This window comes from Candidatus Pantoea communis (assembly GCF_011752685.1).
GTDB classification, from domain to species: Bacteria; Pseudomonadota; Gammaproteobacteria; order Enterobacterales; family Enterobacteriaceae; genus Pantoea; species Pantoea communis.
The window spans coordinates 57672-113572 of record NZ_VWXC01000014.1 but is presented as its reverse complement, the minus strand read 5'-3'; the positions used below and the strand labels follow the sequence as shown (position 1 = coordinate 113572).

The following is a 55901-nucleotide window of genomic DNA, read 5'->3' as shown; positions in this document are numbered from 1 at the left end:
CAGATAACCGTGCCATCGCGGTGACGTCATTTAAAGACAGTCTGGAAGAGCTGGCGAAATAAGATTTTCGCTACAGAATCGCTCACCTTCTTTGCGCCAGGGTGTTTCATGCGCAGTCAGCGATATTTCACTCACAGAGGCGCAGAAAGAGCGCCTCTGTGCTTTGGGTGACTCAGCTAATTTGTTCCATCGCCTGAAGAATACGCTTATCAGAGATAGGATAAGGTGTGCCCAGCTGCTGAGCAAAATAGCTAATCCGTAACTCCTCAAGCATCCAGCGGATCGCCTGAACTTCAGCATCATCCTGACGCTGCGGGGGCAGTTTATTGCGCCATGCTTGCCACGCCTGCTCTGTGGCCTGCACTTTCAGCATGCGCGCACGATCGCTGTAAGGGTCAGTCGGCAGTTTTTCAAGGCGGCGCTCGATGCCCTGTAAATAGCGCAACGTATCGCCCAGATGCTGATAGCCATTACCGGTGACAAAGCCGCGGTATACCAGGCCACTCATTTGCGCTTTAATATCAGACAGTGCCAGCGCCAGCGTCATGTCGACACGACCCTTCAGGAACTTGTTGATATTAAACACGCTGGTCAGAATCTGCTCGACCTGTTTGGCGATAGTCACCACAGTTTCGTTCAATTCAGCACGCACTTTGTCGCGCAGTTGCTCGAAATTTTCCTGTTGCCATGCCGGACCGCCCGCTTCCGCCATCAGTTTGTCGACACCACAAGCGATGCAGTCATCAATCAAATCCAGCACTTTGCCGTAAGGATTGAAGTACAAGCCGAGTTTAGCTTTGTTGGGCAGTTTCTCGTGCAGATACTTGATTGGCGACGGGATGTTCAGCAGCAGCAGGCGACGCTGGCCTCGCCACATCATCTTTTGCTGCTCAAGCTCGTTGTCGAACAGGCGAATGGCGACACTGTCTTTCTCGTCGACCAGTGCGGGCCAGGCTTTAACCTGATAGCTGCCGCGTTTCTGCTCGTAACTTTGCGGCAAATCACCAAAGCTCCAGATGTGCAGTCCGCTCTGCTCCAGCCCATCGTCTGCGACTTTCGACAGCGTTTCCTGCACTTTACCTTTCAATACCTGCTTTAATTGATGCAGGTCTTTGCCTTCCTGCAGTTTGCGGTTGTGTTCATCCACAATGCGGAAGGTCATTTTCAGGTGATCGGGCACCTGATCCCACTGCCAGGCTTCACGGTCAATGGTGACGCCGGTCATGCGGCGGAACTCTCGCTCCAGCGCATCCAGCAGCGGTAACTCCATCGCTTTAACACGACCGAGGAAAGCTTCTGCATAGTTCGGTGCAGGCACCAGATTGCGGCGCGTTGGTTTTGGCAGCGATTTAATCAGTGCAATCACCAACTCACGGCGCACGCCGGGGATTTGCCACTCAAACCCCCCCTCTTCAACCTGATTCAGCAACGGCAACGGAATGTGAACGGTCACACCATCGGCATCCGCGCCGGGCTCAAACTGATAGCTCAGTTTTAGCTTCAGATTGCCCTGATGCCAGAAATTCGGGTAATCGAGCTGGCTGACTTTATCCGCGCCATCTTTGATCAGCATCTGCTTATCAAAACTCAGCAGGTCAGGATTGTCCTTGCTCGCCTGTTTCCACCAGCTATCAAAGTGGCGTGCGGAGACCACGTCAGCGCCAATGCGGCGGTCGTAGAAAGCAAACAGCGTTTCATCATCGACCAGAATGTCACGACGACGTGATTTGTGTTCCAGATCTTCCACTTCACTGCGCAATTTGAGGTTGTTGCGCAGAAACGCATGACGCGTCTGCCAGTCGCCCTCCACCAGCGCGTGGCGGATAAACAGCTCACGACTGAGTGGCGCATCAATGCGGCTATAGTTGACCTTTCGCGCCTGCACAATTGCCAGGCCATACAGCGTGACTTTCTCTGTTGCCATTACCGCGCCCTGGGCTTTCTCCCAGTGCGGTTCGCTGTAGCTGCGTTTAATCAGATGCTGCGCCAGCGGTTCGATCCATTCCGGGTCGATACGCGCAGCCACACGGCCCCATAAGCGGCTGGTTTCCACCAGTTCCGCCACCATGGTCCACTTCGGCGGCTTCTTAAAGAGACCGGATCCTGGGAAGATGGAGAAGCGAGCATTACGCGCGCCGGTGAATTCCTGCTTCTCATTGTCTTTCTGACCAATATGCGACAGTAATCCGGTCAGTAAAGCGCAGTGCACTTCACGATAGGGCGCGGGTTCGCTGTTAACCGGCATACCCTGTTCGCGTACCACCTGACGCAATTGCGTGTAAATATCCTGCCATTCACGCACGCGCAAATAGTTGAGAAAGTCGGTTTTACACTGACGCCGGAAGTGATTGCCCGACAGCGCTTTTTGCTGCTCCTGCAGATAATTCCACAGATTCACAAATGAGAGGAAATCCGACTCTTTGTCAGCAAAACGCCGATGTTTTTCATCGGATGCCTGCTGTTTATCACTTGGGCGCTCGCGCGGATCCTGAATCGATAAGGCCGCAGTGATGATCATCGCTTCACGCACACAGCCAAATTTTTGCGCTTCCAGTACCATGCGTGCCAGACGCGGATCGACTGGCAATTGCGCCAGCTGGCGGCCAGACGTCGTCAGCTTGTAGGTTTCATCCTCACTTAGCGTGATAGCGCCCAACTCTTCCAGCAAGCGCACGCCATCCTGAATATTGCGCTTGTCGGGTGCTTCGACAAACGGAAATGCGCCGATATCGCCCAGGCCGAGCGCCGTCATTTGCAAGATAACCGACGCCAGGTTGGTACGCAGAATTTCCGGATCGGTAAACGCCGGACGACTGAGGAAATCGTCTTCAGAGTAGAGACGGATACAGATCCCTTCCGACACACGTCCGCAACGCCCTTTACGTTGATTGGCGGATGCCTGAGAAATCGGCTCGATCGGCAGGCGCTGCACCTTAGTACGATAGCTGTAGCGGCTAATGCGCGCCGTACCGGGATCGATAACGTATTTAATGCCCGGTACGGTGAGTGAAGTCTCGGCCACGTTGGTGGCCAGCACGATGCGGCGTCCACTGTGTGACTGGAACACCCGGTTCTGCTCGGCATTCGACAGCCGCGCATACAGCGGTAAGATTTCGGTGTGCGGGATATCGCGCTTCATCAGCGCATCGGCGGTATCGCGAATTTCACGCTCGCCACTCATAAAGATCAGGATATCGCCACGGCTCTCGTGACCTAACTCATCGACCGCGTCGAAAATCGCCTGCAGCTGATCGCGGTCGGTATCGTCAGCGTCTTCCACCATTGGGCGGTAGCGCACTTCGACTGGATAGGTTCGGCCTGAGACTTCTATCACCGGCGCATTATGGAAGTGGCGAGAGAAACGCTGCGGATCGATGGTCGCCGAGGTGATGATCACTTTCAAATCGGGACGGCGCGGCAGCAGCTCACGCAGATATCCCAGCAGAAAATCGATGTTCAAACTGCGTTCGTGCGCTTCATCGATGATGATGGTGTCATATTGCAACAACTGACGATCCTGCTGGATTTCCGCCAGCAGAATACCGTCGGTCATCAGCTTCACTTGCGTCGTGTCGCTGACCTGGTCGTTAAAGCGCACCTTATAGCCGATAGTGCCGCCGAGCGAGGTTTCCAGCTCATCGGCAATACGATTGGCAACGGTACGTGCCGCCAGACGGCGCGGCTGCGTATGACCAATCAACCCTTTGACACCACGCCCGAGCGCCAGACAAATCTTCGGTAGCTGGGTGGTTTTCCCTGAACCGGTTTCCCCGGCCACAATCACCACCTGATGATCGCGAATCGCCTCGGCTATTTCTTGCTGCTTTTGACTGACCGGCAGATTTTCCGGGAAGGTGATGCGTGGCGTGGCCGCCGTGCGCTGTGCAATGCGCAGTTCAGCGGCAGCAAATTCGGCTTCTAGTTCTGTTGCAATGCCCTGCTGCGCGGCTGGATTTTTCACCTTCGCTGCGCCATGCAAACGGCGCTGCAAGCGCTGGCGGTCGCGCAGCATCAGATTATCGAGCCGCGTCCAGAGTGGGGCAAAAGGGGAAGTGACGGATGATGACATAGTGGTGTGTTACCTGTGGTCGCGGCGAGCCTGGCAAAGTGCGCTCGATGCCGGCTGAAATTTCCCGGCGGATTCAATCAATTATTGCCCGGCATAATAGCACACTCTGGACAACCTCACCCGACCGGACGTGCGACCTTATTCAATAATTTCGAACATAGGTCTCGAAATATTGCGCTTTTACCTCGCGGAGGATCTCCGTAGAGTGTAACGCATTGAGCGGTAAGCCAACCGCGTAACGCACAGGAAAATACCATGAGCAAAGTTTTAGTTCTGAAATCAAGCATTCTGGCCGGTTACTCTCAGTCAAACCAACTGGCTGACTTCTACGCTGAAGAAGCGCGCGCCAAATGTAATGAAGTGACTGTTCGCGATCTGGCTGCTCAGCCAATTCCCGTTCTGGATGGCGAGTTGGTTGGCGCACTGCGTCCTTCTGATGCTCCGCTGTCTCCACGTCAGCAGGAAGCCCTGGCGCTGTCTGATGAGCTGATTGCAGAACTGCAAGCGCATGACACTGTGGTTATCGCTGCGCCAATGTACAACTTCAACATCCCTACTCAGCTGAAAAACTACTTCGACCTGATTGCGCGTGCTGGCGTGACTTTCCGTTACACCGAAGCAGGCCCGGAAGGTCTGGTCACCGGTAAACGTGCCGTGATCCTGTCAAGCCGTGGCGGTATTCACAAAGATACCCCAACCGATCTGCTGACCCCATACGTGAAATTGTTCCTGGGCTTCATCGGCATCACCGATGTGAACTTCGTGTTCGCTGAAGGTATTGCTTATGGTCCAGAAGTGGCGACCAAAGCGGCTAACGACGCGAAAGACGCCATCAAGCAAATTGTTGCTGCGTAATCTTAAGAACGTGATGAATACCCGAGAATAATGGGTATGATGCCATCTTTGCCGGGCCTGAGTGCCCGGCTTTTTTATGGCTGTGACTCAGATAATGATGGGTTTTACTTACGTAACCACTGCCCGTTGATACCGCGCACATACTCACCGCTGCCCGCGCGACTCACCAGCTTTTCGCCCGCGATACGTGCCACTTCACTGGTGCTCAGATTGTTCTGCTGCGCGACGCGCTGATATTGTTGCATACGGCCATCATTAATCCGTTTCACCAGCGCCAGGGTTTCATCATCCTGTTGTCGCGCCGCCACATAGCCACTGAGTGTTTCCCCCACGCGTCCCTGCTGCCGCGCCTCGTCCAGCGTCAGCGCCCACGCTGAAGGCACCAGCAGCAGCGCCAGCAACAATGCCATCGCTTTCGATTTCATCATGCCTCTCCTCAAAACAGGCCGCTTTGATTTTTCAGCAACGCTTCCACATCTTTATCGACCTTGATGTGGATTTCATGTTCGATCTTCACGTTCATATTGATGGTGATCGGCTCTTTCGGTGCCGCCACTTCAATGCGCGGCACGCAACCGATCAGCGGCAGCCCAGCTGCCAACACCAGCAATGCCCTGAGGCTCATGGTTGGGGATCCTTCTTCGATGGCAGGGTGGCATTTTGTTCCACCCAGGATTGCAAATTATCGCCAAAGCGCAGGCTGCGCCACAGCTGGAACAGATTTTCCTGATGCCGATAGTTGAGGTTAATCGACTGTCGGCGATTACTGAACTGACTGGTGCCTTTCACTTCGGACTGCATCGTAAGGTTGCCGAAGTTATCGAGGTCCAAAGTGGCCCACGAACGGGAAATCTCCATGTAGCGCAGCCAGTCCATGGCGGCTCCCGCGGCAAAGTTATTACTGACGATGGCATCCGCCATATCTTTATCCATGCGGAAGGTCAGCGGGCCGCTGTTGGCAATCCAGCCCTTTTCAATCAGCCATTGAGGATTATTCACCCACAGCGGTAGCTCACCATTCACTTTGCCCGACATGGCAAACTGCTTCGGTTTGATTGCCGTGATCAGCCTGCTAAGGTCAATCTCGCGCAGTGCAACGCGCGCGGGCTTATGCTGCGGCATCCTCAGCTCTGGCATGCTGACATGGCCGCCTAAGAGATCGAGATTCACGTTACTGAGCGTCAACGGCTGGCGTTCCTGCCATGGGTAGTGGCCCTGCAGATCGGCAGTGATGTTCTGCAACGCAAACTGATTTTTGACCTCAGCGATGCGCAGTGAAACCGGACCGCGACGCCCTAACTGCCATTGGTGATCCTTGAGACGGAACGGCAGCGTGAAGTCGATGCCATTGATTTCACTGTCCGGCATCCACACGCTGCCCTTTTTCACTGCCCAGAAACCACCGGCTTCAAAGCCCTGTTTGGTGGCCGCAGAAAACGCCATTTGTGCCCGCAATTCACCTGACTGAATGCGCATCTTCAAATCGCTACTGAGCAACGGCTGGAACACCGTCAATGATTGTGCTGGCCACCAGGCCTCACCACGCAGACGTTCACCATCCCAGCGCCCGTGAACCCGCACCGGGCCGATATCCTCAGCAGTAAGTTGCCCACGCCAGATAAAGCGACTCGGATCGCTGCCTTTGGCCTCAAAGCGCAGTTCTGAAGGCGGCAACCCCCCGCCATAGCTAAACTGCGTCTGACCGGATTTCAGGGTAAAACCCCCGTTGAAAGCCGGATGCGCGACGTCTCGCTGCCAGCGCACCGGTGCGGTTAAGGTCAGGCGCGGTTTGTCGACTTGCACCATGCCATAGGCTAATTGATCAAAGCCGGTATTGAGTGTGTCCAGGGAGATCAGCGTATCCTGCCAACTGCCCGTGCCCTTCACATCCCATTTGGCATTGAGCGGCTGCATCAATCCATCGCCCCAGTATCGCCAGTTCCAGCGTCCGCTGTCCGGCCAGAAATCGCTGGCGCGACCATCAAGATGCAGCGTAAAGCGACCGAAGTTGGGATCGTGAGCTTTTAGAATTGCTTGTAATCTGCCATTGATACCGCGCGAGGCAAGTGTCACGCCCGCTAACGGCCAGCGAGCTTCATCCACTTCCAGCGTCGACAGTAATCGACCGCGCAAACGCAGCAGTGCACCTTGTTTAAGCGTGATTTGCGGATCGGTCAACATGCCGTGCAACATACCCGGCATGCTGCCGAACAACTGCAGGTCGGCAAACTTACTTTCGCCGGTCAGCTGGAACGGTAACGCGCTGTCGGTAAGGCTCAATGTGCCCGGCCCGACACTCAGCACCAGGTTACCCTTGCCCCCGCGTCCCTGAGTTAGCAGGTTAAACCGACCGCTGATCTGGGTGTTTTCCAGTCCCTGCTGCCAGTTGTCGAGGGTGAGCGCCAAACCACCGGACAGTGGCTGATCGGCTTGCGGCCAGCGCCAATGTCCCTGAGTGATACGTATCTGCTGCGCATCGACCTGCCACGGTAGCTGCAACAACGGCTGATCGTCACCCTGCTGATTAATCACCAGCGTGCCCTGCTGCTGCTGCCAGTTAAGCGTCAAGGCCAGCGGCTGCGGCCACTGCGTCAGATTGACATCGCCGCTGAGTTCACCCGCCACCGGCAAACCGTTAGCAAAGGTAGGCAGCGTAAGCTCACCGTGTAAATCGAGCGGTTTCGGTAGCAAAGGATGACTGAGTTGAAGTTGTGCGATCTGCAGTTGCTGCCCCTGCAAACGCGCATCCAGTTGCAGGTTATCGCCCTGATAATGTAACTGCTGGACGCTTTTATTGAGGCTGAGATCAAAACGGCCGGCATATTGCTGCCAGGGTAAAATACTCAGTTGCTCCAGATGGATATCGGCACCCGGTAACATGTGTTGCCATTCGGCCAGACTGCGCGGTGCACCGCTGGAATCGCTCTGTGGCAGGGCTTGCAGGCATTCACTGTTAAGCTGAACGGCCTGTGCACTGAGCTGCCAGCGTTTATGTTGCCAACCCAGCGCGACATCTTTGACATTCGCCAGCTCGCAGTCACCAGCCAGATAGCTTACCGCCGGAAAATGCACGCCGCCGTTATGCCAGCGCGGTGAACCATTGAGCTCAACGCGGGTATTTTCCGGCAGCCAGATACCCGCCAGACGCGGCAACCATTGCGTCAGCGTCAGCAGTAATCCCAACAGCAGCAATATCAGCGCCAGTAGCGCAGCAAGTGTTCGACGGAGGCCCCGCGACATGGCAGTTAACTATCCTGTTCTTTACGCAATCCTGACGGTGATGATGTCATGTTATGCCCGGCAAATGAAGGTGTTAGCTATATAGCCTGGCTGAAGATCAGCAAAATGATGCAGAAAACGTTATTCTGTGATGATACCGACGTTGCATTTTTCAGGAGCGAAATAATGAAAGTTGCGGTTTACAGCACCAAACACTACGACCAGAAATACTTTGAGCACGTCAATGCCAGCTTTGGATTTGAGCTGCAGTTCTTTGACTTCCTGCTGAGTGAAACCACGGCCAAAAACGCGGCGGGCTGCGATGCGGTGTGCATTTTCGTTAATGATGATGGCAGTAAAGGGGTGCTGGAGGAGCTGGCGGCACTGGGCGTGAAAACCATCGCGCTGCGCTGTGCCGGATTTAATAACGTCGACCTTGAAGCGGCTGCCGCCCTCGGTTTGCAGGTGGTACGCGTACCGGCCTATTCGCCGGAAGCGGTGGCTGAACACGCGGTGGGGTTGATGATGACGCTGAATCGCCGCATTCACCGCGCCTATCAACGCACACGTGATGCTAACTTCTCGCTGGATGGCCTGACCGGTTTCAATATGCACGGCAAAACGGCGGGGGTGATTGGCACCGGTAAAATCGGTGTGGCGACCATGCGCATCCTGAAAGGCTTTGGCATGCGTTTACTGGCGTTCGATCCTTATCCAAGTGCTGCTGCACTCGAACTGGGTGCCGAGTATGTCGATCTGAAAACGCTGTTTGCCGCATCCGATGTGATTACGCTGCATTGCCCAATGACGCCTGAAAATCATCATCTGCTCAATGCACAAGCCTTTAATCAAATGAAAGATGGGGTGATGATCATCAACACAAGCCGTGGTGGCCTGATCGACTCACAGGCAGCCATTGATGCGCTGAAGCAGCAAAAGATAGGTTCGCTCGGTATGGATGTGTATGAAAATGAGCGCGATCTGTTCTTTGAAGATAAATCGAACGATGTGATTCAGGACGATGTGTTCCGTCGCCTGTCAGCCTGCCATAACGTGTTGTTCACCGGCCATCAGGCATTCCTGACTGCCGAAGCCCTGACGGCGATTTCCGAAACCACGCTCAGCAATTTACAGCAGCTTGAACGTGGCGAAGACTGCCCGAATCAGGTGAAAGCGTAAAGATGTGGCGCCTGCCTCAGCGGGCGCACTGTCCACCCATCAGCGCCTGCTCGTCACAACGACGGCCATTGGCTAACTGACACATGCCAATACGCGATCCATCCAGCTGGCGTGAAAACGCCAATGTTCCCCCGGCATTACTGCAATTCACTTCGGCCATAGATGCCATAACAACATGCGGTTGAACGTGTGCTGCGGTAGCCTGTTGCGGTGGTTCGTCATCACTGTTGCTGCTGCAGGCAGAAAGTAACAGTGCTGCACCGGCCAGCAGTAAGGTAGCGGCTTTCATCGGTCGGGCTCCGGGGAGTTGGGCGTAAAAGAGCTCCCAGCATATGTCAGGTGCGTTAAGGGATCGATAGGCGACACAGCTTTTTACAAATTTTTTTATCGCCTTTTGCAAGCAGAATTATCCTGATTGGACCTGATCAGCCTTTTTTCACCGAAACAATCCTATTTATCAATGCATAAGGAGGAATCATGCTAACAGACATGTTGATCCGTATTGCGCTCGCCGGCATTTTGGGTGGATTGATTGGCCTCGAGCGTCAGATGCGCGCCAAAGAGGCCGGATTACGCACCCACATTTTGGTGGGTATTGGCAGTGCCATGTTTATGCTGGTGTCTAAGTATGGCTTCGCGGACATGCTTCATAGTGATCACGTGGCGCTGGATCCCAGCCGAATTGCCGCACAGGTGGTGAGTGGGATGGGCTTCCTCGGCGCCGGTACCATCATCATCCAAAAACAAGTGGTCAAGGGTTTAACCACCGCCGCAGGTTTGTGGGTCACCGCCGCGATTGGCCTGGTGATTGGTAGCGGCATGTATGAAATCGGTATTTATGGCACGGTGCTAGCGCTGGTGGTGTTAGAAACTTTCCGTCGCATCAGTCATTGGCTGATTGGCCGCCATCACACGCTAATGGTGCACCTTAAACCCAAAAGCGTGCCGCTGGTGTTGCTGGTGCTGCAACGCGAGAATATCCGTTACGGTCACATTGCTGTGGTAAATCGGGATGAGGAGAATGGCCTGTGTGAACTCAGCGTTGAGGTGACATTGTCACGCAGTGCAGCTATTCACACCATCTACGATAAAGTGATGGAAATCAAAGGCGTTCAATCATTAGAAATGATGTAAAAATCAACAACCTTAGATGGCAGTGCGCTCACCTGTCGCCACCACACAGATGAAAAAGTCCGACCAAATTGCTTTGCTAAACTGAATCATTACCCCCGTAAAGTTTCGGGTTTCTCAGCGTAGCAAAGGACGATTTATGATTACCGTCGACGGCAACGGTGCGGTGGCTTCGGTCGCTTTCCGCACCAGTGAAGTGATCGCCATTTATCCCATCACGCCCAGTTCCACCATGGCGGAACTGGCCGACAGTTGGTCTGGCGAAGGTCGCCGCAATATCTGGGGTGATATCCCTCGCGTGGTGGAGATGCAGTCAGAAGGCGGCGCGATTGCTACCGTGCACGGTGCGTTACAAACCGGCGCCCTTTCCACCACGTTCACGTCATCGCAGGGCCTGCTGCTGATGATCCCGACGCTGTATAAACTCGCCGGGCAGCTGACGCCGTTTGTCCTGCATGTTGCTGCGCGAACTGTTGCCACGCATGCGCTGTCGATATTTGGCGATCACTCTGATGTGATGGCGGTGCGCCAGACCGGTTGCGCACAACTGTGTGCTTCCAGCGTGCAGGAAGCACAGGATTTCGCGTTGATTTCTCAGATGGCTTCACTGAATAGCCGTGTGCCCTTTATCCACTTCTTCGACGGTTTCCGCACCTCACATGAGATCAACAAGATCGTCCCCATCAGTGATGAAACCCTGCAAGCACTGATGCCAGCACAAGCGATCGCAGAACATCGTGCACGCGCACTGACGCCGGATCATCCAACGATTCGCGGCACTTCCGCCAATCCTGATACCTATTTCCAGTCACGCGAAGCCACTAACCGCTGGTACGACGCCTGTACCGGACATGTTGAAGCCGCCATGGACGCGTTTGCCGCTAACACCGGCCGCCAGTATCAGCCGTTTGAGTTTTATGGTCATCCGCAGGCTGAGCGCGTGATAGTGATGATGGGTTCGGGCTGCGGCACCGCCGAAGAAGCGATTGATGTTCTGTTGCAGCGCGGCGAAAAGGTCGGATTGGTGAAAGTGCGCCTCTATCGTCCGTTCTCAGCAGCGCATCTGATCAGCACGCTGCCTGCTTCGGTTCAGCGTGTGGCGGTGCTGGATCGCACTAAAGAGCCCGGTGCACTGGGTGAACCGCTGTTCCTGGATGTGATGACCGCACTGGCTGAAGCCTTTAGCCGGGGTGAACGCCCGACGCTGCCGAAAGTGATCGGCGGACGCTATGGTCTGTCATCGAAAGAGTTTGCCCCTGATGCCGTGCTCGCTGTGTTCCGTGCGCTGCAGCGTGAACAAGTGCCTGCGCGTTTCACCGTGGGTATTTATGATGATGTCACGCACTTATCGCTGCCGATGGAGGCTAACATCGTGCCGAACCGGGCGCGACTGGAAGCGCTGTTTTACGGCCTTGGCAGTGACGGCAGCGTGAGCGCCAGCAAAAATAATCTGAAGATCATCGGCAATGCCACGCCGTGGCACGTGCAAGGCTATTTCGTTTATGACTCGAAAAAAGCGGGCGGCCTGACCGTTTCGCATCTGCGCGTCAGTGAACATCCCATCCAGTCGGCGTATCTGGTGCAACAGGCTGATTTTATTGGCTGCCATCAGCTGCAGTTCATCGATAAATATTCGATGCTTGATCAGTTGAAACCGGGCGGCATTTTTCTGCTGAATACGCCTTATGCCGCTGATGAAGTCTGGTCACGCCTGCCGCAGGAAGTGCAGAGCCAGCTTAATGACAAGCAGGCGCGGTTTTATGTCATCAATGCGGCGCGTATTGCGCGTGAATGCCAGCTCGGTGCGCGCATTAATACCGTGATGCAAATGGCGTTCTTCCAGTTGACGCAGATTTTGCCCGGCGACAGTGCATTAACCGAACTGCAAAACGCCATTGCACGCAGTTACAGCAGTAAAGGCGAGGAGCTGGTGCAACGTAACTGGCAGGCGCTGGCGATGGCTCAACAGGCGCTGGAAGCGGTGCCGCTGCAGGCGGTTGATCAGCACAGTCCACACCGCTCGCCGGTGGTATCCGATAGCGCACCGGATTTTATCAAAACCGTCACCGCCGCCATGCTGGCAGGATTAGGCGACAAATTGCCGGTGTCCGCACTGTCGCCAGACGGCACCTGGCCCGTTGGCACCACCCAGTGGGAAAAACGCAACATCGCCGAAGCGATCCCCATCTGGCAACCCGACCTGTGTACGCAGTGTAATCACTGCGTAGCAGCCTGCCCGCACGCGGCGATTCGCGCTAAAGTTGTTGCGCCTGCAGCCATGGACTCCGCACCCGATTCACTTGCTTCTCTCGACGTCAAATCACGCGATATGCGCGGCCAGAAATACGTGTTGCAGGTAGCACCGGAAGATTGTACCGGCTGTAATCTGTGTGTCGAAGTGTGCCCGGCCAGCGATCGCCAGCACCCGGAGATTAAAGCCATCAACATGCAATCCCGTCTTGAGCATGTTGAAACTGAAAAGGTGAATTACGATGCGTTTCTTGCGCTGCCGGAAATCACGGCGGAACAGCTGGAACGCATTGATATTCGCACCTCACAACTGATCACCCCGCTGTTTGAGTATTCAGGCGCCTGTTCCGGCTGTGGGGAGACGCCGTATATCAAGTTGCTGACGCAGCTGTATGGCGATCGCCTGTTGATTGCCAACGCCACCGGTTGCTCATCCATATATGGCGGTAATCTCCCCTCCACGCCTTACACCACTAACGCTGAAGGACGCGGACCGGCATGGGCCAATTCCCTGTTTGAAGATAATGCTGAATTCGGGCTCGGTTTCCGCCTGAGCGTTGATCAGCAGAAACAACGTGCGCTACGTCTGTTAGATCAGTGTGCGCCAGAGTTGCCCGAAGCTTTAGTGGCAGCATTGAAAGAGGACAATGTCCTGCCCTCTGTTCGTCGCGAGCAAATCGTTGAACTGCGTCAGCAGCTGGCGGCTTCATCATCAGCGCACGCAGGCGAATTGCGGGTTATCGCCGATGCGCTGGTGGAGAAATCTGTCTGGCTGATTGGAGGCGATGGATGGGCCTATGACATCGGCTATGGCGGTCTTGATCATGTGATGAGCCTGAGCGAAAACGTCAACGTGCTGGTTCTCGACACCCAGTGCTATTCCAATACCGGCGGACAAGCCTCCAAAGCCACGCCGCTCGGCGCAGTCACCAAGTTTGGCGAACAAGGCAAGCGTAAAGCACGTAAGGATTTAGGCGTCGCCACCATGCTGTATGGGCATGTGTATGTGGCCCAAATTTCGCTGGGCGCGCAGTTGAATCAGACGGTGAAAGCGATTCAGGAAGCTGAAGCCTGGCCCGGCCCATCGCTGATCATTGCCTACAGCCCGTGTGAAGAACACGGCTATGACCTCGCCTACAGCCATGAGCAGATGCGATTGTTGACCACCAGCGGATTCTGGCCGCTGTATCGTTATGACCCTCGACGTGCAGAACAAGGTAAAGCGGCACTGGCGCTGGATTCTCGCCCGCCCACCTCGGTGCTGGAAGAGGCATTGATGAACGAGCAGCGTTTCCGCCAGTTGCAAACCCGTGAACCGGAAGCCGCCGCACAGCTCTGGCAGGATGCAACCGAAGCCGCCAATCAACGCTATCAAAGACTGGCGGAAATGGCCGGTAAAGCAGAGAAAAGTGACTAAATGAACTAAGCCCGGCGCGCTGGCCGGGCTTAATGATTTAACAGGGTTGAAGCTGAATAATTGCCATCTCAACCGCGCGATTGGGCGAGCCGGTTAACTCCCGATAGCGCAGTTGCAGATTACGCAATTCTGTCGCTACCACCTCTTTTTCTGTTGCTGATCCCCGCTGTGCCAGCTCGAGATAACATTGCCCGACTAGCCGGCACGCTTCTTCAAAAACCATGTCGTACGTTTGCATCTGCCTCTCCTCACCTTTAGAAACTAAAAAACACTTCATCCATCCTGTCAGGCAGCGATGTGCACAATCTTTACCCAGATCAATAAATGGGCAGATTGTTCTGGCAAAGTGTGCGGTTTTATCGCAGGAATCCGTGAAAAGAGATCACATCAGACTGGCATTCGCCTGCGCAATCCGTACCATACGCACTCATGTCATAAGAGTTTATTGCCGCTGAAGCTTTATTCAGCCGCCAACGACCCTTGCGTTCATTCTCAAGCGTGAAAATAATGTCAGAAAATCAAGAAGTAACCAAAAAGAACAATATAATCTGAAGACATAAGACAGTTACTACAAGTTCTTGGCAGTAATGGACAGCCTTGATATTTCATTCGGTTAGAATATTGCATAAGTACGCAGTTTTACACTGACCGCCAATGACAATGCCCCATTTAGTGCTCTGAAAAAGATATTTGCCCCTGATTTCGCCCCTCGTTTATCTCCCTGAATAGATCGTTAGCTCCCACAATCGCTGCATTATTACTCTTTATGAAACATCAAAACTATGTGCGCATCAGTTATTTTTCCTAAGTTGTGCCAGGCTTAGAGTCGATGCCTCATTAATGGAGATTAAAATGAATAAAGTTGCCTGGATCGCAGTAATGTTACCTCTCAGTTTTGGCGCTTGTGCTGAAACCGGCGGATTTGAAGCGGGTAAAACACCACCTCCTCAGAGCAAAGAAGATGCAGGTTATAAAGGATCCGAAGACACCGCGGAAACACCAATCACACTGATAAAAGATTTCCGCCAGGGCGGTTATGTCACTCTTGAAGGTTACATTGTTAAAAAAGTGAAGGGCAACATTTATGAGTTTCGTGATAGCACGGGCACAGTAAACATTGACGCTCCAGAGGCTACCTTTAAAGGCAAAACCTTCAATTCTGAAGATAAAATCCGCGTCAGTGGCAAGGTGTTTGGCAAAGGTAAAAATGCGCATTTAAAAGTTTCACGTATAGACGAACCCTGATAAGTAAACGATGGCCCCGCTCATTAAGGGCAGGGGCCTGACCCCTTAATAGCTAGCGCTAGCTCAAACGGCTAGAGTGTGCATCCATAAAATCCCGTGGTTGAAAGCCTGACACCTTCAGCACATACCGAATAAGTTCAATACTACTTTCAATAAACGTCCATCTCTCCCGCTTTAGATTATATGATGGCAAACCTGGTTTTTAATGATTGCGAATCTGACTATAGCAAGCTGAATAAAGGATTTTGATTGTTTAACTTTGCTCCTGGTGTAGAGGTAAACTTCACTCGGTTAAGCTAATTATTTTATGGTGTTAGGCCACTAACACCGCTTAGTTTTATCCGTGGCAAAACAGGCATTACCTTAAAAAATTTACTTAGTCATGACTTAATCTTACCGCTTCGCATGCAATCCCATTATCACAGTCTAAACTCTGTTTTATCGCTACCACTTTCCTGTGATATCGATAAAACTCCGTTTGATCATGATTCGCACTCTTTGTGCAGGCCCGGCTCGCCACCAGCTCCGGGCTTTTCTTTTAAATGGAGATTCTCATACACTTCTGTTTTTGAATCTTTCAATATTTCTAAAACGAGCACTAATGGAGCATTTTGAAAAGAGGGTATTAAATCAGAGGTGCTGTAAATAAATTAAGCGCACCTTTCCATTTGATGAGAATTTAGCCTTTGAATGCATTTCTGTCCGGTTCAATGCGATTCTTCCGGCTTCAATTGTACTTTTTGAATGACTGTTAGCCAATGCAAGTATTATGTGTTTTTTTATTTTCAGGCAATTACAGTGGTGCACAATAACCATATTGACTATACGTTCACTTGCCCCTGACGGTTTTTTTTGTACTCAACTGGCAATGGTTGCATCACTACATGCGATACAATGTAAGATGCGTCATATCAGAAAGTACAATCATTATCCCAAAGATTGCCCACGATTAAACTCACCTGTAGTGCGGTCTTTCTTCCTGTATGGTCTACAGTTGTTGGTAAATAAAATTCCTCCTGAATGAGAAAACAGGTCCGTATGAGAAACCTGACGATTCCTGCACTAACGACTGTGCTTTTGCTTGCAATAATTTTTCTGCTACAGGCACAATGGATTTCCATGATGTGGTAAAACGTCTTATCATGGCAGAACAATAAAAAAAATGATTATTAGACACTCTCTGCACAGGCTGAACTCAAGGGCATCCTGTGCTTTTTTTTGCGTCAAAGTCTGTGTACTTCATTAAAGAGTCTATTTCATGCTGTTAACGTTAATATCGGATTACTTAAGTAAAAGGCGAAAGATTCTCCACCCGAATTATCCTATCTATCGTTTTGTGTGTCTTTCTTTTGACCTTCTTACACTGCCCCCCTGACTGAATCACCTTCTTCCTGCCATCATCAAACCTCAAAACATCAACTGTTCTCATTCTTTTTGCCGCTTCGCTAGCGTTTAATCAGTTACAGTCTATTTTCAAAAGGTCGCCTTTTACTCCCCTGTTTAGACGACACAACTCTTATTGGAAATGTTTGGCATACATTGATGCCGCCCGGGTGACTGGATTCTCCCGGGCTTTTTATTTACTGCATCAGATTGGCGATCTATCTTGTACCTTTATGGCCGTGACCTCATGAGTAACTACGCCAAGGATAGCCATATCTTCCAGTAAATCTTCTTCCAGAATCACTCCTTCATCCGTTATTACCCGGTTGGATGTGTGTATAGGTTTCCCCACTCATACATCCCTAACATATCCAGCAAAACAGTATCACCATCTTCCGGCCGCAGTCGTTCATCAATGATACAGGTCCGCCCCTGAAACTCGACCACATAACATGTTGTGCTTGTGGGTAGCAGCAGTTGAAGAGGATTTAGTAAAAATGTCACCTCGCAACGGGGAGGTCCGAAAAGCGGGTGGTGTAAGCCGGCGACAGCATTTCCCGCTTCATAGCCCATGGTTTCTGCATACCCTGTCCTGCAAACCATAATTTCCCCTTCCCGCTTTGGTTAAGGCCGTCAACGACACGCATCAGCGTTTCACTGTTAGCCTGTGGCTTAAATTCGTCAAAGAGATTGAGCTGAGAAACGCCCTGGCTGTAGAAATCTCCCAGCATCACGCCGGCTTTCATAAAGCGGCATCCATCGAGCCAGATGCGATCCAGTGACTCCATGGCCACGCGGATAATGTCCCGCGTGTCGTTGGAGGGTGTTATCAGCGAGCCCATTGCCTGATTACCGTAAAACGTCTCCCCTACCGCGTGCGGACTGGTTCGGACGAAAACGGCTATCTGCCGGCAGTATTGTCGTTCACTTCTTAGCTTTTCGGCCGCGCGCTCGGCATAAGCACACACCGCCTGACGCATATCCTGGTATTCCGTTATGCGGGAACCGAATGAACGCGAACAGACAATCTGCTGTTTCGTGGGCGCAAATTCCTCCAGCTCGAGGCAGGGTTCGCCACGCAGCTCCCTCACCGTCCTTTCCAGCACCACATTGAAATGCTTACGGATGATGTACGTGCTATGCTCTGAAAGGTCCTTCGCGGTGATGATGCCCATCGCATTCAGCTTTTTGCTAATACGCCTGCCCACTCCCCACACATCCTCGACCTTCACCAGTTCCATCAGCCTGCGCTGGCGATCAATGTTCGATAAATCCAGCACGCCCCTGGTTTTCGTCCATTTTTTGGCGGCGTGATTGGCCAGCTTGGCGAGCGTCTTAGTGGGTGCTATCCCCACTCCAACGGTCAGATGCGTATCGCGCTTTACGCGCGCGCGAATTTCCCGCCCGTAATCTTCCAGCACACGGCAATTACGTATCCCGGTCAGGTCCATAAAAGCTTCGTCAATAGAGTAGATTTCAACTGAGGGTGCCATATCTTCCAGAGTGGTCATCACTCTGTTACTCATGTCTGCGTATAAGGCGTAATTGGAACTGAATACCTGAACTTTATGACGCCTGAACTCGTCTTTGAGCTTGAAGTACGGTGCCCCCATAGGCAGCTGCAGTGCTTTCGCTTCTGCCGAACGCGCGATAACACAACCATCGTTGTTAGAGAGGACAACTACCGGCTTGCCACGCAGGTCCGGTCTGAACACCGTTTCACAGCTGGCGTAAAACGAGTTCACATCCACCAGGGCAAACATTAACGGCCCATTGTCTTAATGGAGTGCCGGACAACGCCGAAGATTTCAAACTGGTCGGCATCGGGAATCGGAATGATGGCATGTGCTGCATTCATTGGCTTTAGGTGGAGGACGGGCCGGGTCATCAGTTGCTTCACGGTGAACTCTCCAGAAATTGCAGCCACGATGATGTCGCCATGCTCCGCGTTGACGGAGCTGTCCACCACCAGCATGTCGCCATCGTTAATACCACCCTCGATCATCGAATCACCACTGACCCGGATGAAATAGGTCGAACTGGGATGGCTGACCAACAGATTATTAAGATCCAGCCGCTGTTCGACATAGTCCTGAGCAGGCGAAGGAAAGCCACACGGGACTCTGGCAATAAAAAGCGGCAACTCCAGATTGGCGCGGATTTCCGATGGTCTGAAAAACTCCATGATAATTACCCCAATAAATACTGTATGTATAAACAGTAATCGTAAACAGCATAATCGATCAAGTCGGGCATGAAGACTTTTTCCAAAGGTGTTGTGGGTAAAGGGGATTTAATTTCAGGTGTATGGAGTTTTTCTGTCTGCTGGGGCGGAAAGCATGAGCGCTGAAGTGATAGTTTTTTGAGCATATTTCAGGCCGTCATTAACAAGAGATAATTGGCAATAAGCTTTCGCCGCTTCGGTTAACTCTCTGAAATTAAGTTTTTTAATTGTTAATCTGTATGCTTTATTGGAAATTACTGGAATTTTATCTCTTTCGTTAACACATCCTACCACTCGCAAATTACTGGTCTATGGTATGTGAGTCAGTCGTTGACTGGCAGCACAGCACACAGGATGCGTTTCATACGAGAGAGACATTCCTTAGCCACTGCTTTTTGGCCCGCCTTGTGCGGGCTTTTTTTAGCTTACCCCCCTAAACCGCGCGGTTGATAACGGGCAGCCCACAGGAGTGGCGTTTCGGCATGGCGGCTTACCGTCTATTTCCACTCCATGTAAAACTCCTGACTTCGTTCTATGGCTACGCTTTTAGCCTCTGAAATGCGCATTACGCTTAGTGAGCAAAATGCCTGTGCGGGAAAGCTGGGAAAAAAATGGACGTGCTCAGTAGGTGAATCATCAGTATGCAGCCTTGGTGATTTCAGTGATAACCGACGTGTTACCGGCCTGGCTTCGTGTTTTGACTGTATACCGTTTGTTTGGCTGAGGTGACTTACGGATTTTCACCAGGACCCGTTGTCATACTGAATATTGTGGTCATCACCGTGCTCACGATAAGCTTATCAAAGTATCTGAACTGGTTTTGAAATACCTGCCCCTGCGCTCTGCATGCAGCAAAACTTCAGGAGTATGCATTAGGCTGGCTTTATCAGCTCTGGGGTTCGTGGTGGATGCGGGCAGGTTTTCATCGATTCAAATTCTCGTGTTAAGACACACAGGAGATTGAACTTGCGATACCTGATTATACCGGCTGTCGCCACCGTGCTGGTTATGATGTTTGTCTTTCTGTTGCAAACCCGGTAGGGACCCACGCCCTGGTGACTCGACGCATCACAGCGGGCAAATAAAAACAAATATTGACTAGTCAGCACTCTGCATGAACCGGACTCAAGGCTGGTTCATGCTTTTTTTATGTAAACAAAAACACCACCGATATGTTGGCGGATTTCAGCCTGTGACCGATTTATCCGTTGGGATTGAACACCTGGAAAGTCCTCTCCTCCCCCTCCCGAACGGAAATATCCCTGAAGGTCGTTGTGTGCATTTCGATCCATTTGTTGGCGCCGTGTAGCGAGTAGCGCCAGTTCAGACAATCGAGTTCTTTCACAAAATCGAGTGTGCTGATGGTGTAACGGCCAGCAGCATCGCGTTTAACCGCCTGCCTGAAAGCAATCATGATCTCGTAGTCGCGGGGCATGTCAAAACCTCCTGTTAATGCTGTATTTACACACAGTATTAACGAGTTGGTGATGCTGTTCAAGCCGTACCGCTTGAGACTTTTTAAGCTGATTGAATGCTATAGGAATTAATACGTGAAGGGCATTTGATAAAGGAGATACGGAATGTAAAGAATCTCAATAGCCTATTTCGGCGATGGGTAACCCATGACCGGGAAGGAATATTTAATGCCGGGAATTTGTATGAAAAATCAGCAAATTCAGGCTATATAAAGCGTTAAACTGCTTATTCATAAAAAATGAACTAAGCTGAATGTCTGCGCAGTGAATGGCATCTGAGAACTCAGGCCGAAGAGTGCTCAGTAATACAACATAATGACAATAAGGACTTTAACTAATGGATGACGTGGATCTGGCTCAGGAACGTGAAGAAGCGCATTTAGCGGCCTCTTTGTCTGCCCGTAAGCCGCGCCTGGTAAGCCGAAATGGTAACTGTATCTGGTGCACTGATGAGGCAATAGTGGCTAACACCGCTTTCTGTTCTGCAGAGTGTGGCGAGGACTATCACAAGCATCAGCGTGAGGTGAAGCAGAGAATTACTGGTGATTTGATATCTTAAAAGTATTCACCAGAAACACAAAACCCTTTTTATATTGCTTATGTCAGATTAGCTGCTATGCGATTGGAAAATATTACCGCTAAGGCGATGTAGCACTGCCATTAGGAATGATGTCATATTGAACAATAAATTTCTGGCAACCAAAATTATGCCCGTACTTAACGGCCTTTATTACCTGTTAAAATAATTGAAATCAACATTTAATTCTACTCCTGAGCTTTGACAGATTTTGTAGAAATTCTATGCTTAATTAGCAACATATCGTTGCCTTACTATGGGAAGGAAATTATGAAAAATTTATTAGGCGGGATGTTCATCATAGCGAGTTTGATTACACTGGCGGGATGCCAGCATGAAAGCCCTGCGGTGGGTAACGATGGCCGCCCACATGCACCGAGTAATGAGTCGGTGCCAGGTGGGCCATTGGGTAAGGGCCCGGTCGGACAACCACAGAGTTAAAACAAACCCTTTGACTAGAATGCTTAACCGCATGAATGTTTTAGTTATGCCGGAAAAACTGGCTTCCCTGCAGTGGTGACTCGACGCATCATTGCTGGCCAGAGATAATTAGGAAAGATTATCTGACACACTTCTCACAGACTGCAGTTAATAGCAATCTGTGTTTTTTATTTTCGGATTAGCAATATTTCAGTTACATACTAAACTGTTCCCGTTCCCAGCGGGACGCCATCAATTTAAGGCAAAACTTCTGCCGCCCGGATATCCATCCGGGTTTTATTTCTTCGCGCATGGCTAATCAACACCCTGAGACTCTTCAGCACTACTTGCCTTTGAAATTCATGGCGACAAAACATCTCTTATTTTCAGTGAGTGGCTTTCTGAGACAACCAACTTAAAAAAAGGAAATGATTTTATTTTGATCGTACTTTCAGAACGTATCAAAGCACTTCAATACATACTGAGGAGGTTTCAAACACCAAGGCCGGGTAGGTTCCTAACTTGGAAATTCAGTGTCTGCACGAACACCTTCGAGTTGCTGATAAGTGATGGTGGCAATATCGAAGGGCATTTGAATTTTATCAAAAATACGTTTTTTACACTTTTATAAAAATATACTCCATAGCATCAGGACGAATGAATTTTGAAATAATCGAAAAAACCTTTCAATTCTTAATTAAGATAGACGTAACAAATTTTAATGAATCTGCTTTTTAACTTCGATTAACCGGATTCTTAAATGAATTTAAATATCCTTTTGGCTTGACCGCTGCTCGCGCAGTCTTTTTCGATAATAAATGACTGTATTTAGTCGGCTCTTTATTCTGAAATTAGCATGGTTTATCACTTTTGCCCATCGGGGGTCAACGGTGTTCCGATTATAAGTTTTAAGAGCATCCAGCAAGGTACTCCACTGGCGGGCCTGGTAAGATTTGTCATCCCTCAGGTTAATTCGCATATGCTGTATGGTAGAATCAACCTGCCTTTTGGCTTCCAAAAGACTCAAACCCGACTGATGTGCCGCGGCTATTTTTCTAATCTCAACGACGTAAAACTGCAGATCAAATCCGTTTTCTCTCACTAACCCCACCACTCACTGCTAATTATTTTGAATATTGAATAGCAGAAAAAATCCAAAAATAAAGCGAAGCCGTGAATTTAAAAAGTCTAGCTTTTGGAGTAACTATTAGATGCGCAATTTTTAAACTTGACGATTTACTTGATAGTAATCAACTAGTTCAGCGTTAACGACTTGGCACTTTAACTTCACGAGATTGATTTAAATATAAATAATTTGAATCATTCACACTCAATTCATCTAAGAATTTTTATTAAATCATGCTGCTATGTACGGAAGAGTTCAATAGCAATGAAAAAGAAATGTACAATTGATGTCATATTGTATAACTTTGGGCCGCGGCTATCGCCGCTTGTAACGAATGGTGCATTGCATCACCTCTGTAAGTGTTTATGGATTTTCATTTATAGAGGTTTTTTTTAGAGTTAATCAAAGCCGCTCACTTTCTCAAATTACTGGTTCATTTTTCCCCGTACGGGTCATGCTTATGGTCTTTACTATCGTCGCGCGTGCGTCGAATTTCACCGTGTTCACTGGGACTATTCTTTGCGGGATGGTCATCTTCTTCATAAGCATGCCACATAATAGGAGTGGCTTCAGGCAATCCCTTGCGTGTATAAGTTTCTTTACTGTACTGACCGTTATTTGTATGGACGTTCATAATTAACCTCAATGTCGAGATTAATTAATGGCAGACCAACCTTGCACTCAATATGGTTATTTTAATTACATTCCTAATTAACATCTGGATATACGTAACTTTGCCCCCCTCTGGGTTAACAGAGTTAATCAATCTAGACAAGCGCAGCTTTAGATGTCAAATTCACCACATAAAAATTCCCCTTCCCCAATTTCATTAGAACTATTTGGCAAGAAGTCATTCATAACGCATAAATCGATTGCTACTTCTTTTTCCTCACTTAGATTTCGACCACGCTTCAACATCTTTTCGTTATGTCGCATATCACCAAATGATTTAGAAATTGTCACAATAAGATAAATTTTTATTTCGACATCCAGCAACACATTAAAGGAGTTTAAGTAAAGATAAAAGACTCGTTTACGGCATTTTGCTTATACAATTCTAAAGAGCCCTGCTGTTTTTCTCACGACCAATCAATTTTTATTTCTTACGAGTTGTCAATGAAAAAAAGTAAAATATAAAAAACCTTCCGCGCTGCAAAAATCATTTTTCACTCCATAATTAAAATGTCTAAACATGGAGAAAAAAATGAAGAATCCAACTCTGCTACAGGCATTCCACTGGTATTACCCTGAAGGTGGCAAACTCTGGCCTGAACTCACTGAGCGAGCGTCAGACTTGAAGGAATCTGGAATAAACATAGTCTGGTTACCCCCTGCCTATAAAGGCGCCGGGGGTGCAGCTTCCGTAGGATACGACACTTATGATCTGTTCGATTTAGGAGAATTTGACCAGAAAGGTAATATTTCAACAAAATATGGTAATAAGGAAGATTTACTCAGGGCTATCAGCTCATTAAAAGATAATGATATTGCTGTTTTATTAGATGTTGTTGTCAATCATAAAATGGGGGCTGATGAAAAGGAGGCAGTTCAGGTCAATAGAGTGGATGAAAACGACCGTACAAAAATTGACGAAGAAGTTGTTAACTGCGAAGCCTGGACACGCTATACCTTTCCGGCCAGAGCGGGAAAATACTCTCAGTTTATGTGGGATTTTAAGTGTTTTAATGGTGTAGACCACATAGAAAACCCATCAGAGGATGGGGTATTTAAGATAGTTAATGATTACACGGGTGAAGGCTGGAATCAGCAGGTTGATGAAGAAATGGGTAATTTTGATTACCTTATGGGCTCTAACATCGACTTCAGAAATCACGCAGTAACTGAAGAAATAAAATACTGGGCGCGCTGGGTCATGGAGCAAACCGGATGTAACGGCTTCAGACTTGATGCGGTAAAACACATTCCCGCCTGGTTCTATAAAGAATGGATTGAACATGTACAAGCTGTATCAGATTCGCCACTATTTATTGTGGCTGAATACTGGTCTTTTGAGTTAGACAAATTACAACAATATATAAACCAGGTTGAAGGGAAGACAATGCTCTTCGACGCACCTCTCCATATGAAATTTCATGAGGCATCTAAACAAGGCAGTGATTATGATATGAGCCGAATCTTTGAAGGCACATTAGTTGAAGCCGATCCTTTTCATGCGGTCACGCTGGTTGCTAATCATGATACTCAGCCCCTGCAGTCTTTAGAAGCCCCGGTTGAAGCCTGGTTTAAACCGCTGGCGTATGCGCTTATCTTATTGAGAGAAAATGGCGTTCCTTCAGTATTTTACCCCGACCTCTTTGGAGCAGACTATGAAGACACAGGTAATGATGGTGAAACCCATCGTGTAGACATGCCAGTCATAGATAAACTCGATAAGCTAGTGCTGGCACGTCAGCAATTCGCGCATGGCGTCCAGACATCCTGGTTTGATCATCCTAACTGCATTGCATTCAGCCGGAGTGGCACGGCGGAACAACCAGGATGCGTTGTGATAATGTCAAATGGTGATGATGGTGAGAAAACGCTTAATCTTGGTGAACCCTTAGCTAATCGTATCTGGCGAGACTTCCTTTTTAATTCCGATGAAGTTATCAAGACTAATGAATCAGGTGAAGGCGTGTTTAAATGTAAAGCGGGTAGCGTAAGTGTCTGGGTTCTCGAAGAATTTATTTCCTGATAAGATGCCCCCACATTACTGTGCCGGCAGAATGCATACTGCCGGCAACAATTATTTGGTGGAAAGCTGATATTCTGGGTGTTTTCCAGCCAGCAGTAGTAAAAATTCGTATTCTCCCTGACTGAGTTGAGCAGGTTTCGAAAGCGACTCTTTCATCTGCCACACTCTCAGACTCAGATTAAATCTTTCGGCTGCATTAGCCTGAGTCATACCCGCTTCAATGCGCAAGCTGCGAATGTCATTCTGGGCGGACATTACCGGTACAAAGTTGTTTTTCTTCATAACTTATCTCTGGCGTTAGTCTATGGTATGTGTAGTGGTCAAGCAGATTTATAAATAACCTCACTTTCAACTGTTTAAGGCTAATATTTTTTAGTTATCGAATTAAAAAATATCGCTTCGCTTATACTTTCATCCCGCCTCGCTTAATAGCCGTCTCTATATAAGAAACATCCCATAAATAGTTTTAGACATTTAATAGGGAATATTCTGCTTTTTAGTTTTATCAAATCATTCAGAATCTGACACCCCAATGAGCCCCAATTAAATCAGAAAAATATCATATGAGGTTAGTCATGAAAGACCCAATTCAACGTCGCATTCCCCATGATTTGACGCAGGTAATAATAAATGAGCACTGGCAAATTACCTACTGGACTCTTACACTCCAAACCACTCAGGAAAGACTAACCAGAGCTATCAGGGAGGTTGGCTCAAATACAGAACTGATACGAACATGGCTCAGGGAACATCCCCCTCTCATAACCCCCAAACCCATGACTTAATTATCTGTAATTAAGCGAGAGTTTATTATCATTTGAATCAGTTATGCCAGGCCGTCGGTTAATGTATCTCACACCTGTGTGGTAGCCGGTAATGCGAAATGAATGATGGTCTTAGCCATGTCTTCGGTTCTGGTATTGAGCCTTACGGCTGAACTTGCAACATGCCTTACCAAGGTGGAATTTTGCTGTGTGACCCGTTCGATATCGGTAACTGCTTGCGTCACCTGAATGATCCCTTTGCTCTGTTCATTTGAAGCATAAGAGATTTTCCTGATGAGTTCATCTACTGAAGAAACGCATTGGGTCACCGCTCCCATGGTGTGCCCGGCACGGTCTGCGACCTCTTTGCCCTCATTCACACGAGCGAGAGTTGTATTGATTAATCCTTCAATTTCTTTGGCTGCACTTGCGCTGCGTTGTGCAAGTGTACGTACTTCTGTAGCAACAACAGCGAACCCTCTGCCCTGCTCACCTGCCCGGGCTGCTTCAACGGCAGCGTTTAACGCCAGTATATTTGTCTGAAATGCGATACTGTTCACTGTGGCAGTAAACTGCCGTATTTTTTCGGCTTCCTCGGTAATACCATTCATCATGAGGCCAACTGAGTTCACCAGCTTTTCGCCTTCTCCTGTGATATATGCCGTTTTCTCAGCAAGTCTGCTTGCTTCATCAGCACTTAATGCATTTTGCTGAACGTTCGCGCTCAGCTGGGTAATACTATGTGCGGTCTGCTCTAAGGAAGTTGCCTGTTGAGTAGTCCTTACAGAAAGGTCGGTATTGCCCGCTTCGATGTCTGCAGCCTCACGCTTCAGCAGGTCCGTATTATTCCTGATGGAAAGTACAGTTAATAAAAGACTGTCTTGCATGGTTTTCACCAGTGGTACCAGCTGCCCTACACAATTTCTACCCAAATCTTGTAGTGAATTAGTCAGTTCACCGGAAGCAATTCCTCTGAAATGTTCCCTTAAGGTTGCCAGAGGCTCAACGAGGTGCACGACCAGAAAGCGGTCGCAGAAAACCAGTAACATAAAGATAAATAATGAAGCAACGGTGAATGCTAACTCCAGTTTTTGACGGTCATCGTTGAATGCATTCTCTTTGTCAGCCAGTCTCTCCTCGAGGAATTCTAAACGCTCTTTTGATGCTGAATTAAAATTTATATCTGAACCTGTTAAGGCTGTTCGAAATTCATCCCAGTCCGGTGTAGCAGGAACTTCTTCTGCTAAGGTTCTCTTTAGGGAATCGTCACCTGATTTCATCGTATTACCTGCTCGGGTCAGAAAGATGAGTTGAGCAACCAACTTTCCCTCACGCTGCGTTTGTTTATGTAGATCTCTTAAGATTTCTGAACCATATAAGCCTGCAAGAGCAACAATAATAAAAGCGGCAACGAGAATGCACTGCACTACCCGGCGAATAGTAAAGTTTGTAAGAAAGTTCATTTAATTACCTGGTGTTGTGATTAATTTAGACAAAAATAGTAACCACATAAATTATTTTAGTAGTGCGCTATTAGATTGCGCACAAGTGCGTTATCAGTTAGAGTCTGGCAGGCATTTAAAAAAAAGGAAATATTCCAGCAAGAAATATTTTTCTCAAACAGATTGACCCTTTTAATTAAACTAAAAAAACAGGACGAACTCGAGGGGCTGTCTTATGATGGCGAAAGAGACAACAAAAAGCGTAATCTTAAGTCAGTTTTTAGCTTCTTCTTCCGGTCGGTTATTTTTCTTTCACTTTTACGTTCCGGTTATTAGACCCGGCACGGGGGATTTATGGAAAAAAATTTAAATGCTACTAACGAACGTCGTAAGCGAGCGCTTGACGCCCTTCTCGCCCCTGATGAAGGAAGGGACAGTGTTTTGAGAAAATTTGTTCATTTAGCCAATCAGGCGCTGGGTATCCCGGGAAGTTTCATTTCAGTTTTAGATGAGGAATTCCAATACATCCGGGCCTCACATAATTTCTCACTGAAACACTCAAAAAGAGATGAGTCTTTATGCCAACATGTGGTTAATGACGACAATGCTCTTATCGTTCCAGATACATGGCTGGATGCTCGTTTCTTAACCCACCGCTTTGTTACTGGTGAACCCTACATACGTTTTTATGCGGGCGTTCCACTCAAAGATCGTGAAGGCCACGTATTAGGTACTTTTTGCGTAACTGACCGGGAACCACATCCCTTCAGCGATATGCAACTCGCGACACTACAACAGCTTGCTGAGTTGGTTATGTCATTTCTCGAAGCCTGGTATGCCACCGGTTTTAATGACCCTGTCACTCTCTTGCCCAACCGCTCCCGACTAATCAGCGATATGCAGTCGCTCGCTGCAGAAGGAGATAAGGTCAAGCGTCGTCTTATTATTATTGATTGCCTGAAAATGGCTCATGCTTATGACTTGGCTAAAACAGTTGGAATGGTGCCGGTTGAAGAACTTCTCAGGGATATAGCTATAAAATTGCCTCGCCGATTACGTCCTCAAAACGGTGAGATGTTCTATGCGCTTTCCACTGGACGTTTTGCCATTCTGGTTCGCGACGAAAGCCGCCTGGACGCCTCGTGGATTGCAGGGCGTATGGAAGGCATCTGTGCTGAGTTAGGTAATGGGATATCAATAACTCTTACTTCCCATGCGGGCCAAACGGATTTTACGGCGATTTCATCCAAAGCCTGTGATGTCGTTCGCCGTGCCTCGGCTGCGCTTGAAGAAGCGATCGATAAAAATTTACCCTCAGTGATGTATAAAGAGTCTGAAGAAATAAAACATTCAAATGATTTTACTCTTATGAATGAGCTTTCTGATGCAATACGTTTTGATAATGGCTTATACCTTGTATATCAGCCTAAAACCTGTCTCAAATCGGGCCAGCCCGTCGGCCTGGAGGCGCTGATACGTTGGACACATCCTGTCAGAGGGGAACTGTCACCCGCGGCATTTGTACCCATGGCTGAACAAACGGATCTACTTCATGAGATGACGGAATGGGTGATTGACAAGACGATAGCCTGCCTAAAGCGATTCAATCGACAGAATATTCAATTGCCCATCACAATCAACGTCAGCCTGCACGATTTCGCGAAAAACAATTTTGCAGATTTATTAGAATCAAAAATGCTGGAAGCACGTTTATCTAATAATCTCTTGGGAATTGAATGCCTGGAAACTGAGCGGATTATAGAAAATGCACAGGCACTATCCGGTTTGCATAGACTTTATGAAAAAGGGTTTACCATATCTCTGGATGATTTTGGGACAGGCTATAGTAACATCAGTTATCTGAGACGAATGCCGCTGGATATAATAAAACTTGATCGCTCACTTATATCAGGTGTTTTAGAAGATACCTCCTCGCTTATCATCGCGCGCAGTATTATCAGAATGTTAAAAGAGCTGAATTATACGGTGCTTGCGGAGGGTGTAGAGGACGCTGAAGTAGCAATTCTTCTGCGTGATTTTGGTTGCGACCAGGCTCAGGGGTATTTCTTCTCTAAGCCGCTATCTGATCCCGAACTGGACATATGGCTTCAAAGACGCTTAAAGAACTGAAAGCACAAATTTAGTTAACCAGATACCTACTATGACTTGGTTGCGCATTACTCCATTAACACTGTTACTGTTGCTCACTTTGATAAATTATAAGATTCATCCTGGACGTTTTAATCACAAAAAGCACTATAATCTTTTTGCTTAATACAGAGAATTAAGCACCCTCTAAAGGGATGAGTAGCTTTAAGAATCGGTTATAAAAAAAACTTTTAAATCCAGCTTTTAACCCGCTATTGCGGGTTTTTTCTCAGCAGTAAAACGATCAAAGCAATTCTTACATCACTCGTAGAAATACGTTTTTTAATTTAAGCTATTGTTTAACGACTGGATGCGCGTAAAAAAATCGTATTAATATGTAACAGCTTAAAATTCGAGTTGGCCTATGGCTGCTATTCTCACCCCCCTTTGTCGCTTTCAAAAGCGTTCCTAAGGAAAATTTCTTTGCATGTAACCAAAGCAATGGTTAAATTGTGAAGGATTTATTGCAAAGGATGGCTGATATGAAACTTGCTCAGAAACACTATAGATTATTATCAATAATTAAAGAGAGAGGATCAGTACCCTCCTCCGTCAAACCCGTTGTCAGGAAAGAGTTATCAGAGATGGGGCTTGTTGAGTTTCTCTTAGGCGATGAATGGATGCGTGAAAAAGAGCGATATAAACTTACTCCGCGCGGGAGAGAAATATTGGATGAATATGACTTTAATCTGGCCGCAAATGCGTTTAAAAGCACCTGTCAGGGAAAACGAAACTCCAGTTAAAAGCTATAGATCATTGTATTTTATAAAGTATTCAGAGATAGCCATACACATCTTTATTAGTTAATTACCAGTAAAATAGTACCGATTATTGTAAACACGCCCCAGAAATTAGACCAACCAAAGAACTATCGAGAATAAACCAAGCTATTTTTGCTCAAACAGATTACGAATTTCGGCACAATATATTGCTTCCATTGGACATATAACATTTTCAAGCCTTAACAATAGTCGCGAAATCATGGCACGTCTATTGACACAACGGCGTTCACGCAGCAATTCATGCACCAGTTCACCAATCATTATCTCTATTGGGGGTAATACTACCCTTTGAATATTTTCACCGCCTTCATCAAGATAATGAATATTCATCTTTTTTCCAAAAAATTAACTAATAGTTCATATGCTATAGATCATATGACCAGAGTGGTCTTAATGAAATCAGGTCATATTTAACTAAATTTCAAATAATTGACATACCTCACAGAATTCCGATTATTTTTTCAATCCATTCCAATCACACAACACTTACCTCTCATTTAATCACTGAGTAAGCAAGACCTTGTATGATTACTTGACTAAATTTAATAATCGGCCACAAAAAATCCTTGTTTGGACTTAATATTTTGATGATAGTTTCACTCAAAATCTACATTTATTAGGTAAATTTAACAAATTCCAGTTAAACCTACTCCTTCAAATCTCCTCTATACATTGTTGTAATGTTTTTTTAGCAACATTGATACCTGATTCAGCTTTGAATTGAATCCAATGTCGGAAAGGCTTAATTTTTAATATTCTAGGAAGTATTTTTACGTTGTAACTAGGAATGTAAACACCGCCATAAGTGACGGTGTTTTTTTGATTAATGTGGAATTTCTGATACTTCTTTGACTTCCTGCTTATTGATCTGTTGCTTAACACCGTTGGCATCAGTGTAACCTAGCAATCCTGCATCAGTCTCTGTAGGCTTACCATCGCTGACAATAGTCCTGCCATCATTAGTATGGATAGCATAGCTTGTCCGGGTACAGCCCGTTAACGCTGACAGCGCGATAATCGCGGCTAATGATGAAAAAATAATTTTTTTCATGAACTAATCCTTATCAATTATTTAATTCGCTCATATTGGTGATTTTGTCGCGGTTGATTTGTTCAGTTCTTCCTGACTGTGCATCTTTGTAAGATACTAAACCCGTATCACTGTCAATTTCCGGTTTACCGTCTGTGACGATTGTACGACCGTCTGTGGTTTTGATAGCCTGATTTGAAGAACATCCCGCGACTGAAACTGCAAAAGCTGAAGCAATTAACAGGAAACCTATGCCTTTTTTATTCATTACTGATCCCTCATTTGGAAAAAAATTTTACTAACTGTTCAATAATAGATGGTTTCTAGCAATCTGCTTTAGAATTGTACTCATACCCCACGAAATGCAAAAAAGATATGCCAGTGAGGATTCCGGTTTTGATCTTTTGTATGAGTCAATCTCCATGCGATGCAGTAAAGACCTTAAAATTATGATGTTACCTTGTTGCTGGCGATTGGTCGTTCCAGAGAGTATTAAGCAGGTCTATTAAGTCGGACGTAACTATTTGTTATGAAGCAGACTAACTGCGTTCCTTCACAGAGCAATTCGTAATACTCCCTTTTCGCTATTTTTTTTGATTATGAGCATATGCATATCCTGATTATTATGCTACTAGATGAATATTCGCTTATTGTTTGGAACCTGAGGATAAGTATGCTGAAGTAAAGAGTGTAAAATACTAACTAACACTACGGATTTAAATGCTGTTAGTTCAGATTGGTTAAATCGAGGCTTATTCAATTCAGGCTACGCTCACCGGCTTCATCCACAGACCTTTCTTTTCTGAAAGAGCCCTGATGATTGGTTCAGAAAGGTCGACTTCGCTGGACAGTTTTTCAGACTGCCAATAGCGTTCGAGTGTGAGTCTGCCTGTCAGGTCACATGTACAATCCATGGTTGCTATGATTTTGTGCCGGGCGACGTTACCCTGCATCGTAGGTACAGAACATACGACTGCAGAAAAATAGAGCTTCTCATCAAACAGGATCCACATACGGCCCGGTTCATGCTCAATGGTGCCGAGCATTTCAAAACGACGGTAAACTGTACTGGTGCTGTAAGACATTGGAATGACGTTCATGTGTATCAATCACTCAGGTGCGAATAGTAATAATTATGAACACGTTGCCGAGTATTCACTGGACACGATACTTTTAACTATATGTTTAGAATATTTTTTTAATTCTATCCACCCCTATAATTCTTTATGGCGATTTTTTAATCACTCACTTGTACTAAATACTTGCCCTACCCACTCAAATAAGTGTGTAAAACCTCATTCGTTGTAAGCATACAATCCTTTTTGAAAGGGGTTTAAAAAACTATCGTGCACATCCCAACGCTAGTCATAACCCACTAATCTCGGCGTCTATGCACTTCTGATAAGCACTGAAAAGTGAATTTTACCTGAAAGAGTTAAGCCCAACACCTGCTTCATTCCACAGCCATTATTTATAATCGGAATGCCCGCATTAATTATGGCCTAGCAAATTAGGGTGATTCTTATGCAGGCTGTATGCGGATTACACAAAATATCTTTGAACAGAGTGCTCTTACGGACTTTTAGAGAAAGATTCTAGTCAGGACAAATATTTTTTTGAACAAACCAGTATTTTGGCCTACCCTCAATCGGGCTTGGAAAAGTTCCGGCTTTGGATGAAATGGAAACTGAATTTTTTCCCGGGAATTGTCCCGGGATTTTTTTGCACTTAAGAAGTGGCTATTGCTTCCCCACTCCATGGCTTTCTGGTAAAGGAAACCAATGCGATACGCGATATTGCCTGAATGTAGCGTCCCCCGGCATAAGAATTTGGGTGAAATTTTCAAATGATGCCTCATATTTCCCGCTTCCTACCCCTTCATCCGTACATATTGCAACTACCTGGCCGTCTGCGGGCTTTTCAACTTCATAATCAATCCAGTTCATACATTCTCCATTTTAGCTGGCTTAAAATATGGACTGCCTTTCCCCTTACCGCAAAGACAAATTCAATTTTAAGATAAACGGAAAACCGGCATCTGCTTTTTGTGGTTTCGGCCGATGATGGCCGCCTAAATCGAACAGAGTGAATCTCGTGTGCTTAAAAAAACAAAGTCGCCGTAGGTGCTATGAGCATAATTCGGAGAATCCGCTTTATATAGGCGATATGTTAAAGGCATGTGGCAGGCTGAAGCGATTCTGACTGCGGTTTTTTGGGGTCACCGGGAGACACCGGGGAACTTACCTATATTGAAGAATTAAAAAGCGCTACGGAGGTGGCCATGCTCTGGATGGAAGAGGGTCTGTATCTAAGGGTGGAAGAGTTGCCGGGCGGCCCGCGGCCGCTGCCGATGCTGAGCGGGTTCAGCCTAACTACCGCCTATCGGGCGCTAGGGTGTTTTAATCCGTCGGAAACGTCGGAAGCCTATTTCATTCTTTCCAACGATCGCGATGAGGTCTGGCTTATTTGTAACCGGCACCTTAGAACCGTTGTTATACGCCGGGACTGCACGGCATTCCGGTTGCCGCTCTCCTTTTTCGGCGAGCATACTTTAACCGGCACCCTGTCGGCAGTCCTCCCCAGACTCAGCGATTAAAAAGCATCCTGAGCAGAACCATCAGGTGTGCCGCCTCGGTTTCATCGCTGGTCGCGTCAAGCCGCGCTATCATTTTCAGGCACACAGCAGTCCGCGTCAGCCGGCGCTCCTGTCGCAGGATCTCAACGGTAATGCGGCCCAGCAGCGCAATCTGGCAGGGATGGGTAACCTGGCTGAAGTAACCGGTGAGCCCGGCATCTTTAACAGGTGGTAGTCCGTCCTGTCGCATGAAATACCCGTGTGGAGTGAATAAGTTCGGGCGCAAAATAACCGATGTAATGGCGCGTGTACAGCAGTAATCCGGCAGTACTAAATTCTTTAAACAAAACCTGGCATTACTTCATTAAATTCATAAAGTTAAATTTACGCTCCGGTTATCAGGGAAGCTCATAGATAAAAATAATAGCGGCGGACGACAGCATGCCCATTACCCTGCACGATAACATCTTCAGTCAGGTACTGAATCCGGAAGACACTAACCGGGCCGATACCCGGGTATTTCTTGCCGACGATGCAAAGCCTTTACGCTGCCCTATTAATTTTGTTCGGCTATACCCTATGGCAGTACGCAGCAGAACGGCAGTTCAGGCTGTACACACAGGAGCTCTAGCCGGAAACCGTCTATGTGGTGGCTGGATGACACTGAAGACTACACCTCGCCATAACAATCCAGCATACAGGTTAAGGTATGGCGCAAAAGCCAGCCGCTGCATTAGTATACGCTGCACGGCCTGGCACGACGAGTTTTCTGCAATTTGCTGCCTCGCTGGTCGATCCTCATTACCGACAGCGCGCAGACCAACGCGGCAGAAGTGATGTGGATGAGAATGGTAGCCTGGGCCCTGCGCGACCCGGAGCACCACGTGTACGTGTGGGACGGCACAGGTGAATCGGTCTGCCTGCACCCGGTACGCAGCTGGCTGGCATTTTGAGACCGCTGGCCCGCCTTCTGCTGGGGCGTCCAGCCTGAAAGTCATCTGTGGAGACGGGTTGTTGTTAGCACACAGCCCCTAACGCTGCGCAGAACTGACACAGTTGCGGAACGGCACGGCCGCAAAACAGCTCTCCATCGGAGGGTTGTCACGCACCGTTCCGCGCACAAAGCCTGGCGCATTACCATGAAATGGCAAGCCGCACGCGCTGTCAGGCGCTCATTTCAGATACAGCCGTCCTGCAACACGTGTCCGCCGTCGTATTCCTGAAAAAAAGCGTGCCGAACTCAGGCAGTCCTGTGCCGACGTGCCACAATTTAACTGCCTGAAATGCAGGACATCTTTTAACTGAGGAAGACATCATGACAACAACAAGACGCGGTGGTGCTGGAAACTTTGCGGCCGATCCCGCACGTGCCTCCGAAGCAGGCAGTAAAGGCGGCGCCGCCAGCGGCGGCAACTTTAAAAACTGTCCCGACCGCGCACGCGAGGCCGGCCGTAAGGGCGGACTTATCAGCCGCCGGGGTTCCAAATCTAAAATTTAATTGACCTGAACATACGCGCGACGAGGCTAATATTACATCCCGGCGCGCTTATTTAGGGAATTTTCATTTCCTAAATACTTTTTGATTCTGATGCAGAATAATCTCCGCGTTTTTCTCAGTAATTTTTTTCTCGCCCGTCTCGAACTTTTAAAGGATTAACCTTACAGCCTGACAGATGGTTAGCCGTAACGCTTTCAATCCTCGGATGAAATTAAATCTCATATTACCCCGATTCCTTTAGATGAAATCGATTTCAGGTAACACTTAAATTTTATTCAGTATTTTCCGACGGTTAACCCTGATAGCCTGTCAGGCATCTGAATTCATGATGTTTTTATCTTCTGACGGAAGCTTTTATTTCAGGCTGGCCGGACAATGCGCTGAAAATAATGATACGGAAGAGGACTTCATTGCATTAAACCACTACACTGAAATACCGCTATAAGACTGAGAGTGAGCTGAACATGTTTGAAGATTTTCATAACGGAAACCAGCTGATTATTGGCGAGGCTGCGGTTCACCTGGCGATGAATAATACGGATATCACCGTTAATTCACTTATCCGGGAACTGGCTGATATGGCCGCAGCTGAAGAAGATCCTTTGCGCTGCGTGCAGATAAGAGGGGCGAAGCGCTGGCTTCGCGGGTTTAAATCATTACCGGGCAACCGGGACGAGCTGAGATGGGTCACCGGAGCGGGCCGCACCTCACCGCACTGAATAGTTTCCGCCTGTCCGCGACATATCGGGCAGGCATCTTTAATGACATCTCATCTGAACATCCTTCCTGTTGTACAACCTTTCCATTGAATCACTCACTCACTATTTGCGCACAGATACTCATCTAACTTACTGAATAATAATTGTAAGCATTTTTTGCACAAAAAGAAAAGTTGTACAACAACACAATTGCTGTACAAGTTTGATTTAGTTGTATAACTTTACTGTCAGACAGAGCCGACTACATTTCAACCATTGAGAGGTTCACCATGCGTCAGAACGTTACGAAATTCCCGGACTCCGCCAGCGACATTGCGCATTACTTTAGCAAGGCATCGGCGCCGACCCAGCAGGAAACGCTGGGGCAGATTGTCGTTGAAATTCTGCGCGCAGGCAAGAACCTTAACCGCAAGGCCATCTGTACCAAACTGCTGCGCCGCCTTGAAGTGGCGGCGAATCAGGAAGAAGAGCGTCATTATCAAACACTAATCGGCATGCTGTTTGAACGCTGAGTTTTTTCGCTGTAAGCAGGTGATGCCCGCAGCGTGCATTCAGGACCGCCCGGAATAGTTGTCCTGCTACCCTGCCTGGAGGGCATTAACCTGAAGATGCGGGTATGAAAAATAAAGATTTAATACGCCTTGCCGATGTCGTCCTGGGTGAGGCCGTGGTAACGCTGCTGAGCATCGAAGACGGAATTAGCGCAGACAGCGTGGCTCGACAGCTCCGGGCTATGGATAGCAGTGAGACGACTCCAGACAGGCGAGAAGCTATAGCCTTGGCGCTGGGCGAGGTGCAGACTGAATTTATACAGTCCAGGGAAGGCCGTGATGCAGCAATGCTGGCATTGGGTGCCCTTAATGGATCGGGTAGTAGTACAAAGAAATAATAGCAGCCGATTAACCCAGGACGAATCTCCGTATTTTCGGAGAGTGGCAGGACGCCCGCAGGATGCGGCTACCCAAGGGGTGGCCGTTATTTATTTCAGGCTATAAGCCTGGTCACTTTAGCCCGCAGGGCCAGACGGATAACACTATGCAGCTTAATGAACAACACACCTCTACAGAAGCAAGCATCATTCAGCACTTCCGTAGCGGCGGCGACGAGCTGGCCGCAGAAACTGCCGTGCTGGACGCAGTTATCCGCGACATCGTCATACATGGTAAAAAGGTGACCAGCAAAGCGATTATACTTTATCTGATCGCCGAGCTGGAGAGCACGACAGATGTGGGTGAGCTTGACATACTGCGCAGCGCGCTGGAAATCGTGGTGGGCAAAACGCCTGACGATGAAGGTTTTTGAAACTAATTCTGCTGCGTGACGTGCGCGGCGGCCATCGCAGCCGGGGAGTCAAATCCCCCCTGCGAAGCCCACACGGAGCAGCTGATAGCGGCGGCAAGACTTACAACAATCCAGACTTTCACAGGCTTCTCCCGGCTTAAAAGTTTAACACTTCATAGTGTGGCACATCACCGTCAGTGAGCCAGGATGTATGTCAGAACAGGAGGAATCTGAAAGTCAGTGCATTTGCTCTGCCAGAAGCCTGATGGCGCGTTCGCAGCTTAGGCGCATTCCGGCAGTGCCGACCACTTCACTCATGCTGTGCAGGGCGCTGGTAATCTCGTGGAGAGTGAGGTGCTGGTCCGGCTTAAGAAGGCGAGCCACTACCGTTCCGATAACGGCGTAGATATCTTCGGCGGTGGTGTCATCATTCATATGACCTCCGTCCGTAAGGTGGATGAGTGTACAGTATAACAGAAAGGGGCAGTATCAGATACCGCAGCCCCCCATGGAGTCAGTGAAGCTTCTGCTCTGTCAATGCGGCAACCCTTTTCCCCTCTGTCTTTTCACCATTACGAACATGCATTTCCCGCCGTACTTCTTCAATAGCGCGTAGACCTGCGCGAATCCGATCTTCGTCCGTTTCAATTTCAATGGCCGATCGTAAGCGATCCGTCAGGGCCGCCCAGCTAATGGCCACGTCCTCATCCAGCAGCGCCGTGACGGCTTCGCCAAGCATAATGTCGGCCATTTTATCTTCAAAATCATTTTTCATGGGGTTATCCGGCAGTAGGTTTTGGGCGCAGAGCTTAGCACAGTGCAGCTGGCCCGAACATGAACGGGAAGGATACCTTTAGAAAACATTTACGCGGCGGTGTTAACACGCGTCACGTCAGGGGAGTCCAGCAGAGCTAAGCTGTGCTGAAGGTACCTTACTCCAGCGCCGGTAATTTCTTTCTGCGGCCGCGCTGCTTTGCTATTGTCGATAAGGCTGCCGCCACCTATGAAGGCTTTTCAAGGCGATACAGCCAGACGTCGCCCCGCTCCGCCAGGCTTGCCGGCCAGATCATAGCCGCGTTCCCGTCCTCAACGTAAAGCTCGCCCAGCGGTTGCACCACGGCCCAGGGGGCACCAAGCATACGCCGCAGTTGCAGGATCTCCAGCGCCATGGCCACAGCTTCCGCTTCATAGCTGCCCTGATTTTCTGCGATTTGATTCAAACGATCTTCACTGAGCATTACTGACTCCCCTCTCAGTTATTCCCTTTTGCACTGATAGCCCGCCAGCGGATTGCCGGATACGCACCTCAGGTTCATGCTTTAGACGTCTGCGGTGCTGGTAAGTCTTTTAACCCGCTGCCTTTACGAAATTTTTACGAATAATAATGTGCCGTTAGCTTGCAGAGTCCGCAACCAGTTCTACGCTGGGCAGACCAGTGAAAAAAGTCTTCCAACTCTAAAATAACAAAGGTGAAAAAGATGATTCTAAGTGAGTTTATGCTGAGGTTAAACCGCTGGCCTCGCATGCATTTCACAGCAATTGAAAGCGAGCAACGTGATACCGGTATTGAGATATATGCCATCGACTGCACAAACCAAACCAAAAGCCGGCTGCTTATTTATCGCACCCCCGACACACAACACGCTTCCGCAATGATGACGCATTTCATTAGCTGGCTTGAAAAAGCGAATCGTGGCAGAACTTTGCGGTATGAGAAGGCACAAATACCGGCTGTCATGGCCGAGCAGCCAGCAACCAACCTCACCGCAACCTCCTAATCCTGTTGGGCCCGCTTTGGGCCCTTTTCTTTCCTGTATCTCAAACAGCCTCTCGGGTCTCCGGCCAGGCAACGACCGCGCCTTTTGCAGTGAATAGCTCACCCTGGAAATCAGTGACACCAGCCGCCTCCAGCCACATCCACTCCTCAGGCTGTTCGATACCCGCTGCAATGACGTTTATCTCCAGAGCTGAACAACAGCGAAGCACCGCGTGTACCACCGCCTGACGGGGACCGCTGCGGTGAATATTGCGCACGATCGCTGCGCCGATGCGCACGCGGTCCGGCTGGACGTGCGCCAGCAGAGACAGTCCTGCCGAACCGTCACCAAAGTTGTCGATAGAGATACTGATACCGGCTTGCTTCAGTTGGCGTACCGCCTGAGTGAATGATTCCAGCTGAGAGATAACCTCTGTTTCACTGACGCCGAGTATTATTTGCTGCGGCACCAGCTCAGCACGGTCAATTGCGTTAATGAGCCGGCTAACGGCATCCGGAAGATTAACCAGCGTCATGGGCAATATGCTGACGTACAGCATGATGTCGTCGGGACACGATCTGCCTGCCTTGTTCAGCGCCTCTGTGACGACGCTTAGGTTATACGCATACAGCGACTCGCCGGTCAGTCCATCCGGGGCTTCATCGGGTATGGCCTCGATGGCTGTGATCTCACGACCCAGAGGATCAACCACCGGGCGGAAGGTGACGCCCACCGCCGGGAACGGGGGACCGTTCTCATCCGGTACAAAGTCCCAGTAGTCAGCGGGCAAAACCTCGAAGTAGTTTTCTTTCTCACGGGCTTCCACGAAGGTACGTAAGAACTGCAGGCCCCGATCGTCGTATGTCAGACGATATTTAGACGTGCCGCGGTCAAGCACCGCCTGCAGCACACTGCCACTGTCATGGTGGCGCAGGTCAAACAGCTCCATTCCATGGTTGCCGAAGCGGCGCGACGGTGAGTAGTCGCGCATCAGCTCAACCACATTGTGGTGACGCCGGTCGGCGCAGATACGACCATAAATGTACAGTACGCCCTCCTCCGGGCCCTCAAGAATCTGGAAGAAGTGCGTGCCGTTAAAGAGCAAGATCCCCGTAACCTGATGACGGGCGTTGAGCAGGCTGGCTCTCTCCACCATACTCGGCAGGATGCTTATGGGTACCTCATCGGCAAGATGGCTTCGGTAAATAATTGTTGTAAGCATTTCTGGCTCCCTATTACCGCAGATTGTCACGGGCACCATAGCAGTTGGCTGACCATTCTCAAACCGGACCGGTAGTCACTCTCACCGCACCGCGACTTAAACGACGTAGACATCATTAAGCCTTTTTGTCCTCAACACAGGTATTAATTCATGCGGGTGCCGCGCTTCACAAAGCCAGTACGCATAGTAGCGAAGCATTTGTACGCAAAGTAAAACCTTTCGATTTGAGCGCCTCCTGCATGCGTTTACCCAAATCCTTATCAACAGTACTCAACCTGCGCGCCGCGAAAGGCTCAAGGTTACGAGCAGCACACGCCCACATTCACGCATGCAAAACCTGACGGATTGAACAGCCTGATTTAATTGTCAGAAAATAAATTCATCCGGCCACGGTTAATTCTTCGTGGATTACTTAAGTGGATTTTTTTTGCATAAAGGGCCCAATAAACTCAGCAATTGATACAAATTATTACGAATTCAGCTTTTTTCAGAATAACCTACGGGCACTTTCACCATCTGCGACTACAGTGTGACGTGAGGCTGTCATCAACGTGAAACGGAGGTAGTTAATTTGTCTAATCATCACGACGGGAAAGGGCACGTCATTATTGGCGAAGCGGCATTAAGTCTTGCGCTGGGTGAAAAAGAAATAAGCGTGCATTCGCTTATTTCTGAGCTTGGACGCATGGCACAAGCCGGCGGCAGCGATAAAAGGCTCACGGAAATTTCGGAAGCCAGAAGCTGGCTGAAGAGCTTCAATGAGCCTGAACAGGCTGTCCGGTATCTGCCGTACCTGCAGACTTTTGCAGACCTGAACGACGAGAAGAACTGACGCCAAAGGACGTAGTCCGGCTCTGGCCGGAAGACGACGATGAAGATGACCTCACCGGTCTCGCCCAGGCGTGCACCGGCCGGAGAACCTGTCAGGGACGACACCCTCCGGTAGTACCGGCTTAAATCGCTTCAAAAATGAATTTCACTACCTGACATCCCAGCATACAGTATCTCTTTTAACCAGAAGGAAACACGTATGTCCCAGTTTTATTACCTTCTCAATGCAGGACAGCATTACCAGTTACACGCCAGAGGATGCGTATGCCTGGAAGATCATCCGGAGCGTCAATTTATGGGGTCTGCCCTCACCTATAGGCACGCCTATCAGATTGCATCGCAACGTATGAATGTTTGGGCCTCCATCTGTCGTCTGTGCATCGATGACAGCATGTCCGATACGCGGGACTCTACGCTCACACTTCATGCGCGATGAACTTTTTTAATCCTAAGTCACATTACGGATAATGATTCACACTCAGTAAAGTAACGCAGCTAAACTTAATGTCATCTATTTAAAGGTGACGGGAAGAACTATGTCAGAACATTTTATTCATGATGTAGCTATACCGCTGCCAGGTCATGAAGACGAAGCACCTGGCGGCAATCACGATATTCCACCTGACCGGAAATCCCTTTACTGATTGAACTGCTATCAGACTGTTTTTTTCCGCGCCTGTTTATCAGCACCGCTTATCGCGATACACTGTATATATCCCCAATAAGCGGAGCGCATCTGAAAAACGGAAATGAAATAGAGGACCTTATGCACCAGGCTGTGGCTGTCGCGCTGAAGCAATTGCTGCGTCGCAGCGGGACCGTACATGTGCATGAACTCATCGCTGCCCTCTGGCGCCTGAAGGAGTCCGCCCCGGACAAAATAATGCGCGACTCCTGTGAGCGGGCTATCAGGTTACTGGCAAAAAAACTCAACTGAAATTATGCGGCGCCAGCCGCTTTCAGACACCGGGATCGTCCGGCGTATATCCCACGATCAACTGGAGCAGAACGCGCAGGATTTCCTGCCTTTCGGCGTTATTTTCAACCATGAGCTGATTCATGATATGCCGCATAATGGTTTTGTTATTCACCGGTGCCCCTATATAAATAAGGTTGTGGATAATGTCGTACAGCGTTTCTTTCTGTAATGCATAACGGTCACCTTTAACCATAAGGCATGCCTGTATGTGTGCAACCGTATTGGTTTCTCTCATGCTGTGATGATCCCTGAATGCTCGCGCGATTCGCGTTGGTTTAAATTGCGCATTGGCTGGATTAAAGGTTGAAGATTATAGTCCTGCAGTCATAAATACTGCCGCTATAGTGAAGTATATGACAGTAAATGTATTGCGGAGCGAGCAAGCGCAGATTCAGAAAAAGCAGCTATTTGGGTAATTAAAACCCTGGCACTGACACATACGAAAGCGACAGGCATTACCTTACCTGCCGCCACAGTATGTGGTTATTTTAAGTCATCGTCATCTGCCATCAAGCGTAAGGTACTTTCCTATGATGCAGTGCCTGAATGGCCTGCATCTGGTAAAAGCCAACTATCTTCACCAGTAGATTTAGCGCTAATACTACGGTGTCCTCGCAACCACTTGATGGCTTCCCTGATTGACAGCTCTCTTGAGTGACTACTGTCTGCCTTAAGCATCGCGGCCAATTCAGAGATAAGCGCATCGACGGTTATATCCTGTTCACGCACGGCTAGATTGACTGCTGCTTCACCAATAATTGCGTGACCGGTCATGTCTTCGCTGTACAACACGTTTGTACCTCGCTTATGAATTAGAGAACATTGCTTACTACCATGTTATTATAGCATTAACCTCGCCCGGCCATATTATTTACCCGATAGGTTATGCCTATTTGAATATGTAACTCAATGAAGGAACTTTTCTCAACCTCTCTAAACAATTGAAATATTTTAATTACCTTGCAGCACGTAACAATCTCATCATTTATTTATAATAATGGTAGATAAGAGGTGACTTAGAGTTTTCTATTGTTTAACTCTCACTTATGACGTTAAGGGATCGAAATTTCTCAACGCTTATGTAAACGACTTAATTAAATTCCTGGCATCATTAATGATTAGGTGACTAATCTAATAAAGTATTAACTAGCATAAGTAAAAGCAAGTTAATAACGAGATGTAATAGCAATGTGAGTCAGTAAACTGTTTGATCTGAGCATCACTCAGAAGGGACATCTGATGATGAAAGTAAGAGGGGCTAGCTACATAGCTGACACAGTGCGTAAGTCAGCTATGGTTAAGTGTTTGCCAGTTTTAAGACACGTGCTGCGTGAATGGGCGCAGGTTTAGCTAAGCACCCTTACCTGAGATGATGACTACGGCGCAGGTATCCATGTCTCTGCTTCGCTATCATCGGGATAATAGTAACCATTCGGTATTGATTGAAGTTCAATCAGGCTGCCCCACGGAGCCTGAAAGTATACGCTAGCATTATTTTCGGTATCTTCATGACGGGAGTTACCATGTATTTCTGAAAGAAGCCTTCCTCCCGCTGCCCTGACCCTTTCCACCGCATAATTTATATCGTCCACATAAAGAGAGATGTGATTCCAGCCAATATCCTGCAGCCTTACAGGTTGCTCCTGTTCTTCACTTTTTATCTCAAAAAGCTCGAGATTTGGACCATTACCAATCCGTAGCAAGCGCTGCTTGATAATCAATGACCCGGAGCTTAAGCCTAATTGTTTCTCTGTATCTGCTCCCTGTCGTGGATGATCATGCTCTGTTAGGCCGTTATAGACAAATTTCGCGTCCAGCGCCTTCTGTAAAAATTCAGTTGCCTGTTGCAGGTCGGGAACGGTAAGCCCTACATGGTTTATGCCCCTGGTTGGCGCGCGCGTCGGTATATTTTCCATACATATCCTCCAGTTAGAACTATGATAACTTCTACAAAGAGTAGTACTTTTCTGCCCAATGAGCGGCGCCATAACTCATTGACACCCTTTCAATGCAAAAAAACGTCCTGTCAGATCATTAAGGGTTAATTACAATGCTCCTTGAAAAGCTCATGTTGCTTGAATGCAGCCTTCACGGTGACAAACGCAACGACCGGGATTGGCTCGAGCATCTTCTTCATCCTGAATTCCGTGAGATTACACGTTCAGGCATGATGGTCGATCGCTCAGACACGATCATGTCGCTATTGAGCGAGAAAACTGCAAGTCCAATAATAAGCAGCAATTTCCGGCTAACCGAAATAAATGAAAGTTGCGCAATACTTCTTTACCGTACGTCTGATGCTGACGGGAGCCGACCTGCATTACGTTCCTCTCACTGGCTGCTTTCGAAAGAGAGTCAGTGGTCTCTGGTTTTCCATCAGGGTACGCCTGTACCGACGCGTGCTTAGCTAATTAGCCGCACTATTGTTTTCAGGTGTGATGCCCGGCAAATTCGAATATGAAATGAGTTCGACGGGTCGGTGCAACACAACCCTCACCAAAATGGACGGCAAAATTCTGAGTACTGTGGTCTTTTAAATCAGGCGTGGTATTCAGGTTTCTCTCCAGGAAGAGGTTCTGAAAGCTCCTGACTTTCAACTCCTGCGTAAAAAATTACCAGTTCAGCCCCCTGTTCAGACGTATACCCGCGGTGTGCGCTATTTACCGTTTCATTGATCGCCTCACCCGCATTAACGCGATATGTGGCGCCTGTATTCATGTCTTCAATTGTCAACTGTCCCGACAGGACGTATGCCGTGTTAGGCATGGCATGTGTGTGCCAGGGCAGCTCGCTATCAGGAGGTAAAGACATGCGCATTACCGAAATGAGTGGCTTGCCTTTGGAATACGCTTCATAAGGCTGCTTATTCCATGCTGTCCCACTCTGAAGAATAAGTTTATGTTCGATCTTATCCGAACCTTTATTTGGGGTCAGCTCTGGATTTGCCATTGTCTATCCTTCTAATTGTGTATTTTCATGTTTTCAGACAAAAGTTTAGCAGAAGCAGAAAGATTGCTTTTTAAGCTCAACGCCAAAACAGCTCCAGAGCCGGACGTTGAAAATTCAAATTAATAATCAGATTGGAGCTGGAATTCGTCGCCGTAATCCGTACCATACGCGACATACTTTTGCCTGCTGGCTTTTTGTCGGCTGGCGCCAACCCGTCATTCATAGCGAATCAGATGGGGCATGAAAACGCGTAGATGGTATATGAAATCTACGCGACATGGATTGAAGAGATGAATGGCGAGCAGGTTGACATGCTCAACAGCAAACTGGCTATCTGATAACAGTTGCCCCCTGTATGCCCCTTTTGGTTTCCGAGACAGTAAATAATGCATGATAATCAAGAAGTAACAAAAAAAGAGCAGTACAACCTGAACAAGCTTCAGAAGCGTCTGCGTCGTAACGTGGGCGAGGCCATTGCTGATTTCAACATGATTGAAGAAGGCGATCGCATCATGGTCTGCCTGTCTGGCGGTAAAGACAGCTACACCATGCTGGAAATTTTGCGCAGTTTGCAGAAGAGCGCGCCGGTGAACTTCTCACTGGTGGCGGTCAACCTCGACCAAAAACAGCCAGGATTCCCGGCGCATATTCTCCCCGCGTATCTGGAAGAACAGGGTGTCGAGTATAAAATCGTTGACGAAGATACTTACTCGATCGTTAAAGAGAAGATTCCGGAAGGCAAGACCACCTGTTCGCTCTGTTCACGTCTGCGTCGCGGGATCCTTTACCGCACCGCCACTGAACTGGGCTGTACTAAGATTGCGCTGGGCCATCATCGCGACGATATCCTGCAGACCCTGTTCCTGAACATGTTCTACGGCGGCAAAATGAAAGGTATGCCACCAAAGCTGATGAGTGACGATGGCAAACATATCGTCATTCGTCCGCTGGCCTATTGCCGCGAAAAAGACATCATCCGCTTCGCTGAAGCGCGCCAGTATCCGATTATTCCGTGCAATCTGTGCGGTTCACAGCCGAACCTGCAGCGTCAGGTCGTCGCGGATATGCTGCGTGACTGGGATAAACGCTATCCTGGCCGTATCGAAACCATGTTCAGTGCGATGCAGAACATTGTGCCTTCGCACATGGCGGACATTAATTTGTTCGACTTTAAAGGCATTCAGCACGGCGATGAAGTGGTCGATGGCGGCGATATTGGCTTTGATCGCGAAACATTGCCGGTGAAACCTGCGGGCTGGCAGCCGGACGAAGAAGACGCGCCGGAAATGAGCGTGCGACTGGATGTGTTAGAAATTAAGTAATTCGCAGACGATTCTCATTAAGGCGCAGCGCTTCGGCTCTGCGCCTTTTTTATTACCGGTGAGGTGGCGGATCGATGATCGGTGGAAACTCGGGATCGTAGGGAGGATCGGGTTCCGGAATGGGCTGCGGATGAGGAATCGGTTCTGGAATCGGTGGCGGATCGGTTGGAATGGGATCGCTGGCAATGAGTTCTAGCATGCCCTGCTCCTTATCGCTGAATGTCCTTTAAGCATAGGAAAGGAAACACAGCCAAGCCAAGCGGGCAAAAAAAAGCCGGCGGATTAGCCGGCGTTGTACGAATCAAATGTGCTATGCAGTAATTCTAAAAAAGGAAGTAAGACAATATGGAGCGCAACGCCCATCGCTTGACGTTGCATTCACCTGCGAGAGAGAGTTTGCCCCTGTTAGGCGATCCACTTATTGATATCGATCAGGTTTTTCCCGCTTTTTTGCTTACAGCACCTTATTTAACAGCGGGTTAACGCTTATAACCTGAGCCTTACATTACAACCAGTTGCGTCGTTTGAGCCATATCGCCACGCCCACCACCATCACCAGCAGTAGTACGCAGAACGCGGTGAAGCCCAGCGGCCAACTACCACCCGGAATACCGCCAAGGTTGACGCCAAATAAACCGGTCAGGAAGGTCGCAGGCAGGAAAATCATCGCCATCAGCGACATGGTATAGGTGCGGCGGTTCATCGACTCTGCCAGTAAAGACGCGATTTCATCGGCCAAAATCCCGGTACGCGCTACGCCTGCATTGAGGTCATCCAGTCCGCGTCCCAGACGATCGGCCACGTCCTGCATACGACGACGGTCGTCATCATTCATCCACGGCAGTTTTTCACTCGCCAGACGGGCATATACATCACGCTGTGGCGCCATATAACGACGCATCACGATCAGTTGCTTACGCAGCAGCGCTAACTCGCCGCGTGCCGGGACCTGCTGATCCATCAACGCATCTTCCAGCTCGATAATTTTGTCGTGCATCTCTTCGATAAATTCGCTGGCGTGATCGGTGAGCGCATCGCAAACATCCACCAGCCAGCTACCGCCATCCACCGGGCCGTTACCGTTTTGCAAATCAGCCAGCACTTCGTCAATGGCATACACTTTGCGGCGACGCGTGGAGACGATCACTTTGTCGTTGATAAACACGCGCATGGCGACGAGTTGATCCGGTCGTGAATCGGCGTTGTGATTGACGCTGCGCAGCACAATCATAAAACCGTCGCCCAGGCGCGCGACGCGTGGGCGCATGCTGTCGCCCGCTAACGCATCACGAACGGAATCGGGGATCAGCGGGGTATTTTGCAGCCACTCGGCACTTTGCCGTTGGGTGTAGTTCAGATGCAGCCAGCACGGACGCTCACAGTTGATGACATCTTTATCTTCAATCGGGATAACCCCGCCTTTGCCGTCGAGCTGGCAGGAGATAATGGCATCCGAAACTTTTAACGCTTTTCCTTCAATGACGTTCACTGACTCGCCTCACTTTCAAAATCAATACGATACAGTCTAGCGTGGCGCAGACGAGTTGCAATCATCAGGCTGTGAGCAAAGATGACAAGATAAAGGTGAGCATCCGCAGAAAGCGAGAGCGGCAACATCGTCATTGGATGCGTCTCCTTAATCCGTTGCTCCGGTTATGGAGACGCACACAATCACACCACTCTGCTGATTAGCGTCGTCATATCAGTGCTTTTCGATCCACAGTTCGCGGCTGTAGGCGACATCTTCGGGATTGGTGATCGGATAACCTTTGACCCACGGTTTGATCAGTCGCCCGTTGGTATATTGGTAGATCGGGGCGATCGGTGCCTGATCGGCAATGATCTGCTCCGCTTTGTTGTAGTCGGTATTGCGTGCAGCCACGCTGGTTTCCATGCTGGCTTTGGTCAGCACCGCATCATAATCCGCGCTGTGGAAACGGGCGATATTGCCGGTGTGTGTTGAGGTCAGCAAACTCAGGAAAGTGGAAGGTTCATTGTAATCCCCGACCCATGACGCGCGAATCACGTCAAAGTTACCGCTGTTGCGGCTGTCGATGTAGGTTTTCCACTCCTGGTTTTGCAGCGTAACGTCCACTCCAAGGTTCTTTTTCCACATCGACGCCACGGCGATGGCGATCTTCTGATGGCTTTCCGAGGTGTTATACAGCAGCGTCAAATGCAGCGGTTTGCCAGGACCGTAACCCGCTGACGTCAGCAGCGCTTTTGCCTGTGCATTCAATTCCTGCTGGCTGTGCTGTTGCAGATAACTTTGCTGTGGTGTAAATCCTGCGGTGACATCCGGTGTAAAGTGCCAGGCCGGTTTCTCCCCGGTACCCAACACTTTCTCGGCGATAATGCGGCGATCGATACTCCATGACAGCGCTTTACGCACGCGCACATCGGCGGTCGGGCCCTTTTCGGTGTTAAAGGCGTAATAGTAGGTGCCCAACTGATCGGGTGTATACACCTGTCCCGGTAGCTCTTTTTTCAGCAGCGCATACATATTTTTCGGGAAAGATTCGGTGATATCGATATCGCCCGCGCGGTAACGTTTGGTGGCGCTGGACTCTTCATTGATGGGGATAAAGGTCACTTTGGTGAGTACGGAATGGCTGTTGTCCCAGTAGTGTTGATTGCGCACCAACACAATTTTTTCGTTCACCACGCGATCCTGCAATTGATAGGCGCCGTTGCCCACCAGTTTACCAGGCGACGTCCAGCTATCAGGATTTTGCTCAATCACCTTCTGCGATACCGGATACATCGCGGCATTCGCCACCATGCTCGGGAACCACGGCACCGGGCGTGACAATGTCACCTTCAAATGAGTGGCATCGGTGGCTTTGACACCCAACTTATCAGCGCTCATTTGCCCTTTAGTGATGGCATCCGCGTTTTCGATACCGCTCAGCGCGGCAAACCACGCAAAGGGAGAACTGTTTTTCGGCTCCACCAGGCGCTGCCAGCTATAAACGAAGTCCTGCGCTGTGACCGGTTCGCCATTTGACCAGCGCGCATCTTTGCGCAGCGTGAAAATCCAGGTTTTGTTGTCATTGCTGTGCCAGCTTTCAGCCACGCCCGGCACGATTTTGCCGTGTGCGTCCTGATTGGTCAGCCCTTCGAACAAATCGCGCATCACCTGAATTTCTGGCAGACCCACGGCTTTCATGGGATCCAGAGAAGCGGGTTCGTCTTTGATATGGCGAACAATTTCCTGAGTCGGCGCTAACTGTGCGCCCGTTGGCACATTAGCAGCAAACACCGGTGAGAAAACACCAGCAATCATTACGGCGGCCAGCGTCTTGCGGAAAGTTAATGTCATCACCACTCCTTTACCCAAAAAAATGGCGACTGCGAAGAGGTCTGCGTCGCCAGCGTATTTAGTGACTCTATCGCAAATTGCTGATTGATATATAGCTATTTCCCTGTCTGCTGTTTACCGTTATGTTGAGGCTGAATTGTCGGTCACATTTTTTAATCCTGAAGCGCCTTGCTATCCATGCGCTCATTGCACGATTTCAGAGAGGAATGTCATGTCGTCACATCATCCCCGCCCGCTGCGCGGCAAACTCGACGCGGTCTGGCAACAATATGGGCAATCGGTACTCGGCGCACCGCTGCTGTGGTTCCCGGCCCCGGCGGCCGATGCCGACAGTGGGTTGATCATTGCCGGCACGCACGGTGATGAAAATGCCGCCGTCGCGACCTTATCCGGTGCGATGCGCACGCTGCCGGAGCCACTGCGCCGCCATCATGTGGTGCTGGCGGTGAATCCGGATGGTTGCCAGTTGGGCCTGCGTGCCAATGCCAACGGTGTCGATCTCAATCGCAATTTCCCGGCCGCCAACTGGCAAAATGGCGACACGGTGTATCGCTGGAACAGTGCGGCTGATGAGCGTGATGTGGTGCTGTCAACGGGCAGCAGCCCCGCTTCCGAGCCGGAAACGCGCGCGCTTTGTCAGCTGATCCACCAAATCAAGCCGCGCTGGGTGGTGTCCTGGCATGAGCCTCTGGCCTGCATTGACGATCCACACCACAGCCACCTTGCGCAGTGGCTGGCAGAACAAACGCAATTACCGGTGGTGAGCAGCGTGGGCTATGCCACGCCGGGATCATTTGGCAGCTGGTGCGACGATCTCGGCTTGTTGTGCATAACCGCCGAGATGCCGCCCATTTCAGTGGATGAAGCGACTGAAGTGTACCTTGTTGCGATGATTAACCTGCTGCGCTGGCAGCCGCAGGCTTAAGCACGCCGTGTGAAAAATGCAGCGACGGCTCAACATCGGCAGCCAGCCAGGTTGGGCCGTCAAGATCGGCGAATTTTGCAATCGGTGTCAGCGGTAACGCCGCGCGGATTGCCCTTGAAGTACACAGCATACAGCCGAGCATCACTGCAAACCCTTGCTGACGCGCCTCATTTGCCAGCGCCAGGGCTTCCGTCAATCCACCGGTTTTATCCAGCTTGATGTTCACCATCTCATAGCGCCCTTTCAACTGCGCCAGATTCTCCCGGGTGTGACAACTCTCATCCGCACAGATAGGAAGTGGGTGGACAAAGTTCGCCAGTGCGGCATCTTCGGCTGCCGGAAGCGGTTGTTCGAGCATCGCAATGTTTAAATCTGCCAGTAGCTGACAGCGTGCCGCCAGTCCCTCTGCCTGCCAGGACTCATTGGCATCCACAATTAACGTCGCTTCCGGTACGGCACTGCGAATCGCCACCAGACGTTCACTGATCAAATGATGATCGAGTTTGATCTTCAGCAAACGCGCACCATGTTGCCACAACGCTAACGCGCTGCTGGCCATCGCTTCCGGTGTATCGATACTCACCGTATGCGCAGTAATGATTTCCTCTGCCAACTCAACACCGCACAGCGCCTGCAAACTTTTATTCTGTTGCTGGCGTTCCAGATCCCATAAGGCACAATCAAGCGCATTCCGCGCGGCACCGGCCGCTAATGCCTGTTGCAACTCCGCTCGCGTCATACCATTTTGTATCGCAGGCAACTGCGTGGCAATTTGTTGCAGCACCGAGTCTTCACTTTCGCCATAGCGTGCGTAAGGAGTCGCTTCACCTACCCCTTTCAGGCCGTCCTGTTCAATCTCGACCACCACAACATGCGCTTCCGTCCTGCTGCCGCGTGAAATAACAAACGGCGAATGTAACGGCCAGGCCTCTGGATAACTCTTCACTGTTCTCATTAATTCTCCTTAAATCCGTGGCTTAATTGCGATGTGCTTCTGCTATCGCGACGAAATGCGCTCGTAAACCCTTCAAAATTATGTCATAAACAAACGCTATATCTGCTCTGGCAGGCTTAATGCCAGACTTTTTCATCGCTAAAAGGAAATCGTATGTCTCAGAATGTTCACTTTCAGGGCAATCCGGTCCCGGTTGCAGGTCACTTCCCGCAGGCTGGCGAACAGGCAAAAGCTTTCTCTCTGGTCGCAAAGGACCTGAGTGACGTCTCCCTTTCTCAGTATGCAGGTAAACGCAAAGTTCTGAACATTTTCCCAAGTATTGATACCGGCGTGTGCGCGGCATCAGTGCGCAAGTTCAACGAGCGTTCTGGCGAATCCAGCAACACTGTGGTGCTGTGCATCTCTGCCGATCTGCCGTTTGCCCAGTCTCGTTTCTGCGGTGCAGAAAACGTGAGCAACGTGGTGACCCTGTCTGCGCTGCGCGGTGCGGAGTTCAAAGAAGATTACGGTGTGGCGATTGCTGATGGCCCACTGAAAGGCCTGACTGCCCGTGCAGTAGTGGTACTGGATGAAAACGACAAAGTGATTTACAGCGAATTGGTGAACGAAATCACCGAAGAGCCAAACTATGATGCGGCACTGGCTGCACTGAAGTAAGCATTAATATGATGTGATAAGGGCGCACTTTATAAAGTGCGCCCTTTTTTATGGCAGTGAGATAAGCGCTGAAAAATTACTCGCTCTCGCCGCGCTTCTGCCCCAACCCGTATTCACGCAGTTTATTGGCAATCGCGGTATGCGACACACCCAGGCGTTTTGCCAGTTTGCGCGTGCTTGGGTAAGACAAGTAGAGCCGCGTCAGCACCGAACGTTCGAAACGGCTGGTGATCTCATCCAGCGAACCTTCCATCGCTTCTTCGCCCAGCGTCACATCTAACGCCTGCTCAGGCAGAATGATGTCCTGAGGACGTAACTCGTAGCCTTCCAGCTGCGTCAGTGCGCGATACAGCGCATTTTTCAACTGCCGCACATTACCCGGCCAGTTATAGCGCGTCAGGAACGGTGCCAACTGCGGTGACAAACGCGGACGCGGCAGCCCCTGCTCATCCGCAAAGCGCGCCACAAACATCTCTGTCAGCGGCAGGATGTCCAGCGGGCGCTCACGTAAAGGCGGCAAATTGAGCGTCAGTACATTAAGGCGGTAAAACAGGTCTTCACGGAACTCACCCCGTTGCACCAGCTCGATCAGGTTCTTCTGCGTGGCACAAATGACGCGCACATCCACATGCACTTCATGTTCTTCACCCACGCGACGGAAAGTGCCATCGTTGAGGAAGCGCAGCAGTTTTGTCTGCATGCGCGGTGACATCTCACCAATCTCATCCAGCAGCACCGAGCCGCCATTGGCCTGTTCAAAGAAACCTTTCTTGCCTTCCAGCGCGTTCGGATAAGCGCCCGCCGCGTGACCAAACAGCTCACTCTCGGCCACATCATCCGGCAGAGACGCACAGTTAAGCGCCAGAAAAGGTTTTTTACCGCGTGCGCTGCGCAGATGGCAGGCGCGTGCCAGCATATCTTTGCCGGTGCCGGTATCGCCGACAATCAGCAGTGGCGCGTCGTGCATCGCCAGTTTACGAGCCTGATCGATCACCTGACGCATTTTCGGCGTCACCGCCACGATGTGGTCAAATTCCGACTCATCCGTCACGGTGAGATTTTGTAGCTGACGGCCCATGCGGGCGGTGGATTTCAGCGTAATCATCGCGCCGACGGGCTGATCGCTCTGCCCCTCTTCTTCCGCCAGATAAATTGGTCGGGCTTCCATCAGGAAATCACGGCCCTGAATAACAACGTGATGTGCCTGGGCTTCCACACGCTCATTCTCGATCCAGCGCTGGAAGTTAAAACCGGTGATCAGAGTCGCGGCGTTCTGATTACGCAGCTTCTGCTCATCGAGATTGAACAGATTTTGCGCTGCCGGATTGGCGAGTTCCACCTTGCATTTAAGGTCGATAGAGAACACCGGTTCCGGCATAGCAATCAGCAATGCACTTAATGCGCGATGTTCACGCTCAGAGGGCATGTAGCTAACGGTGCGCACATCTGTTACGCCAGGTGTACGACGGATTTCCGCCATCAGCGTACTGAAGGGTTCGAATTCAAGGGCAGAAAAGTTGAGATAGATGCGACCGAGTGGCGCAATTTCAATACCGCGCAGGTCGATGTTGCGCGCAACCAGCAGGTCGAGTAGCTCGCGCGCCAGACCGATGCGGTCCTGGCAGAAAACTTCCAAACGCATTGCGATGAGCCTTAGTCAGGTTTTGATTTTAGAGATAATACGCTAACTTGCAGCGCCTCAGAAGAGGCCTGTCATGAAAAGTTGACAGTTTAAGGCAGGTGACGTGAAGAAGTGTAGCGGAATGACCCACAATAATCCCGCCAAATATCACATTTAACAAAGATAATTTCACCCTCCACCTGATTGACAGCGTGAAAGGTGAGCAACAGGAAATTATTTAGCAGTCTGCCCTGCTTTACCCCCACTCTTAGACAGGGATTCTTTTAGCTGAACCAATAGTTCCCGACGGAAATCTCCGAGACGCGGCTTATCATCTTCCAGCCAGGGCAGCGGACGGCATAATTCCATAGCTTTGATGCCTAATCTCGCGGTTAGCAAACCAGCACCGATACCCTGAGCAGCGCGTGCCGAGAGACGGGCCGCGATGTCCTGCGACATCCAATCCATCCCCACCTCACGCACCAGCTCGGAAGCACCGGCAAAGGCCATATTCAGCAATACCAGGCGAAACAGGCGGATGCGGCTGAAATAGCCCAACTCAATGCCATAAATAGCCGCAATACGGTTGACCAGCCGCAGGTTGCGCCAGGCAATAAACGCCATGTCCACCAGCGCCAGTGGGCTCACCGCAATCATCAGTGTCGATTCTGCAGCGTGGCGGCTGATCTCACGATGCGCCTGACGATCCAGCACCGGTTGCACCAGTTGCGCGTAAAGCATCACTATTTCGCGATCGTTATGGGTTTCATGCAGCGCCGCGTGCCAGCGCTGCAAAGCCGGATGCGCCTGATCGAGCTGCGCCTGCTGGGCCAGCTTTTCGCAAAATGCACGGCCTTTACCGATACCGTGGCTGTGCAGTAATTCCCGCCCGATATCCCGCTCTTCGGCTCGCTGGCGCAGTCGGTAAAGACGACGCCATTCGCCAATTAATGCCCCGGCTCCGGCAATAACAATCAGGCTTCCAGCCACACCGGTGCCGAGTGAAAACCAATCGCGCGTGATCCAGGCATCGTGCATCCACTGAGCGCCCTGTGCGACCACGCTGATGCCAAAAATCCCCAGGCCGGCCCCTACCAGCTTGCGCCAGAGACTGCGTTTGGGGCGTAGCGCGGCCTCAACCACTTTTTCACCTTCGCCCTCTGCCAGCGGCTCTGACTCTTGAGTGGCAAGAAACGCGCTCTCGCTTTCCTCACTAAAAGTTTGCGCCGCACGTAGTGGTTGCTGCGCCTCCGCTTCAAGCGGTCGTGCAAAATCAATGCGCGGTTTTAATGGGGTTTCGTCGCTCATCGCAATTTATCTCCAAGTAAAAATTCCAGCGCGGCATCCATGCGAATGTGCGGCAGCGGCCGATCAACATCCAACTGCTGCGGCCGGAACTGTTCAAACTGAAATCCTTGCTGCTGCCAGAACTGATGTCCGGGCAAACGTGGCGGCACTTCACCGGGATAGAAGGTCAGCGCTTCGCCGTCATGAAGACGATGACCGCGCAGCGCGGGCAGCTTTTCGCCACGATGATCCACCAGCCCACTTTCGGTGGCCTGCACCGACGCCAGTCCAAGACAATCCATGCTGATCCCTTCAAACGCCGCGTTTTGCCAGGCATCCTGAACCAACTGTTGTAACAGCGACACCATATTGGCGTGCTGATCGGCCGTGATATGGTCGGCTTTGGTGGCGGCAAACAAGAGTTTGTCGATGACCGGGGAAAACAGACGACGGAATAGCGTGCGCTGCCCGTAATGGAAGCTCTGCATCAATTGGGTCAACGCCAGCCGCATATCATTGAACGCCTGCGGCCCGCTGTTTAACGGTTGCAGACAATCCACCAGCACGATC

The 55901-nt window shown here is 49.5% G+C and carries 57 protein-coding genes and 1 pseudogene (2 of these 58 cut by a window edge); 25 read left to right on the top strand and 33 right to left on the bottom strand.

What is annotated here, in order from left to right; genetic code table 11:
- A protein-coding gene (locus F3J37_RS18685; protein ID WP_166935069.1) for a trypsin-like serine peptidase crosses the window boundary here: on the top strand, positions 1–62 show its 3' end. The gene continues 745 nt to the left of window position 1, outside the view; the window shows 62 of its 807 coding nt (coding positions 746–807); the start codon falls outside the window, past its left edge; its stop codon occupies positions 60–62.
- Positions 63–172: 110 nt separating this feature from the next.
- Here F3J37_RS18685 and hrpA read toward each other — a convergent pair whose 3' ends face one another.
- Positions 173–4069, bottom strand: coding sequence for an ATP-dependent RNA helicase HrpA (gene hrpA / locus F3J37_RS18680; RefSeq protein WP_166935067.1), 3897 nt, complete (start codon positions 4067–4069; stop codon positions 173–175).
- 255 nt (positions 4070–4324) lie between these two features.
- Here hrpA and azoR point away from each other — a divergent pair, with 255 nt between their 5' ends.
- Positions 4325–4924, top strand: coding sequence for an FMN-dependent NADH-azoreductase (azoR, locus tag F3J37_RS18675; protein ID WP_166935065.1), 600 nt, complete (start codon positions 4325–4327; stop codon positions 4922–4924).
- 104 nt (positions 4925–5028) lie between these two features.
- On the opposite strand, the gene F3J37_RS18670 is transcribed toward azoR, so the two are convergent.
- Genes F3J37_RS18670 through F3J37_RS18660 form a run of 3 tightly spaced genes read right to left on the bottom strand, consistent with a single transcriptional unit; the run spans position 5029 to position 8164 of the window.
- Complete coding sequence (locus F3J37_RS18670; RefSeq protein WP_034821318.1) at positions 5029–5349, bottom strand: YdbL family probable chaperone protein; 321 nt, start codon at positions 5347–5349, stop codon at positions 5029–5031.
- Positions 5350–5360: 11 nt separating this feature from the next.
- Complete coding sequence (locus tag F3J37_RS18665; protein ID WP_013509194.1) at positions 5361–5549, bottom strand: YnbE family lipoprotein; 189 nt, start codon at positions 5547–5549, stop codon at positions 5361–5363.
- The gene (locus F3J37_RS18660) at positions 5546–8164 is read right to left on the bottom strand and encodes a YdbH family protein (RefSeq protein WP_166935063.1); all 2619 of its coding nucleotides are present in this window, start codon (positions 8162–8164) and stop codon (positions 5546–5548) included. The genes F3J37_RS18665 and F3J37_RS18660 overlap by 4 nt, the downstream gene beginning before the upstream one ends.
- 165 nt (positions 8165–8329) lie before the next feature.
- On the opposite strand from F3J37_RS18660, the gene F3J37_RS18655 reads away from it, so the two are divergent.
- The gene (locus F3J37_RS18655) at positions 8330–9322 is read left to right on the top strand and encodes a 2-hydroxyacid dehydrogenase (RefSeq protein WP_034821521.1); all 993 of its coding nucleotides are present in this window, start codon (positions 8330–8332) and stop codon (positions 9320–9322) included.
- A gap of 16 nt (positions 9323–9338) precedes the next feature.
- Here the strand turns inward: F3J37_RS18655 and F3J37_RS18650 are convergent, their stop codons facing one another.
- The gene (locus F3J37_RS18650) at positions 9339–9611 is read right to left on the bottom strand and encodes a putative hemolysin (RefSeq protein WP_034821326.1); all 273 of its coding nucleotides are present in this window, start codon (positions 9609–9611) and stop codon (positions 9339–9341) included.
- 188 nt (positions 9612–9799) lie between these two features.
- On the opposite strand from F3J37_RS18650, the gene F3J37_RS18645 reads away from it, so the two are divergent.
- On the top strand, positions 9800–10456 hold the full coding sequence (locus tag F3J37_RS18645) for an MgtC/SapB family protein (protein WP_166935061.1): 657 nt from the start codon (positions 9800–9802) through the stop codon (positions 10454–10456).
- A 136-nt stretch (positions 10457–10592) separates the two neighbouring features.
- Entirely contained in the window at positions 10593–14120 is a 3528-nt protein-coding gene (nifJ, locus tag F3J37_RS18640; RefSeq protein ID WP_166935059.1) for a pyruvate:ferredoxin (flavodoxin) oxidoreductase, read from the top strand.
- A gap of 37 nt (positions 14121–14157) precedes the next feature.
- On the opposite strand, the gene F3J37_RS18635 is transcribed toward nifJ, so the two are convergent.
- The gene (locus F3J37_RS18635; RefSeq protein WP_034821329.1) at positions 14158–14358 is read right to left on the bottom strand and encodes a DUF2767 family protein; all 201 of its coding nucleotides are present in this window, start codon (positions 14356–14358) and stop codon (positions 14158–14160) included.
- A 614-nt stretch (positions 14359–14972) separates the two neighbouring features.
- Here F3J37_RS18635 and F3J37_RS18630 point away from each other — a divergent pair.
- Positions 14973–15365, top strand: a complete 393-nt coding sequence (locus F3J37_RS18630) for a YgiW/YdeI family stress tolerance OB fold protein (protein ID WP_160867395.1) — start codon at positions 14973–14975, stop codon at positions 15363–15365.
- Positions 15366–17248: 1883 nt separating this feature from the next.
- Here the strand turns inward: F3J37_RS18630 and umuC are convergent.
- From umuC to F3J37_RS18615, 3 genes are all read right to left on the bottom strand, one after another.
- Complete coding sequence (umuC, locus tag F3J37_RS18625) at positions 17249–18511, bottom strand: translesion error-prone DNA polymerase V subunit UmuC (protein WP_166935057.1); 1263 nt, start codon at positions 18509–18511, stop codon at positions 17249–17251.
- The gene (umuD, locus tag F3J37_RS18620) at positions 18511–18933 is read right to left on the bottom strand and encodes a translesion error-prone DNA polymerase V autoproteolytic subunit (protein WP_160867396.1); all 423 of its coding nucleotides are present in this window, start codon (positions 18931–18933) and stop codon (positions 18511–18513) included. Before umuD ends, umuC begins: the two co-directional genes overlap by 1 nt.
- A 1240-nt stretch (positions 18934–20173) precedes the next feature.
- On the bottom strand, positions 20174–20407 hold the full coding sequence (locus tag F3J37_RS18615) for a DNA polymerase V (RefSeq protein WP_166935055.1): 234 nt from the start codon (positions 20405–20407) through the stop codon (positions 20174–20176).
- Between the two features lie 377 nt (positions 20408–20784).
- Between F3J37_RS18615 and F3J37_RS18610 the strand changes: the two genes are divergently transcribed.
- The 3 genes from F3J37_RS18610 (at position 20785) to amyA (ending at position 25265) form a co-directional block, all read left to right on the top strand.
- Positions 20785–21006 carry a DUF2116 family Zn-ribbon domain-containing protein gene (locus F3J37_RS18610; protein WP_166935053.1) on the top strand — a complete coding sequence of 74 codons (222 nt, stop codon included), beginning with the start codon at positions 20785–20787 and terminating at the stop codon, positions 21004–21006.
- Between the two features lie 288 nt (positions 21007–21294).
- Positions 21295–21465 carry a hypothetical protein gene (locus F3J37_RS18605; protein ID WP_166935051.1) on the top strand — a complete coding sequence of 57 codons (171 nt, stop codon included), beginning with the start codon at positions 21295–21297 and terminating at the stop codon, positions 21463–21465.
- Positions 21466–23774: 2309 nt separating this feature from the next.
- Positions 23775–25265 (top strand): alpha-amylase, encoded by a 1491-nt coding sequence (amyA, locus tag F3J37_RS18600; RefSeq protein ID WP_166935048.1) that lies wholly within the window; start codon positions 23775–23777, stop codon positions 25263–25265.
- Between the two features lie 51 nt (positions 25266–25316).
- Here amyA and F3J37_RS18595 read toward each other — a convergent pair whose 3' ends face one another.
- Complete coding sequence (locus F3J37_RS18595) at positions 25317–25547, bottom strand: helix-turn-helix domain-containing protein (RefSeq protein WP_097117052.1); 231 nt, start codon at positions 25545–25547, stop codon at positions 25317–25319.
- A 281-nt stretch (positions 25548–25828) separates the two neighbouring features.
- Between F3J37_RS18595 and F3J37_RS18590 the strand changes: the two genes are divergently transcribed.
- Entirely contained in the window at positions 25829–26050 is a 222-nt protein-coding gene (locus tag F3J37_RS18590; protein ID WP_369410687.1) for a DUF3606 domain-containing protein, read from the top strand.
- 68 nt (positions 26051–26118) lie between these two features.
- On the opposite strand, the gene F3J37_RS18585 is transcribed toward F3J37_RS18590, so the two are convergent.
- Complete coding sequence (locus F3J37_RS18585; RefSeq protein WP_166935045.1) at positions 26119–27492, bottom strand: methyl-accepting chemotaxis protein; 1374 nt, start codon at positions 27490–27492, stop codon at positions 26119–26121.
- Positions 27493–27825: 333 nt separating this feature from the next.
- Between F3J37_RS18585 and F3J37_RS18580 the strand changes: the two genes are divergently transcribed.
- Complete coding sequence (locus F3J37_RS18580; RefSeq protein WP_166935043.1) at positions 27826–29601, top strand: GGDEF domain-containing phosphodiesterase; 1776 nt, start codon at positions 27826–27828, stop codon at positions 29599–29601.
- A 500-nt stretch (positions 29602–30101) separates the two neighbouring features.
- Positions 30102–30362 carry a hypothetical protein gene (locus F3J37_RS18575; protein ID WP_166935041.1) on the top strand — a complete coding sequence of 87 codons (261 nt, stop codon included), beginning with the start codon at positions 30102–30104 and terminating at the stop codon, positions 30360–30362.
- A gap of 144 nt (positions 30363–30506) precedes the next feature.
- On the opposite strand, the gene F3J37_RS18570 is transcribed toward F3J37_RS18575, so the two are convergent.
- From F3J37_RS18570 to F3J37_RS18550, 5 genes are all read right to left on the bottom strand, one after another.
- Positions 30507–30731, bottom strand: a complete 225-nt coding sequence (locus F3J37_RS18570) for a hypothetical protein (RefSeq protein WP_166935040.1) — start codon at positions 30729–30731, stop codon at positions 30507–30509.
- 493 nt (positions 30732–31224) lie between these two features.
- The gene (locus F3J37_RS18565; protein ID WP_166935038.1) at positions 31225–31452 is read right to left on the bottom strand and encodes a YgdI/YgdR family lipoprotein; all 228 of its coding nucleotides are present in this window, start codon (positions 31450–31452) and stop codon (positions 31225–31227) included.
- 13 nt (positions 31453–31465) lie between these two features.
- On the bottom strand, positions 31466–31699 hold the full coding sequence (locus F3J37_RS18560) for a YgdI/YgdR family lipoprotein (protein WP_166935036.1): 234 nt from the start codon (positions 31697–31699) through the stop codon (positions 31466–31468).
- Positions 31700–32192: 493 nt separating this feature from the next.
- On the bottom strand, positions 32193–32531 hold the full coding sequence (locus tag F3J37_RS18555; RefSeq protein ID WP_166935034.1) for a hypothetical protein: 339 nt from the start codon (positions 32529–32531) through the stop codon (positions 32193–32195).
- A gap of 639 nt (positions 32532–33170) precedes the next feature.
- Positions 33171–33377: a hypothetical protein gene (locus tag F3J37_RS18550; protein ID WP_160867405.1), complete on the bottom strand. Its 207-nt coding sequence runs from the start codon at positions 33375–33377 to the stop codon at positions 33171–33173.
- A 335-nt stretch (positions 33378–33712) separates the two neighbouring features.
- Here F3J37_RS18550 and F3J37_RS18545 point away from each other — a divergent pair, with 335 nt between their 5' ends.
- On the top strand, positions 33713–34027 hold the full coding sequence (locus F3J37_RS18545; RefSeq protein WP_166935032.1) for a hypothetical protein: 315 nt from the start codon (positions 33713–33715) through the stop codon (positions 34025–34027).
- On the opposite strand, the gene F3J37_RS18540 is transcribed toward F3J37_RS18545, so the two are convergent.
- Positions 34017–34256 (bottom strand): biofilm development regulator YmgB/AriR family protein, encoded by a 240-nt coding sequence (locus F3J37_RS18540; RefSeq protein WP_160867407.1) that lies wholly within the window; start codon positions 34254–34256, stop codon positions 34017–34019. The genes F3J37_RS18545 and F3J37_RS18540 overlap by 11 nt on opposite strands.
- A 1065-nt stretch (positions 34257–35321) precedes the next feature.
- Between F3J37_RS18540 and F3J37_RS18535 the strand changes: the two genes are divergently transcribed.
- The 5 genes from F3J37_RS18535 to F3J37_RS18515 all read left to right on the top strand — a co-directional run bounded on the left by F3J37_RS18535 (position 35322) and on the right by F3J37_RS18515 (position 37525).
- On the top strand, positions 35322–35504 hold the full coding sequence (locus F3J37_RS18535; protein WP_160867408.1) for a con-10 family general stress protein: 183 nt from the start codon (positions 35322–35324) through the stop codon (positions 35502–35504).
- Between the two features lie 464 nt (positions 35505–35968).
- Positions 35969–36223 (top strand): hypothetical protein, encoded by a 255-nt coding sequence (locus F3J37_RS18530; RefSeq protein WP_160833580.1) that lies wholly within the window; start codon positions 35969–35971, stop codon positions 36221–36223.
- Positions 36224–36492: 269 nt separating this feature from the next.
- Positions 36493–36735: a regulatory protein YcgZ gene (ycgZ, locus tag F3J37_RS18525; protein ID WP_039328007.1), complete on the top strand. Its 243-nt coding sequence runs from the start codon at positions 36493–36495 to the stop codon at positions 36733–36735.
- 104 nt (positions 36736–36839) lie between these two features.
- Positions 36840–37112 carry a hypothetical protein gene (locus F3J37_RS18520; protein ID WP_166935030.1) on the top strand — a complete coding sequence of 91 codons (273 nt, stop codon included), beginning with the start codon at positions 36840–36842 and terminating at the stop codon, positions 37110–37112.
- Positions 37113–37258: 146 nt separating this feature from the next.
- Positions 37259–37525, top strand: coding sequence for a biofilm development regulator YmgB/AriR family protein (locus F3J37_RS18515; RefSeq protein ID WP_160867410.1), 267 nt, complete (start codon positions 37259–37261; stop codon positions 37523–37525).
- Between the two features lie 216 nt (positions 37526–37741).
- Here F3J37_RS18515 and F3J37_RS18510 read toward each other — a convergent pair whose 3' ends face one another.
- The 3 genes from F3J37_RS18510 to F3J37_RS18500 form a co-directional block, all read right to left on the bottom strand.
- Entirely contained in the window at positions 37742–37939 is a 198-nt protein-coding gene (locus F3J37_RS18510) for a hypothetical protein (protein WP_160833581.1), read from the bottom strand.
- A gap of 79 nt (positions 37940–38018) precedes the next feature.
- A complete protein-coding gene (locus F3J37_RS18505) occupies positions 38019–38279 on the bottom strand; it encodes a hypothetical protein (RefSeq protein ID WP_166935028.1) in 261 nt (86 codons plus the stop codon).
- A gap of 226 nt (positions 38280–38505) precedes the next feature.
- Complete coding sequence (locus F3J37_RS18500) at positions 38506–38742, bottom strand: hypothetical protein (RefSeq protein WP_166935026.1); 237 nt, start codon at positions 38740–38742, stop codon at positions 38506–38508.
- Positions 38743–38982: 240 nt separating this feature from the next.
- Here F3J37_RS18500 and F3J37_RS18495 point away from each other — a divergent pair, with 240 nt between their 5' ends.
- Entirely contained in the window at positions 38983–39282 is a 300-nt protein-coding gene (locus F3J37_RS18495) for a hypothetical protein (protein ID WP_166935024.1), read from the top strand.
- Between the two features lie 40 nt (positions 39283–39322).
- Here F3J37_RS18495 and F3J37_RS18490 read toward each other — a convergent pair whose 3' ends face one another.
- Entirely contained in the window at positions 39323–40483 is a 1161-nt protein-coding gene (locus tag F3J37_RS18490) for a diguanylate phosphodiesterase (RefSeq protein WP_166935022.1), read from the bottom strand.
- 571 nt (positions 40484–41054) lie between these two features.
- On the opposite strand from F3J37_RS18490, the gene F3J37_RS18485 reads away from it, so the two are divergent.
- Positions 41055–41315: a hypothetical protein gene (locus F3J37_RS18485; protein WP_160867415.1), complete on the top strand. Its 261-nt coding sequence runs from the start codon at positions 41055–41057 to the stop codon at positions 41313–41315.
- Positions 41316–42273: 958 nt separating this feature from the next.
- Here the strand turns inward: F3J37_RS18485 and F3J37_RS18480 are convergent.
- The 3 genes from F3J37_RS18480 to F3J37_RS18470 all read right to left on the bottom strand — a co-directional run bounded on the left by F3J37_RS18480 (position 42274) and on the right by F3J37_RS18470 (position 44209).
- Positions 42274–42486, bottom strand: coding sequence for a biofilm development regulator YmgB/AriR family protein (locus F3J37_RS18480; RefSeq protein WP_166935020.1), 213 nt, complete (start codon positions 42484–42486; stop codon positions 42274–42276).
- A gap of 335 nt (positions 42487–42821) precedes the next feature.
- On the bottom strand, positions 42822–43085 hold the full coding sequence (locus F3J37_RS18475) for a hypothetical protein (protein WP_166935018.1): 264 nt from the start codon (positions 43083–43085) through the stop codon (positions 42822–42824).
- Positions 43086–43669: 584 nt separating this feature from the next.
- On the bottom strand, positions 43670–44209 hold the full coding sequence (locus F3J37_RS18470; RefSeq protein WP_166935017.1) for a VOC family protein: 540 nt from the start codon (positions 44207–44209) through the stop codon (positions 43670–43672).
- A 134-nt stretch (positions 44210–44343) separates the two neighbouring features.
- On the opposite strand from F3J37_RS18470, the gene F3J37_RS28155 reads away from it, so the two are divergent.
- Positions 44344–44700: a nuclear transport factor 2 family protein gene (locus F3J37_RS28155; RefSeq protein ID WP_240154132.1), complete on the top strand. Its 357-nt coding sequence runs from the start codon at positions 44344–44346 to the stop codon at positions 44698–44700.
- 131 nt (positions 44701–44831) lie between these two features.
- On the opposite strand, the gene F3J37_RS18465 is transcribed toward F3J37_RS28155, so the two are convergent.
- A complete protein-coding gene (locus F3J37_RS18465; protein WP_166935015.1) occupies positions 44832–45242 on the bottom strand; it encodes a cupin domain-containing protein in 411 nt (136 codons plus the stop codon).
- A gap of 136 nt (positions 45243–45378) precedes the next feature.
- Between F3J37_RS18465 and F3J37_RS28150 the strand changes: the two are divergent.
- Positions 45379–45580, top strand: a pseudogene (locus F3J37_RS28150) (tyrosine-type recombinase/integrase); the annotation flags it as partial.
- 48 nt (positions 45581–45628) lie between these two features.
- On the top strand, positions 45629–46564 hold the full coding sequence (gene ttcA, locus F3J37_RS18455) for a tRNA 2-thiocytidine(32) synthetase TtcA (RefSeq protein WP_166935013.1): 936 nt from the start codon (positions 45629–45631) through the stop codon (positions 46562–46564).
- 52 nt (positions 46565–46616) lie between these two features.
- Here ttcA and F3J37_RS18450 read toward each other — a convergent pair whose 3' ends face one another.
- The 4 genes from F3J37_RS18450 to F3J37_RS18435 form a co-directional block, all read right to left on the bottom strand.
- Positions 46617–46763, bottom strand: a complete 147-nt coding sequence (locus F3J37_RS18450; protein ID WP_166935011.1) for a hypothetical protein — start codon at positions 46761–46763, stop codon at positions 46617–46619.
- Between the two features lie 306 nt (positions 46764–47069).
- Positions 47070–48053, bottom strand: coding sequence for a zinc transporter ZntB (zntB, locus tag F3J37_RS18445; RefSeq protein WP_166935010.1), 984 nt, complete (start codon positions 48051–48053; stop codon positions 47070–47072).
- Positions 48050–48187 (bottom strand): hypothetical protein, encoded by a 138-nt coding sequence (locus tag F3J37_RS28145; protein WP_166935008.1) that lies wholly within the window; start codon positions 48185–48187, stop codon positions 48050–48052. The genes zntB and F3J37_RS28145 overlap by 4 nt, the downstream gene beginning before the upstream one ends.
- Positions 48188–48266: 79 nt before the next feature.
- Entirely contained in the window at positions 48267–49886 is a 1620-nt protein-coding gene (locus F3J37_RS18435; RefSeq protein ID WP_166935006.1) for a peptide ABC transporter substrate-binding protein, read from the bottom strand.
- Between the two features lie 211 nt (positions 49887–50097).
- Here F3J37_RS18435 and mpaA point away from each other — a divergent pair, with 211 nt between their 5' ends.
- On the top strand, positions 50098–50811 hold the full coding sequence (gene mpaA, locus F3J37_RS18430; protein ID WP_166935004.1) for a murein tripeptide amidase MpaA: 714 nt from the start codon (positions 50098–50100) through the stop codon (positions 50809–50811).
- Here the strand turns inward: mpaA and ycjG are convergent.
- Positions 50780–51766, bottom strand: a complete 987-nt coding sequence (ycjG, locus tag F3J37_RS18425) for an L-Ala-D/L-Glu epimerase (protein ID WP_166935002.1) — start codon at positions 51764–51766, stop codon at positions 50780–50782. The genes mpaA and ycjG overlap by 32 nt on opposite strands.
- Positions 51767–51919: 153 nt before the next feature.
- On the opposite strand from ycjG, the gene tpx reads away from it, so the two are divergent.
- Positions 51920–52423, top strand: coding sequence for a thiol peroxidase (gene tpx / locus F3J37_RS18420; protein ID WP_034821364.1), 504 nt, complete (start codon positions 51920–51922; stop codon positions 52421–52423).
- Positions 52424–52499: 76 nt separating this feature from the next.
- Here tpx and tyrR read toward each other — a convergent pair whose 3' ends face one another.
- The 3 genes from tyrR to F3J37_RS18405 all read right to left on the bottom strand — a co-directional run.
- Positions 52500–54065 (bottom strand): transcriptional regulator TyrR, encoded by a 1566-nt coding sequence (tyrR, locus tag F3J37_RS18415; RefSeq protein ID WP_034821366.1) that lies wholly within the window; start codon positions 54063–54065, stop codon positions 52500–52502.
- Positions 54066–54278: 213 nt separating this feature from the next.
- The gene (locus F3J37_RS18410; RefSeq protein ID WP_166935000.1) at positions 54279–55352 is read right to left on the bottom strand and encodes a YcjF family protein; all 1074 of its coding nucleotides are present in this window, start codon (positions 55350–55352) and stop codon (positions 54279–54281) included.
- Positions 55349–55901, bottom strand: the 3' portion of a protein-coding gene (locus F3J37_RS18405; RefSeq protein WP_166934998.1) for a YcjX family GTP-binding protein. Its footprint extends 845 nt past the window's final position; only the last 553 of its 1398 coding nucleotides appear in the window; its start codon lies beyond the right edge, outside the window; it ends in the stop codon at positions 55349–55351. Before F3J37_RS18405 ends, F3J37_RS18410 begins: the two co-directional genes overlap by 4 nt.

What these genes read in the sequence shown, in the direction of transcription:
- F3J37_RS18650 (WP_034821326.1), bottom strand. Translation starts at nt 9,611, where the DNA reads ATGAAAGCCGCTACCTTACTGCTGGCCGGTGCAGCACTGTTACTTTCT.
- F3J37_RS18505 (WP_166935028.1), bottom strand. Translation starts at nt 38,279, where the DNA reads ATGAAAAATGATTTTGAAGATAAAATGGCCGACATTATGCTTGGCGAA.
- F3J37_RS18645 (WP_166935061.1), top strand. Translation starts at nt 9,800, where the DNA reads ATGCTAACAGACATGTTGATCCGTATTGCGCTCGCCGGCATTTTGGGT.
- F3J37_RS18540 (WP_160867407.1), bottom strand. Translation starts at nt 34,256, where the DNA reads ATGCGACAGGACGGACTACCACCTGTTAAAGATGCCGGGCTCACCGGT.
- F3J37_RS18610 (WP_166935053.1), top strand. Translation starts at nt 20,785, where the DNA reads ATGGATGACGTGGATCTGGCTCAGGAACGTGAAGAAGCGCATTTAGCG.
- F3J37_RS18495 (WP_166935024.1), top strand. Translation starts at nt 38,983, where the DNA reads ATGATTCTAAGTGAGTTTATGCTGAGGTTAAACCGCTGGCCTCGCATG.
- F3J37_RS18590 (WP_369410687.1), top strand. Translation starts at nt 25,829, where the DNA reads ATGAGGTTAGTCATGAAAGACCCAATTCAACGTCGCATTCCCCATGAT.
- F3J37_RS18615 (WP_166935055.1), bottom strand. Translation starts at nt 20,407, where the DNA reads ATGCCCCGCGACTACGAGATCATGATTGCTTTCAGGCAGGCGGTTAAA.
- hrpA (WP_166935067.1), bottom strand. Translation starts at nt 4,069, where the DNA reads ATGTCATCATCCGTCACTTCCCCTTTTGCCCCACTCTGGACGCGGCTC.
- F3J37_RS18410 (WP_166935000.1), bottom strand. Translation starts at nt 55,352, where the DNA reads ATGAGCGACGAAACCCCATTAAAACCGCGCATTGATTTTGCACGACCG.
- F3J37_RS18660 (WP_166935063.1), bottom strand. Translation starts at nt 8,164, where the DNA reads ATGTCGCGGGGCCTCCGTCGAACACTTGCTGCGCTACTGGCGCTGATA.
- tyrR (WP_034821366.1), bottom strand. Translation starts at nt 54,065, where the DNA reads ATGCGTTTGGAAGTTTTCTGCCAGGACCGCATCGGTCTGGCGCGCGAG.
- F3J37_RS18560 (WP_166935036.1), bottom strand. Translation starts at nt 31,699, where the DNA reads ATGAATAAAAAAGGCATAGGTTTCCTGTTAATTGCTTCAGCTTTTGCA.
- F3J37_RS18565 (WP_166935038.1), bottom strand. Translation starts at nt 31,452, where the DNA reads ATGAAAAAAATTATTTTTTCATCATTAGCCGCGATTATCGCGCTGTCA.
- F3J37_RS18450 (WP_166935011.1), bottom strand. Translation starts at nt 46,763, where the DNA reads ATGCTAGAACTCATTGCCAGCGATCCCATTCCAACCGATCCGCCACCG.
- F3J37_RS18655 (WP_034821521.1), top strand. Translation starts at nt 8,330, where the DNA reads ATGAAAGTTGCGGTTTACAGCACCAAACACTACGACCAGAAATACTTT.
- F3J37_RS18670 (WP_034821318.1), bottom strand. Translation starts at nt 5,349, where the DNA reads ATGAAATCGAAAGCGATGGCATTGTTGCTGGCGCTGCTGCTGGTGCCT.
- amyA (WP_166935048.1), top strand. Translation starts at nt 23,775, where the DNA reads ATGAAGAATCCAACTCTGCTACAGGCATTCCACTGGTATTACCCTGAA.
- F3J37_RS28155 (WP_240154132.1), top strand. Translation starts at nt 44,344, where the DNA reads ATGCTCCTTGAAAAGCTCATGTTGCTTGAATGCAGCCTTCACGGTGAC.
- F3J37_RS18530 (WP_160833580.1), top strand. Translation starts at nt 35,969, where the DNA reads ATGTTTGAAGATTTTCATAACGGAAACCAGCTGATTATTGGCGAGGCT.
- F3J37_RS18570 (WP_166935040.1), bottom strand. Translation starts at nt 30,731, where the DNA reads ATGAATATTCATTATCTTGATGAAGGCGGTGAAAATATTCAAAGGGTA.
- F3J37_RS18580 (WP_166935043.1), top strand. Translation starts at nt 27,826, where the DNA reads ATGGAAAAAAATTTAAATGCTACTAACGAACGTCGTAAGCGAGCGCTT.
- F3J37_RS18550 (WP_160867405.1), bottom strand. Translation starts at nt 33,377, where the DNA reads ATGAACTGGATTGATTATGAAGTTGAAAAGCCCGCAGACGGCCAGGTA.
- F3J37_RS18500 (WP_166935026.1), bottom strand. Translation starts at nt 38,742, where the DNA reads ATGCTCAGTGAAGATCGTTTGAATCAAATCGCAGAAAATCAGGGCAGC.
- nifJ (WP_166935059.1), top strand. Translation starts at nt 10,593, where the DNA reads ATGATTACCGTCGACGGCAACGGTGCGGTGGCTTCGGTCGCTTTCCGC.
- F3J37_RS18665 (WP_013509194.1), bottom strand. Translation starts at nt 5,549, where the DNA reads ATGAGCCTCAGGGCATTGCTGGTGTTGGCAGCTGGGCTGCCGCTGATC.
- mpaA (WP_166935004.1), top strand. Translation starts at nt 50,098, where the DNA reads ATGTCGTCACATCATCCCCGCCCGCTGCGCGGCAAACTCGACGCGGTC.
- umuD (WP_160867396.1), bottom strand. Translation starts at nt 18,933, where the DNA reads ATGGAGTTTTTCAGACCATCGGAAATCCGCGCCAATCTGGAGTTGCCG.
- F3J37_RS18435 (WP_166935006.1), bottom strand. Translation starts at nt 49,886, where the DNA reads ATGACATTAACTTTCCGCAAGACGCTGGCCGCCGTAATGATTGCTGGT.
- F3J37_RS18515 (WP_160867410.1), top strand. Translation starts at nt 37,259, where the DNA reads ATGCAGCTTAATGAACAACACACCTCTACAGAAGCAAGCATCATTCAG.
- ycgZ (WP_039328007.1), top strand. Translation starts at nt 36,493, where the DNA reads ATGCGTCAGAACGTTACGAAATTCCCGGACTCCGCCAGCGACATTGCG.
- F3J37_RS18520 (WP_166935030.1), top strand. Translation starts at nt 36,840, where the DNA reads ATGAAAAATAAAGATTTAATACGCCTTGCCGATGTCGTCCTGGGTGAG.
- F3J37_RS18630 (WP_160867395.1), top strand. Translation starts at nt 14,973, where the DNA reads ATGAATAAAGTTGCCTGGATCGCAGTAATGTTACCTCTCAGTTTTGGC.
- F3J37_RS18470 (WP_166935017.1), bottom strand. Translation starts at nt 44,209, where the DNA reads ATGGAAAATATACCGACGCGCGCGCCAACCAGGGGCATAAACCATGTA.
- F3J37_RS18490 (WP_166935022.1), bottom strand. Translation starts at nt 40,483, where the DNA reads ATGCTTACAACAATTATTTACCGAAGCCATCTTGCCGATGAGGTACCC.
- F3J37_RS18545 (WP_166935032.1), top strand. Translation starts at nt 33,713, where the DNA reads ATGCTCTGGATGGAAGAGGGTCTGTATCTAAGGGTGGAAGAGTTGCCG.
- F3J37_RS28145 (WP_166935008.1), bottom strand. Translation starts at nt 48,187, where the DNA reads ATGACGATGTTGCCGCTCTCGCTTTCTGCGGATGCTCACCTTTATCTT.
- F3J37_RS18575 (WP_166935041.1), top strand. Translation starts at nt 30,102, where the DNA reads ATGAAACTTGCTCAGAAACACTATAGATTATTATCAATAATTAAAGAG.
- F3J37_RS18585 (WP_166935045.1), bottom strand. Translation starts at nt 27,492, where the DNA reads ATGAACTTTCTTACAAACTTTACTATTCGCCGGGTAGTGCAGTGCATT.
- F3J37_RS18535 (WP_160867408.1), top strand. Translation starts at nt 35,322, where the DNA reads ATGACAACAACAAGACGCGGTGGTGCTGGAAACTTTGCGGCCGATCCC.
- umuC (WP_166935057.1), bottom strand. Translation starts at nt 18,511, where the DNA reads ATGTTTGCCCTGGTGGATGTGAACTCGTTTTACGCCAGCTGTGAAACG.
- F3J37_RS18635 (WP_034821329.1), bottom strand. Translation starts at nt 14,358, where the DNA reads ATGCAAACGTACGACATGGTTTTTGAAGAAGCGTGCCGGCTAGTCGGG.
- F3J37_RS18595 (WP_097117052.1), bottom strand. Translation starts at nt 25,547, where the DNA reads ATGAAGAAAAACAACTTTGTACCGGTAATGTCCGCCCAGAATGACATT.
- F3J37_RS18605 (WP_166935051.1), top strand. Translation starts at nt 21,295, where the DNA reads ATGAAAAATTTATTAGGCGGGATGTTCATCATAGCGAGTTTGATTACA.
- ycjG (WP_166935002.1), bottom strand. Translation starts at nt 51,766, where the DNA reads ATGAGAACAGTGAAGAGTTATCCAGAGGCCTGGCCGTTACATTCGCCG.
- F3J37_RS18510 (WP_160833581.1), bottom strand. Translation starts at nt 37,939, where the DNA reads ATGAATGATGACACCACCGCCGAAGATATCTACGCCGTTATCGGAACG.
- F3J37_RS18465 (WP_166935015.1), bottom strand. Translation starts at nt 45,242, where the DNA reads ATGGCAAATCCAGAGCTGACCCCAAATAAAGGTTCGGATAAGATCGAA.
- ttcA (WP_166935013.1), top strand. Translation starts at nt 45,629, where the DNA reads ATGCATGATAATCAAGAAGTAACAAAAAAAGAGCAGTACAACCTGAAC.
- tpx (WP_034821364.1), top strand. Translation starts at nt 51,920, where the DNA reads ATGTCTCAGAATGTTCACTTTCAGGGCAATCCGGTCCCGGTTGCAGGT.
- F3J37_RS18480 (WP_166935020.1), bottom strand. Translation starts at nt 42,486, where the DNA reads ATGGTTAAAGGTGACCGTTATGCATTACAGAAAGAAACGCTGTACGAC.
- F3J37_RS18555 (WP_166935034.1), bottom strand. Translation starts at nt 32,531, where the DNA reads ATGAACGTCATTCCAATGTCTTACAGCACCAGTACAGTTTACCGTCGT.
- azoR (WP_166935065.1), top strand. Translation starts at nt 4,325, where the DNA reads ATGAGCAAAGTTTTAGTTCTGAAATCAAGCATTCTGGCCGGTTACTCT.